Source organism: Nocardia arizonensis (genome assembly GCF_001310275.1).
Lineage (GTDB): Bacteria > Actinomycetota > Actinomycetes > Mycobacteriales > Mycobacteriaceae > Nocardia > Nocardia arizonensis.
In genome coordinates, this window is record NZ_LGYZ01000129.1 from 228,663 (window position 1) to 286,333 (window position 57,671).

The following is a 57,671-nucleotide window of genomic DNA, read 5'->3' on the forward strand; positions in this document are numbered from 1 at the left end:
CGGTCGCAGATGACCACCGGGGAGACGCCCGCGCGGGACATGCGGGCGATGAGGGCCAAGCGGCGTTCGCAGCTGTCCCATTCGACGGTGAGAGGACCGCGCTCGGGGCCCGCGTCCACGGTGGCGAGCACTTCCAGGCCGTGCGGGGTCGACTCCTCGACCAGACGGAGGACCATGCCGCGCTGCCAGGCGTCGTAGGTGGCCATATCGGAACCGATCACCAGTTTGTCGGTGGCCGCCCCCAGACCGGTGGCGATCTCGTCGGCGAAGGCGTCGTGGTCGAACCGATAGCGGCGGCTGCGGCGCACCACCTCGAGCAACTCGGCGCGCACCTCGCGCAGCAGAGCCGTCTGCCTGCGCCTGCGCCGCTCGCGTTCGGACGGCGCGGTCGCGGCACAGTCGAGTCCGAGGCGGTGGGCACGCTCGCGGTCGCGCTGGATGTCGGCGCGCAACGCCGCCCGCGGATCACGGGCCACCTCGGCCTCGTCGACCGCGAACAGTTCGAGTATCTCCCCCGCCCTCGACGCTGTGATCAGCTCCGACTCGTGCCCGAGAAGTTCGGCCCCGAGCGTCAACGCCGCGAGGGTAAGGCTGTCGAGTCTGCGTCTGGCCAGCACGACCTCACGCACCACATCGAGTTCCAGTTGTTCGCGGGAGCGTGGGTGATCATGGCCCATAGCCATCGCCCCTTCAAGCAGGTCGGTAGTCGAAGTCTGTCCAGCATGGCATATCCCGTTAACCCACGCGCCCCCTTTTTCCCTGATCAGCACCACCTCGGCACCGTCATATCGCATATTTCGGACCTCGGCCGTCTCCCCCGGATCACTCGGTCACCCGGTGGTTGCCGCCCGGTGGCCCGCCCGCGCGCCCGTCGCCGACACCCGAGTCGCCTTCACGTCCGCGGCGGGCGGGCTCGCGTAGTCTCTGCGGATGCCGCGCGGGCCGATGTCCGCGCGCGGCCGATGACGACATACCCCCCGCGATGGCGCGCCCGCGCCGATTCGACGGTGAGCTCGAACAGAAGCACCCATCACTACCGGGAAGGAAGTTCGATGAAAAAAGCCTACGCGGTCATACCCGGCGCCGTGGCGGCCGTCACCGCCGCCACGATCGTGAGCGCCGGACCGGCTCAGGCGGCCGCGTTCAACGAACAGGTGCTGACCGAACACAACGCGGCGCGAGCGCGTTACGGCGCGCACGCGCTCAATTGGGGACCGTCGCTGTATCCGAGCACCCTGCAACACGCGCGCAGTTGCCGTTTCGCGAATTCCATCGGGCCCTACGGCGAAAACCTCTACAGCAGCCCCGATCCGAACGCCACGATCGCCGACGCGATGGCGGCGTGGATGTCGGAGGAGTCGAAGTACGACTACGACTCGCCCGGATCCACCCCGGACACAGCGCGATTCACGCAGGTCGTGTGGAAGGCGACCACGCAGGTCGCGGCGGCCATCGTGCGCTGCCCCGCGGGCACGCTCGCCGAGGAGCCCGCCACCTTCATCGTCGCCCGCTACAGCCCGCCCGGCAATGTGGCCGACCAGTTCGCCCAGAATGTGGGTCGGCAGGTCACGTAATACCCGGGCAGCGAGAATCGCCGCCGGGTCAGGCCCGTTGGCTGCTGATGGAGACGATCTCGCCGGTGAGGTAGGTGGTGTAGTCGCTGGCGAGCATGGCTATGGTGGCGGCCACTTCCCAGGGTTCGGCGGCTCGGCCGAAGGCTTCCCGTTCGGACAGGGCGTCGAGGAGTTCGGAAGAACTGACCTTGTCCAGGAAGGGGTGGCGGGCGATGCTGGGGGCGACCGCGTTGACGCGCACACCCAGTTCCGCGGCTTCGACCGCGCTGCACCGGGTCAGGGCCATCACGCCCGCCTTGGCCGCGGCGTAGTGCGCCTGGCCGCGCTGGGCGCGCCAGCCGAGCACGCTGGCGTTGTTGACGATGACGCCGCCGTGGCCGGCGTCGCGGAAGTAGCCGAGGGCGGCGCGGGTGCAGCGGAAGGTGCCGTTGAGGGTGATGTCGAGGACGCGGTCCCACTGCTCGTCGGTCATGTCGACCACGGGCGTCTCGCCGCCGAGTCCGGCGTTGTTGACCATGATGTCGATGCGGCCCAGTGCCCGCGCGGCCCCCTGGACCAGAGCGTTCACCTGGTCGGTGCGCTGCACGTCGCAGGCGATGGCGGCGACCCGGCGCTCGGGGAATTCACCCTTCAACTCCACCTCGGTCTCGCCGAGACGGCGTTCGTGCCAGTCCGACACCACCACGTCCGCGCCCTCTGCGAGCAGACGCCGGGCGGTGGCCGAACCGATGCCGGTGCCCGCGGCGGCGGTGACGACCGCGACGCGGCCGGTGAGCAGTCCGTGGCCGGGGACCGGCTGCGGGGGGATCGACAGCGGCCCGGTCACGGTCGGGCCTCGCGCGGCAGGCCGAGCACACGCTCGGAGATGATGTTGCGCTGCACTTCGTTCGAACCTCCGTAGATGGTGTCGGCGCGGGTGAACAGATACAGCCGCTGCCATTCGTTGAGATCGTCGTTGTCGTCGGCGACGAGTCCGGCGGGGCCGAGTACGGCCATCGCGAGTTCGCCGAGTCCGCGATGCCAGTTGGCCCACAGCAGTTTGGCGACCGACGCCTGTCCACCGTCGTCGACGGCGGCGCCCTCCATGGTGCGCAGCGCGTGCGCGCGCAGCACCCGCAGCCCCACCCACGCCCGGTCGATGCGGTCGGCGATGACCGGATCGTCGGCCGCGCCGTTGCGCCGCGCCACCGCCTCGATATCGGCGAGTTCGCGGGCGAAACGGATCTGCTGGCCGAGGGTGGAGACGCCGCGTTCGAAGGTGAGGGTGCCCATGGCGATGCGCCAGCCGTCGCCGGGTTCGCCGACGACCAGGTCGGCGGCGGTGCGCGCATTGTCGAAGAAGACCTCGTTGAATTCCGAGGTGCCGGTGAGCTGGTTGATCGGGCGCACATCGATACCGGGCTGATCCATGGGAACCAGCAGGTAGGACAGGCCCTTGTGCCTGCTCGACCCCTTCTCGGTGCGGGCGAGGACGAAGCACCAGTCCGCGACGTGGGCCAGCGAGGTCCAGATCTTCTGCCCGTTGACGGACCATTCGTCGCCGTCGAGGTGGGCGGCGGTACTGACCGCGGCCAGATCCGAACCCGCGCCGGGTTCGGAATAGCCCTGGCACCACAGTTCGGTGACATTGCGGATGCCGGGCAGGAACCGGTCCTTCTGCGCTTGGGTTCCGAACGCCAGCACGGTCGGGCCGAGCAGTTCCTCGCCCAGGTGCGACACCCGCGCGGGCGCGTTGGCCTTGGCGTATTCCTCGTGGAAGATCACCTGCTGGCGCAGGGTGGCCTCGCGGCCGCCGTATTCCTTGGGCCAGCCAAGGCAGGTCCAGCCCGCGGCGGCCAGATGCCGGTCCCACGCGAGCCGTTCCTCGAATGCCTCGTGCTCGCGGCCGGGGCCGCCGAGTCCGCGCAGCTCACGGAACTCGCCGTCGAGGTTGTCGGCCAACCACTCGCGCACTTCTGCGGAAAACCGCCCGTCCGCGGCGGCGGTGTCGGAATCTGAGGTCTGGATCGCAACCACGACGGTAGGATAACCTACCAAGCACTTGCTTTGTTAGATTGTCGACCCGATCGGTTCGCCACCGCGAATCATCGGCCGACGGGCCAGGCACGAACGGTGAGGACATCCGTGACAACCCCAGCGCAGACGACACCGAGAGCACTGCACAACGCAGCCCGGGACTTCGGCGACCGTCCCGCGGTCGTCGACGGCGAGGTCCGCTACGACTGGAACCAGCTGCTCGACTCCGTTCGGGAGACGGCGCGGGCGCTCATCGCGCGCGGGGTCGCACACGGCGACCGGGTCGCCATGTGGGCGCCCAACACCCACCACTGGGTCGTGGCCGCGCTGGCCGCCCAGTACGTCGGCGCCGCGCTGGTGCCGCTGAACACCCGCTACATCGCCGAGGAGGCCGCCGATGTGCTGGCCCGGGTGGACGCCAAGGCGCTGTTCATCGCCGGCACCTTCCTCGGCCGCGACCGGATCGACGAATTACGCACGGCCGCACCGGAACTGAAGATCCCCACCATCGTGGTGATCCCCGTCGAGGCGGGCACCTCGGTGACCTCCGACGATACGGTGCTCAACTGGTCGCAGCTGCCAGAGATCGCCGCCACCGTCACCGCCGAGGAGGCCGAGCGCCGGGCCGAAACCGTTCGCCCCGATGACATCTCCGACATCCTGTTCACCTCCGGCACCACCGGCCGCAGCAAGGGCACCCTGGTGGCGCACCGACAGGCGCTGTCGGTGGTGCGGGCCTGGGCCGACTGCGCGACCCTGAACAGCTCGGACAACTACCTCGTGGTGAGCCCGTTCTTCCACAACTTCGGCTACAAGGCGGGCATCCTGGCCTGCGTGGTCACCGGCGCGACCATCGTCCCGCAGGCCACCTTCGACGTGCCGCGGACCATGCGCCTGGTGAGTGAGGAACGCATCACGGTGCTGCCCGGCCCGCCCACCATCTACCAGACCATCCTCGACTTCCCCGACCGCGCGAAATACGACCTGAGTTCACTGCGGGTCTCGACCACCGGCGCGGCCACGGTACCGGTGGTGCTGGTCGAGCGTATGCGGTCCGAACTCGAATTCGAGGTGGTCGTCACCGCCTACGGGCTGTCCGAGGCGGCGGGCTTCGGCACCATGTGCCGCGCCGACGACGACGCCGACACCGTCGCCAATACCTGCGGCAGGCCGATCGCCGACTTCGAACTGCGCATCGCCGACAACGGCGAGGTGCTGCTGCGCGGCCCCAACGTGATGCTCGGCTACCTCGACGATCCCGACAGCACCGCCGAGACCATCGACGCCGAGGGCTGGCTGCACACCGGCGATATCGGCACCGTGGACGAGCGCGGCTACCTGAAGATCACCGACCGACTCAAGGACATGTACATCTCGGGTGGCTTCAATGTCTATCCGGCCGAGATCGAACAGGCGCTGGCCCGCCTCGACGGCGTCGCCGAATCCGCGGTGATCGGTGTGCCCGACGAGCGGATGGGCGAGGTCGGCAAGGCATATGTCGTGCCCAAGGCGGGCGCGGATCTGACCGAGGAGCGCGTGATCGCCCACGCCAAGGGGGTGCTCGCCAATTTCAAGGTGCCGCGATTCGTCGAATTCCGCGATCGGCTGCCCTACAGCGCCGCCGGGAAAGTGCTCAAGCGCGAACTACGTATGGAGAACTGATGACGGATGAGAACGTGGGTGATGTCGTCACCTACGAGACGCGCGGGCCGATCGCGATCGTGCGCTTGAACCGCCCGGACTACCGCAACGCGCAGAACTCGGTGATGACCTACGCCATCGACGCCGCCTTCGAACGCGCCGTGGAGGACCCCGAGGTCAAGGTGATCGTGTTGGCGGGCAACGGCAAACATTTCAGCGCCGGACACGATATCGGGACACCGGGCCGCGACCACCACGTGCGCTATCAGAACAAGGCCGCGCTGTGGTGGGACCACGTGGACCGGGTCGGCGGCGATCAGCGTTTCGCCCGCGAGACCGAGGTCTACCTCGGCATGTGCCGCCGCTGGCGCGAGATCCCCAAGCCCACCATCGCGATGGTGCACGGCGCGTGCATCGCGGGCGGGCTCATGCTGGCCTGGATCTGCGATCTGATCATCGCCTCCGACGACGCGTTCTTCTCCGATCCCGTCGTCCGCATGGGCATTCCGGGCGTGGAGTATTTCGCGCATCCGTGGGTGATGGGTCCGCGCGCGGCCAAGGAGTTCCTGTTCACCGGCGACCGGTTCGACGCGGCGCAGGCCAAGGAATGGGGCATGGTCAATCGGGTGGTGCCGCGCGCCGAACTCGAGCAGCACACCCTGGCCCTGGCCGAGAAAATCTCCGCCATGCCGCAATTCGGTCTGGCGCTGACCAAGAAGGCGGTCAATCAGGCCGAGGACCTGATGGGCATGCGCAGCGGCATGGATTCGGTGTTCGGGCTGCACCACTTCGCGCACGCGCACAATGCCGAGGTCGGCGCGGATTCGCTGGGCGGCATGGATGCCAAATCGATGAAGGCTGACGCGACGACCTCGGGTCGACGGGACGGGACTGCGTAGTGGATCTGGATCTGGATCAGGCGACACGGGAATTCCAGGAGGAGGTCAGGGATTTCCTGGCCGCCGCCAAGCCGAAGAGCCCGTTGCCGTCGATGGACACCAAGGCCGGTTTCGAGGCCCACCGTGACTGGGAGCGCACCCTCGCGCAGGCGCGCCTCTCGGTGGTCTCGTGGCCGCGGGAGTATGGCGGCCGGGACGCCTCGCTGCTGGAATGGGTGCTGTTCGAACAGGAGTACTACGCGGCGGGCGCACCCGGCCGGGTGAGCCAGAACGGCATCTTCCTGCTCGCGCCGACCCTGTTCGAACACGGCAGCCCCGAACAGCTCGAGCGCATCATGCCGAGAATGGCGCGCGGCGACGACATCTGGGCGCAGGCGTGGTCGGAGCCGGAGGCGGGCAGCGACCTGGCCGGTATCCGGTCCACGGCCAAACGCACCAATGGCGGCTGGCTGTTGAGCGGACAGAAGACCTGGAGTTCGCGCGCGGCCTTCGCCGACTGGGCCTTCGGGCTTTTCCGCAGCGACCCGGCGGCCGAGCGGCACCGCGGACTCACCTATCTGATGTTCCCGCTGACCGCCGACGGCGTCTCGGTGCGGCCGATTCCGCAGCTCGACGGCGAACCGGGCTTCGCCGAGATCTTCCTCGACGACGTGTTCGTCCCCGACCGCGATGTCATCGGCGAACCCAACGAGGGCTGGCGGGTCGCGATGAGCACCTCGAGCAATGAACGCGGTCTGTCGCTGCGCAGTCCGGGCCGCTTCAGCGCGACCGCGCGGCGGCTGGTCGACCTGTGGATCGAGACCTGCGACGAGGCCGACACCGCCCAGCGCGACGCCGTGGTGGACGCCTGGATCGGCAGCGAGGCGTATCGGCTGCACACCTTCGGCACCGTGACCAGGCTCAACGAGGGCGGCAAACTTGGCGCGGAGTCCTCGATCACCAAGGTGTTCTGGTCCGAACTCGATATCGCCATGCACGAGACCGCGCTGGGTGTCCTCGCCGACGCCGCCGAGCAGAGCGGCCCGTGGACCGACGGTTACCTGTTCTCGCTGTCCGGGCCGATCTACGCGGGCACCAACGAGATCCAGCGCAATATCATCGCCGAGCGGCTGCTCGGACTACCGAGAGGGAGCAGCCGATGAGGTTCGCGCTCAGCCCCGAACAACTCGATTTCGGCGTCAGCCTGCGCAAACTCCTCGACGCGGGTCGCACGCCCGCGGCCGTGCGTGCGTGGGCCGACGGCGATCCGCGGCCCGGTCGCGGGCTCATCCGCCAGCTCGCGGGCGCGGGCGCGCTCGGACTCGCGGTGCGGGAGACCCACGGCGGGATGGAAGCCGAACCGATCGATCTTGTGGTGGCATTCCAGGAACTCGGCCGCGCCGCGGCGCCGGGTCCGGTGGTGGAGACCGGCGCGGCGATCCCCGCGCTACTGCAAGCACTTCCGCATTCCGACCTGGCGGCGCGCTGGCTGCCCGGCTTCGCCGACGGCGTCGCGCTGGGCACCTTGGCCTTCGCCCGCCCGGGTCGCGATCCGGTGGCACTGGACGCCGACACCGCCGAGGTGGTGCTCATCGCGGACGGCGACCGGCTGAGCACCGGCAAGCGCACCGGTCCGGTGCGGTCGATCGATCCGGCCCGTCGCCTGTTCCAGGTCGCCGCCGACGAGGTGCTGGCCGAAGGCGAGGGCGTGGCGGAAGCCGCCGCGGCGGCCTTCGACGCTGGCGCGCTGGCGGTCTCGGCCCAATTGCTCGGCGCGGGCCGCGCCTTGCTGCACGCCGCCACCGAATATGCCAAGCAGCGCAAGCAGTTCGGTAAGCCGATCGGCGAATTCCAGGCCGTTAAACAGAAATTGGCCGATGTGCTGATCAAACTCGACCTGGCCGAGCCGCTGCTTTTCCGCGCCGCGCTCACGACCGAGACCGCGACCCGCTCGCGCGATGTCTCGGCCGCCGCGATCGCCTGCGGTGACGCCGCCTACGCCGCGGCCCGCGCCGCGCTCCAGGTGCACGGCGCTATCGGCTACACCGCCGAATACGATCTGTCGCTGTGGTTGACCAAGGTGACCGCGCTGCGTTCGGCCTGGGGCACACCGGATTCGCATCGCGCCCGCGTAGCCCGAGCACTGCGAGGTACGGCATGACGGCATCACGCGAGGACCACCGCGACCTTGTCGCGTCGGTCCGCGGCCTGCTCACCAAACACGCCGACAGCGCGGCCGTTCGCGCCGCCATGACCTCCGAACTCGGCTACGACCCGACACTGTGGCGGCTGCTCTGCGAGCAGATCGGGGTCGCCGCACTGGCGATTCCGGCGGAGTACGACGGCGTCGGCGCGGGTCTGGTCGAATCCCTGCTGGTGGTGGGCGAACTGGGTCGCACGCTGGCGGGCGTGCCCATGCTCGGCTCGGCCGTGCTCGGTGTGCAGGCCGTGCTGCTCAGCGCCGACACCGAGGCCGCCGGGCGGTTGCTACCCGGCGTCGCCGAAGGCGCGACGACACTGGCGGTGTGCTGGGCCGGACCGGGCGGCTGGGATACGCCCGGCGTCCAGGCCGAAGGCAAAACCCTCAGCGGTACAGCGCATTACGTTCTCGACGGACTCGCCGCGGACACCCTGCTCGTGCTCACCGAAACGGGGCTGTTCGAGGTGGAGTCCCGGGCCGACGGAGTCACCCGACGCGCGGTCACACCCATGGACCCGACCCGCCCGCTCAGCGAGATCACCTTCGAGGCGGTGACCGCGCGCCGTCTCGGCGACGGCGATCCACTCGCCCTCGCGGCCCGCCTGCGCGAGATCGCGTGGGCGGCGGTGGCCGCAGAACAGGTCGGCGCGGCGCGGCGGTGTCTGGAGCTGACCGTCGAGTACACCAAGTCGCGTGTGCAGTTCGGCCGGGTCATCGGCAGTTTCCAGGCGCTCAAACACCGGATGGCCGATATGTACGTGCTGGTTGAATCGGCCGAGTCGGCCTCGGCCGCGGCGACCGCGGCGGTGGCAGAGGGCGCGGCCTCGGCGGCCGAGGACGTGTGGGTCGCGCGGACGCACTGCTCAGCGGCGTTCACCGCGGTGGCGGCGGAGATGGTGCAGATGCACGGCGGCATCGCCATCACCTGGGAGCACGACGCGCACCTGTTCTTCAAGCGCGCGCACGGCGACGCCGAATTGTTCGGGCAGGCACGCAGACCTTTGGCGACGTCGGCCTGATGCCGTACGGTATCGAGGCCCGCCGTCCCGCGGGTCTCGATACGCCGCTCCCATAACGGACAGCGCTAGCGGGTCAGCGCATCACGGATGCCGCGCGCGACCTCGGCGGCCATCGGTACCGGGACCGCATTGCCGATCTGGTGGCGCACCTCGTGGCGGGTTCCCTCGAATACGTAGTCGTCGGGGAATCCCTGGATGCGCGCCGCTTCCCGGGGTGTGAGCGGCCGATTTCGAAGCGGGTGCCCGTAGCGACCGCGCGTGAAACTGTCGAATCCGCCGGTGATCGTGGGGCACTGCCCGTCCAAGCGCAGCCTGCCGTACACATCCGGCCAGCCACCGGATTTCACGTCCACAACCTGGTGGCATTTCAGCCGCTTCTCGTAGGGAATGTCCTGCCAGCCACCGCCCTGCGGGACATAGGAGAAGCGCTCGACATTCTTCGCGGTGACCCTGGCGGCCTGATGGTTCGGGTAGTCGGGATGCACCGAATAGTCCGCGGGCGGTTCGGGCAACCCCTCGAGTACCGACCCCACCGTCGGCCATTGCGGGGTGCTCGGCTCGGGCACGGTGAAACTGCCCGCCGCGTCGTCGCGTATGCCGACGAGGACAAACCGTTGCCTCGTCTGCGGCACACCGTAGTTCGCCGCCAAGTAGAAATGCCCGGTCAGCTCGTAGCGTTCGAGGGAATGAAACCGGTCGACCAGATGGGCGCCCCGGACGCCGGCGAGAGTAGCGACATTCTCCATGAGGAAGGCCCGGGGCCGCAATTCCTCGACCAGTCGCAGAAATTCGAGGACGAGGGCATTGCGCGGATCACCGAGGTGCGCGCCCCGTTTCTGTTTGGAGAATCCCTGACACGGCGGGCCGCCCGCCAATAGATCCAGGTCCGCACCCGAAGCCAGTCCGGCGCGATCCCGCAAGGAATTTCCGGTCATGGCCCTGGCGTCGCCGACGAAGGCGCTGCCGGGCATATTCTTGTTGTGGGTGCGCACCGACGCCTCGTCGTTGTCGAATGCCGCGACGATGTCGTAGCCCGCGAATTCGATGCCCAGACTCAATCCTCCCGAACCGCAGAACGCATCGATCGCGGTGAGTCGATCGGCCATCGGCCACCCCTCCTCTCGTGACCCGCCGGCGCGGTGTGACTGTCGGACCGTTACGCTACGCCACCGACGGTCGAACGCCCGTTCGACGCGCGTGATATGTGGCCGAGTCGGCCGCCACGCAGGTGACCAGCCTTATCGACCGGATTGTCAACTCTATCCACGCCGGATCGGTCGAGTCGAATGGCGCGCGTCCGGGTACCGACACGCGCCCGGGGCGGCACTCCGCGCGGAGTACCGTCGGAATGTATGGACGAGGCACAGCGCGGGCGAGTCAGGATCGAGACCGGTTCCAAGCGGGTCAGGACCTATCTGGGCGGACAGGTGGTGGCCGATACCGTCCATCCGGTGCTGGTGTGGGAAAATCCGCACTATCCCGCCTATTACCTGCCCATCGCCGACGTGCGCGCCGAACTCCGACCCAACGGCAGCACCCGGCACTCCCCCAGTCGCGGCGAAGCCACCGGATACGACGTGGTCGTTCCGGGCGCGACCGCCCGCGGCGCGGCGCTGCGCTACCTGGATTCCCCCATGCCGGAGCTGAACGAGCTGGTCAGATTCGAATGGGACAGCATGGACGAATGGTTCGAGGAGGACGAGCCCGTATACGTCCATCCCCGCAATCCTTATGCGCGCGTGGACATCCTGGCCAGCTCCCGGCATATCCGGGTGGAGATCGACGGCGTCACCGTCGCCGACTCGCACTCCCCGCGCATCCTGTTCGAAACCGGTCTGCCGCCGCGGTACTACCTCCCGCTGCCGGATGTGCGCACAGATCTGCTGCACCGCACCGATACCCACACCAGCTGCCCCTACAAGGGCACCGCCGACTACTGGACCGTCCGCGTCGGCGACACCGACTATCCGGACCACGTCTGGATCTACCGCACACCGCTGCCCGAGAGCCAGAAGATCGCTGGTCTGGCCTGTTTCTACAACGAGAAGGTCGACATCTACGTCGACGGCGAACTACAGCCCCGTCCGCGTTCCCCGTTCAGCTGACCCGCCGCGAGGCATTCCGCCCGCGCGGTCCCCGGCAGTGCGCACCGGCCGACGTCGACTCACCCGCCTCGGAATCGACCGCGCCGACGCACCCAACGCAGAGGCCCTTCGACACCGTCGACTTCATCGGCATCACCGGGCGCATCGCGGACCGGCCGCGTCACTAAGGTGGGCCGGATGAGCGACAATCGACCGCCGCCGGCCGCCGCCCTCGATCTCGCGCCACATCCCGAAGGCGGCTGGTATCGCGAAACCTGGCGCACCACAATAACATTCGCACCCGAGGGTTATCCGGGCGAACGAGCCAGCGCCACCGGAATCTACTTCCTGCTCATGCCGGGTGAGCGATCGGCGCCGCACACCGTCGCCTCCGACGAGGTGTGGCTGTGGCACCGCGGCGGGCCGCTGATCCTCGATATCGGGGGCGAGGAGATCGTGCTCGGCCCCGAGGTGGAGCACGGGCAGGTCCCGCAGGCGATCGTGCCCGCGGGGACCAGCCAGGCGGCTCGCCCCGCGGGCGACGAATACGTGCTGGTCAGCTGTATTGTTTCGCCGGGATTCGACTTCGCCGACTTCCACATGGACTGACCCAGTCGCATCACCGTGTCGGTGCCTCTGACTACTGTTGGCGTGCAGAGTCGTGCGGGAGGGAGCATGGTGTCCACAGTCGAACAGGTCTTCATCGCTTGCGAACGAGCACGGAAGGACGGTGACCACATATGGCGCGTAAGCGAATCCGACAAAGAGTTCCATTTTCAGAACTGGGTGGAGGAGCGCTTGGTCGAATGTGGACTCACCTATGAACTGCCGGGTCGGAACACCTACCCTGACTTCAGACTCGCACACCATCCAGAAGGTTACGAAGTCAAAGGACTCGCTCATCCCGGCCGTTGGGCCGACTACGATTCGAATTCACAGGTCCCCGCTGGTACACATAACGGCCGTACAGTCTTCTACATATTTGGCCGCTACCCCAAGGCGAACGGCGACGTAACGTATCCTGTCATCGACCTTGTGATCTGTCACGGAAGTTTCCTCAGCACGAACGACACGTACGTACACAGCAACAAATCCTTCCTCGGTTTCGGCTCCTACGGTGATATCCGTGTTCGTGATCGGAAGATGTACGTCGTCCCGACACCGTTCGCACTGGTCGAGGGAACAATCGGTCTCGGTACGCTCATACTTCCCGCGCGACATCGAGTCAGCTCGCCTGAATTGGTCGCCGTCGGCGGCCTTACCCGAGCCGAGGTCGACAATGTTGTTATCTCTTATGAATTCAACCTGATCACCAATAAATTGGTGAAGAAGTACGGACCGAACCCGACCGCAGGTATCCGACACGAGTTCGTCGCGTACCGTGTGCGGGGACGGGAGAAAGACACGGGCGTCCGTATGTCCACCGAGGATCTCGACTACGCAGAAGAAGCACGGAGTCGCCTGTGACAATCCCTTTGTTCGATTCGGTCGGATCCTCCCGGGCACCCGCGCTCCCCGCAAGATCCGCGCTGGAAGACGACTTTCCCGCAGCGACACTCTCGAGCGCGGCCGAGAAGGAATCGTGGCGCAAAGAAGTGCACCGACCCGCAACCAGTACCCACAAGTGGTGGGCGAAGCGGTTGGGGACGGTTTTCCGTGGGGTAATTACCGCGGCAGTATCGTCCGACGCAACGGAAGCCATGCGGCGCTACAGCGAGCAAACTGTGCTTGCTGATATGACTGTCCTGGATCCGTTCGCGGGATCAGGGACTATCGCAGTCGAGGCGGTCAAACTAGGTGCCCGGGCCATCGCCTTCGATATAAATCCCGTGGCCACTCTCGTGCAGCGTCAGGCACTCCAGACCTGGGATACAGAAGCCCTCTCGACCGGGTACAAGTTGGTCGAGGCAAGCTGCCGAGACGAGATCGACCGCGTTCACCGGGCCGAGGACGGGCGAACAGTACTATATTATTTCTGGGTAGCGGTGGCAGAATGCCCGGACTGCGGATGCGCGGTACGACTTTTCGATTCGCCAATATTCTCGAAGCACGCCTACCCGAAGCGGATACCGTCCGCCCAGATAGTTTGTCCCGACTGTCTCGACATCCAAGAGAGCACCCACGACTTCACCGAGGCCATTTGCCGAAACGGGCACACCATCAGCCCGAACGGCGCGGTGCGCCGAGCGGAAATGACCTGCCGCCGCGGTCACGTATCGAAGATCGTCGCGGCATTGCGAGGACGTCGACCGGACTATGAGATGTACGCGAAGTTGGTTGTCTCCGAGACAGGCCGGAAAACCTACGAACCGATCACCACCTGGGACCGCGAACTCTACAGAGATTGCGAGACTCGACTTTCCACGAGTTCCGACCTCGTCTTGCCCGCAGGCATACTCGCACCCGGTAACAATACCGACCAAGCGCGACGGTGGGGATTCGTCGAGTGGCGGGATTTCTTCAATGCCCGGCAACTCTATTCCTTGGCACTGCTGGCGCGGGCTGTACGTGACCTCGACACCGAACCGGAAACTCGCGAAGCCTTGTGCGCATTATTTTCCGGTACACTCGAGTTCAACAATATGTTCTGCTCCTTCAAGGGCGAAGGTACCGGTGCCGTACGGCATATGTTCTCCCACCACGTCCTCAAACCGGAACGCACACCATTGGAAGCGCACCCATGGGGGACACCACATTCTTCCGGCTCCTTCTCCACGCTGATGAAGAGCAGACTTATCCGCGCACACGACTACAAGCGGATGCCCACCGACCTTGTTCCGATGCGCGGCGGTGTCGAAAGAGTAAGCGGCATATCGCGACCGCTGGAAACCGCTCTCGCAACGTCATTCGAAGAGTTCCATCGCAACGCCGATATCAAGGCGTATGTCACGACGAAAAACTCTGCATTCACCGATATTCCGGACGGGTATGTCGACCTTGTCATCACCGATCCCCCGTATATGGACAACGTTCACTACGCGGAGTTGGCCGACTTCTTCCATGCTTGGCTGAAGATGATCAGCCCCTACGACGGATATCCGAAATCTGACTCCACACGTTCGGAGGGCGAAGTCCAGCACGCGGACGCCGCCGAATTCGGACATGCGATCCGACAAGTCTGGACTGAGTGCGGCCGGGTCCTACGGGCAGATGGGCTCCTAGCGTTCACCTTTCATCATGCTCGCGTACACGGTTGGGTCGAACTGGTCAGCGCACTGCACGCGGCAGGATTGCGAATTACCTCCGTGCAACCAATCAAAGGGGAGATGACAACCAGCGTAACGAAGGCGGCTGCCATGGAGCCTTCCAACTTGGACTCTGTCGTGGTGTGCCGCCGACGAGCCGGCGAGCCGGAAATCTTTGATCCCGAGACACTCGTCCGAGCCGCTTCGTCACGATTATCCGCCCTCGTCGACCAGGGAGTCGCAGTCGGCGCGGGGGATATTCGATCGGTGATTCGAGGCACGGCACTGTCGGCATTCGCCGAGCACACCGACGACCTGTCGACGGTCATTCCGCAGGTCGAAGGCTACGCCGACGAGGTGATCCGAATCGTGTTGGGCGAGCGCGGCCGGACGACGAGCTCGGTCCGATCCTCGACCGCGTAGATGACTAATCGGCGATCTCGATGACTCCCTCGTCGACCGCCCATTTGATGGTCTTCTCCAACTGCGCGCAGGTGTCGGGGCGGCCGGGAGCGTTGCCCTTGGCGGCCAGTTCGGCGAAGACGGGGCAGTGGTCGGCCGGATTGCCGGTCCACTGCACCGAGGTCTGATGCGAACTGGCCTTGCGGACCAGCACCTGTGTGTGGCAGGTCTGGCACCGCAGCGGTGCCAGACCTTCCTCGAGATAGCGCTGTTTGTCGATGACAGTCTGGGCCTGCACCGCGGCGCGCCTGGCGGGCTGATCGGCGAAGTCGGGTGCCTTGGCCCAGGTCGCGGCCATCAGACACTCGCCTCCGCTTGATCGGAGTCGGCTTCGTCGGCCTTGCGCCGCAGATTCTCGGCGACCTCGGCCTCCCACGCCTCGTTGGCCTTGGTGGTGTCCACCTCGAACTCGAAACGCTGGGTCATCTTCTCGGTGACATCGGCGACGTCGACGTAGAACTGGTCGTACCAGCGGCGCAGCTGGTAGACAGGGCCGTCCTCCTCGCACAGCAGCGGATTCTCGACCTTGGACTTGTGCTTCCATATCTCGACGTCCTGGAGGAAGCCGACGCTGATGCCCTCGGTCATCTTCGTGGCCAGTTTGTCGGCCATCTCGCCTTCGACGCCCTGCGGCTTCTCCAGCGTGATGCCCCACTGGAGCACGAAGGAGTCCTGCGTCACCGGGTAGTGGCAGTTGATCAGGACGCTTCTGACCTCGTATCCGCTGTAGATGTTGATCAGCGGGTTGATCATGTAGGAGGGTCCGAAATAGGACGCCTCCGACTTCAGCAGGGTGTCGCCGCCGTACTTGGACGCCATGCCGATATCGGGCCTGCCCTTGGTCTCCAGGAACTGGGTGGCGATATGACCTTCGAAGACGTTCTTGAAGTAGGTCGGGAAGGCGAAGTGGATGTAGAAGAAGTGCGCCATGTCGACCACGTTGTCGATGATCTCGCGGCAGTTGGCGCCTTCGATGAGCATCGAATTCCACGTCCAGTCGGTCCACCCGCTGTCGAGCTGTTCGACCGGGTTTCCCGCCGCGTCGGTGTATGGGCCGACGATATGCGGGATGGTGACCTCCGGCGGGGGCTCGTTGCCCTCGTGGTCGTGCCAGACGAACAGCTGGCCGTTGCGTTCGAGGGTGGTCCACTTGCGGGTGCGGGCCAGCGGCGGCACGCGCCGGGCGTACGGGATCGCCGTGCACTTGCCGTTCGTGCCGGACCAGCGCCAGTCGTGGAACGGGCAGGCGATGTCGCCGCCCTTGACCTCGCCCATGCTCAGGTCGCCGCCCATGTGGCGGCAGTAGGCGTCGAGCACGCGCAACTCGCCGTCGCTGTCGGCCCAGACGACGAGTTTGGTACCGAAGACGTTCACCGCGTGCGGCTTGCCGTCCCGGAACGTCTTGGCCAGGCCGATGCAATGCCATCCCCGGGCATAGCGGCTCGGTGTGGAACCGACATCGAGTTCCCTGATCCTCGCACCGCTCCCCGGTGGGGTAACTGCCATCGCGAATCCTCCTCCTTCTGTACTAGAACACGTTACAAAAATGTCGCGTTGGGCGCCAGCGATTCGGGCTACTTCCAGCACCAGCCCTTGATTCCCACTGAATGAACAGCCGTTCTCGACACTGATAGGAACGTGTTCTAGTCTCAAGGCACGCGAGTGCTCGAGAGCAAACGAGTACCGGTTACCAATCCGACCAGGCAGGAGCAGGTCCCGAGATGACGCAAGAAGTGACCGAACGGGTCGAAGCGCTGTTGCCGATGCTGCGCGAACGGGCGCAGGAGGCCGAGGACCTTCGACGCATCCCCGACGAGACGATCAAGGCCCTCCAGGAGACCGGCTTCTTCCGCCTGCTCCAGCCAAGGCAGTGGGGCGGACTCGCCGCCGATCCCGTGGTGTTCTACGACACCGTCCGCAAGATCGCGAGCGCCTGCGGGTCCACCGGCTGGTGCGCGGGCATCCTCGGCGTGCACAACTGGCATCTGGCCCTGTTCTCCCAACAGGCCCAGGAAGAGGTCTGGGGTAACGACACCGAGGTGCGCATCTCCTCCTCCTACGCCCCGATGGGCGCGGGCACCGTGGTCGAGGGCGGCTACACCGTCAACGGCTCGTGGGCCTGGTCCTCCGGCTCCGACCACGCCGACTGGGTCTTCGTCGGCGGACCGGTCATCAAGGACGGCAAGCCGGTCGACTTCGGCAGCTTCCTCATTCCGCGCAGCGAATACCGCATCGATGACGTGTGGAACGTGGTCGGCCTGCGCGGTACCGGCTCCAACACCGTCGTGGTCGAGAACGTCTTCGTGCCGCGGCACCGCTTCCTCAGCTTCCGCGCCATGAACGAACTGAAATCGCCCGGCCTGGAACAGAACACCGATCCGGTCTACAAGATGCCGTGGGGCACGGTGCATCCCACCACGATCTCCGCGCCCATCGTCGGCATGGCGTACGGCGCCTACGCCGCCCATGTCGAACACCAGGGCAAGCGCGTGCGCGCGGCATACGCGGGCGAGAAGGCCAAGGAGGACCCCTTCACCAAGGTCCGCGTCGCCGAGGCCGCCAGCGATATCGACGCCGCCTGGCGTCAGCTGTCGGGCAATGTGGCCGACGAATACGCCCTGCTGCTCGCGGGCAAGGAGATTCCCTTCGACCTGCGCGTGCGGGCCCGTCGCGACCAGGTCCGCGCGACCGGGCGCGCCATCGCCTCCATCGACAAGCTGTTCGAAGCCTCCGGCGCGACTGCCCTGGCCAACGGCACGCCGCTGCAACGCTTCTGGCGTGACGCGCATGCGGGCCGGGTGCACGCCTCCAACGATCCCGAGCGCGCCTACGTCATGTTCGGCACGCACGAATTCGGCCTGCCTGTCACCGACGGCATGGTGTAGGAGGACATTCCGTGACCTCGACGGTGGAACTCACCTACGAATCCACATCCCGGTACGCCCAGGTGCGTACGGATCTGAAACTGCACTACCACGAGGCGGGGGTCGGCAACGGGCCGACGATCGTGCTGCTGCACGGCGGCGGGCCCGGTGCGTCGTCCTGGTCCAACTTCGCCCGCAATATCCCGGTGCTGGCGCGGAACTTCCACGTACTCGCGGTGGACCAGCCCGGCTTCGGCCGTTCGGACAAGCCCGTCGACCACCCGCAGTACTTCGTGCACAGCTCGACGGCACTGAAGGATCTGCTCGACCACCTCGGGATCACCGAACGCGTGCATCTGCTGGGCAATTCGCTCGGCGGCGGCACCGCGGTGCGCTTCGCGCTCGACAACCCCGACCGCGCGGGCAAGCTCGTGCTCATGGGTCCGGGCGGTTTGAGCGTCAACGTCTTCGCGCCCGACCCGACCGAGGGCGTGAAGAACCTCAGCAAGTTCAATGTCGAACCGACGCGGGCCAATCTCGAGGCGTTCCTGCGGATCATGGTCTTCGACCAGTCGCTGATCACCGAGGAACTCATCGAGGAACGCTTCGCCTCGGCCAGCGAACCGGAATCGCTGGCGGCGACGAGGGCGATGGGCAAATCGTTCGCGAGCGCCGACTTCGAGAAGGGCATGCTCTGGCGCGAGGCGTACAAACTGCGCCAGCCGGTGCTGCTGATCTGGGGTCGCGAGGACCGGGTCAATCCGATCGACGGCGCCATCGTCGCCACCAAGATGATCCCGCGCGTGCAACTGCACGTCTTCGGTGGCTGCGGACACTGGGCGCAACTCGAGAAGTTCGACGAGTTCAACAGGCTGGCGGCCGACTTCCTGGCCGGTCGTAAGGAGGGATGATGGGCATTCGGTCACTGGGGTATTTGCGCATCCAGGCCACCGATATGGCGGCTTGGCGTGAATACGGCCTCAAGGTACTCGGCATGGTCGAGGGCAAGGGCACCGATCCCGACGCGCTCTACCTGCGTATGGACGAATTCCCCGCCCGCCTGGTCATCGTGCCGGGCGATGCGGACCGACTGCTGGTTTCCGGCTGGGAGACCGCCGACGCCGGTGAACTCCAGGATGTGCGTGACCGGCTGGACGCCGCGGGCGTGCCCTTCAAGGAGGGCACCAAGGCCGAGTTGCTCGACCGGCGGGTGGACGGGCTGATCCGCTTCGAGGACCCGTCGGGCAATATCCTCGAGGCGTTCCACGGCGTCGCGCTGGAATCGCGGCGGCTGGTCACTCCCTACGGGCACCGTTTCGTCACCGAGGAGCAGGGCCTGGGTCACGTGGTGCTGAGCACCACCGACGACGCCGCGGCACTCACCTTCTACCGCGACGTGCTCGGCTTCCGGCTGCGTGACTCCATGCGGATGCCGCCGCAGATGGTCGGGCGGCCCGCCGACGGTGAACCGGCGTGGCTGCGGTTCTTCGGCTGCAACCCGCGCCATCACTCGCTGGCCTTCCTGCCGCTGCCGACGCCGAGCGGCATCGTGCACCTCATGCTCGAGGTCGAGAAGTCCGACGACGTCGGACTCGCGCTCGATCGCGCGCTGCGCAAGAAGGTGCCGATGTCGGCGACGCTCGGCAGGCACGTCAACGACAAGATGCTGTCGTTCTACATGAAGACGCCCGGCGGTTTCGACGTCGAATACGGTTGCGAGGGACTCGAAGTCGAGGACGAATCGTGGATCGCCCGGGAATCGACCGCCGTGAGCCTGTGGGGTCACGATTTCACGGTGGGTCAGCGACCGCAATGACGGACGGGGTCGGCGAATCCGCGACGGAACCGGAGATCGATCCGCGCCGGTTCCGTAATGTGCTGGGGCAGTTCTGCACCGGTATCACGGTGATCACCAGCTTCGACAGCGACGCGGCCCCCGTCGGCTTCGCCTGTCAGTCCTTCGCGGCGCTGTCGCTTGAGCCGCCGCTGGTGCTGTTCTGCCCCACCAAGACCTCACGATCCTGGGCGGCCATCGAGGCGCGCGGACGTTTCGCCGTGAACGTGCTCGCCGAACAGCAGCAGCCCACCTGTGCCCGCTTCGGCTCCCGCGAACCCGACAAGTTCGCCGGAATCGACTGGCACACCTCAGAGCTGGAGCTCCCGCTCCTGGACGACGCGCTCGCCACGATCCAGTGCACGGTGGATCGCGTCGTCGACGGCGGCGATCACCACATCGTGATCGGCCGCGTGCAGGCCCTGTCGGAGTCCACAGACTCCGGCAGGCCCCTGTTGTTCTACCGAGGTCAGTACACCGCCATCGAACCGGAGAAGACCACCCCGGCACCCTGGCGAGCCGACCTCGACCATTTCCTCACCACCACAACCCTCGACACCTGGTTGTGATCCGAAATCCCGAAAGAGCCGCCCTGTCAACGGGGCGGCTCTTTCGTCATAGGCCAGCGGCCGCGAAGTCAGGCGGCGGCGGTGGGGAGGGCGAACCAGCCGGTGGTGGGGTCGGCGTAGCCGTGGTACAAGAGGGGGATTCGCTGGTCCACGGCGAAGTGGTTGTAGATGGCGAGCATGGCCTCGCGGACGGCCTCGTCCTGGAAATCATCGACGCGGCGCTGCCCCATGGTGTGCTCGGGGAGCAGGGACAGCCGGGCCATGTCGTCGGGGTCGGCGGTGTCGAGGCCGACCCCAACGACCGCGATGGCGTGCTCACGCAAGATGACGCGGGCGGGGGCCGGGTCGACGACGCGGGGCGGGAAGGTGCGGAATTCCGCGCGGACGGCGCTGGTGGGGTCGGCGTGCGCCTGGATGAGGGTGATCAGGTCGGGGTGGGGCATGGTGAGGCCCGCACGCAGCGGCGCCTGTTCGAGCAGGTGGAGTATGCAGCCGCCGCTGACCACCGGATCGGGCACCAGAAAGGCCGCCAGCACCGGATCGGCGTAATCGCGGCAGGTCAGACAGGCTTTGACATGAGTCGGATCGGTCATGCTGCACTCCCTCCGAGAGGAGAGGGGGCGGCCGCACGCTGCGACTGATCGGCGACCGCCGATGGACTATCCGTCTGGCGCCGGGCACCCCCACCGCCCGACCGTGCACACGTCTTCTCAGTATAGGAGCCTCGACAACACCCTCAACCGGAAATATCGGCGCAGGTGGCGGCTTCGGGTAGGTCTTCGCTGAGGAAGACGGTTTGGGCCGTCATGCGGAATCCGGACATGCGTTCGCGGAAGACCTCGATGGATTCCTCGGGATGAACCGAATCGATGACCGCGTGCTCGCCTATGGCGTTGAACTGGTGGCTCACGCCACGGGGGATCTGCATGTCGACGAAGGAGCAGGGCGGGACTATCAGGTTGTGACGGGTGCGGTGGATGCCGGGCGGGGTGTCGGGCAGGTCGTCGGTGAACTGTTCGGGGCGGAACGGGGTCACGCCCTCGATGAAGGTCACGTCGAACGGGGACAGGCTGCCGACCCGGATACGGGTGTCGGGACCGGTCATCATGCGGACGAAACGCAGTCCGGTGTGCAGGTGCATGCGCGAACAGACGCCGCGTTCGGTGACGTCGTAGAAATCCATCAGATACCGGTCGGCGAAGAATCCGTCGAAGGGTTTCTCGATCATGTAGACCTCGCCCTCCTCGAAGGTCTGTGACCGCACGATGCCGTCGGCATCGGGGGCAGTCGCCGCGGCCGCCGATTTCGCCTTGCGCACGATATCGGCCAAGGCGCCGACCACCGCCAGCGCGACCTCCGGCGGAAACGTCGCCACGGGGGTCACCGCATTGCGCCCCGCGTCCCGGAAGCCGGCCACCTCGTGGACCTCGTTCTCCTCGTCCGCGTCGTATTTGATCCGGGTGTCGGACATCCGGTGGTGACTCCTCTCTCGATCCGCGCCGCCGCCGGTTCACACCTCGAAGGCGCGCAACCACAGTTCCAGCGACAGCACCAGCCACAGCTTGCCGCCTTGGCGCGGCAGCAGCGCGCCGTCCCCGCGCAACCAGGCGCGAATGGTGTCCTCGCGGAACAGTCCGCGGGCCCGCGCGGAACGCCCGAGCAGCAGTTCGTGGCCGAGATCGCGCAGCGGACCCGACAGCCACTGCTGCACCGGCACCCGCATACCGCTCTTCGGCCGGTCGATGATGGTGCCGGGCAGCAGGTCGCGCACGGCCTGTTTGAGAATCCACTTCTCGACGGCCCCCGCCAGTTTCTGCCGTGGCGGCACGCGGAAGGCGTAGTCGATGACATCGCGGTCGAACAGCGGCGAACGGCCCTGCACGCCCGCGGCGGCGGTGAGCCGTTCCACCTTGGTGAGGATATGGTGCGCGCCCTTGGTGCGCAGATTCGTGTGCAGCAGCCGGTTGAGCAGGCTGGTCATGTGGCCGGGGCCGAGATAGGGGGCGACCAGGTCGGTGAGCGGCGGGGCGTCGCGCAGTTCGGCGAGCGCGTCGGGCGCGAGCAGCGCGGGCAGGTCCGCATAGCACTTGCGGTAGCTGTCGAGGTAGGCGAGTTCGCGGGCGCGCGGGTCGGGATCGTCGCGGGTCAGTTCGAAGATCAGCATCGGCAGGTTCTTGGGTCCGCCGAAGACCGGGTCGCCGCCCTCGCCGTTGAGCACCACCCGCGCGCCGTCCGCGGCCGCGGCCTCGGCGAGCAGCAGATTGGGCACGGTCAGCGGGTCACCCACGGGGCAGTCGAGCAGGCCGACGGTTTCGGCGAGCCGGGCGGCCACCGTCTCACCGGGCACGGTGAGCACCCGGTGTTCGGTGTGGCAGTGCACGGCGACCAGCCCCGAATAGGCGAGCTCGTTCGGGGTGGTGCCGGTGAAGGCGATGGAGTACGAGCGCACCGACTGGTCATGGTTCTTCGCGGCCAGCGCGGTGACCAGGCTGCTGTCGATTCCGCCCGAGAGCAGCACCGCGACCGGTTCGCCCGCGGGTAGTCTGCGCACGGTCGCCGCCTCGAGCAGGGCGCGCAGGGTCAACGCGTGTTCGGCGGCCGGTCGGTCGTCGGCCGTCTCGCGCGGCTCCCAGAACGTCTCCTCGGTGTGCGTGCCGTCCGCACGCAGGCGCAGACAGCGTCCCGGCAGCGCCTCGAACACGTCGCGGAACAGGGTGTCACGGCCGGGAAGATAGGCGAAGGTCAGGAACGAGCGCACCGCGGGCAGATGCAGTCCGGTGCGCAGCGCGGGCCATGCGGTGAGCATCCGCAACGTATTCGACGCCGCCCAGTCGCGGCCCGCACGCGCGTAGAACAGCGTCCGGGCGCCGACGTGATCGCGGATCAGCACCAGCTCCTCGCCGTCGAGCACGGCCATCGCGAACATGCCTTCGGCGCGGGCGACTCCGTCGACGCCGAACCGGGCGTAGGTGCGCAACAGCAGTTCACCGTCGGAGCAGTCGACCGGTGTATCCGCGCCGAGCCGGGCGCGTAATACCGCCGCGTTGAACAGCGTCACCGTGCCGACGGCGGAATACCCTGTGACACCGAATGTTTCGCTCTCGTCCAGCGCGCCGATGGCATGGGAGCGCACCGACGGTTCCGCGCCGACCGCGCGGACCGCCGTGGCCGGGTCATCGGTGCGGAACGCACACCACCGCGCCATCGCGCCTCCTAACCGAAATCGCCGCCGTCGTCGCCGCCGGAATCATCGCCCCAGTCCCCGTAATCGGAGGAACCGCCGTCCGAACTCGACTGCTGGGCAGCCTGCCTGCGCAGTTCCTCCTCTTGGTCCGGTGACAGGAAATCCGGTGGGTCGATCAGACTTCCGAGCAGGACACCGCCCGCGACACCGGCCAGGATCGCGCCGAGTCGTCCGCCGAAGGAGGATCTATTGACGGTGAGGACGCCACCACCCCACAGGGTGCGGCCGTAGCCGCATTCGCGGCCGTATCGGACGGCGCCGTCGCGGTGCACGCGTTTGATCAGTTTGGGGCCCAACGATTCGTCGGTGCCGGAGTCGGCGCGGTCGTCGCGCCAGGACACCACGCCGTTTCCGCGCGTGCGCCATTCCTGGCGACCGTCGGAATAGCGACGGTGCACGGTTCCGTCGGCGAGCAATTCATCGGTGTAGGTGATCTGCTGTCGCACCGACATGGGCAGTCCCTTTCATGCGGTGGGCCAGGTGAGGAATCCGGTCGCGCGGACGCGGCGCAGGTGGGTGGCGGTGACGCGCGGTCGCACCTCACGCACCAGGCGGTGCACAGTGCGCAGCAGCGAGGCCGGACGCACCGATTCCACCTCGGCGCCGCGGCCCCGGTTCAGCCAGGCGCGTTCGGGCGGTTCGAGTTCGGCCGCCGGATCGGCGATCGGACCGGGCAGGTGGGTCAGGTGCAGGGCGCTCGCGTGCCGGGGGCGCAGGCCGATGGGCACCACGCGCACCCCGGCGGGTATCCCGGTGAGTTCGGGCAGGCGGGCCGGGAAGGTCATGCCGCGGGCGCTCGCGTCGTGCAGGACGAAGATCGCGGAGTCCGGGACCGACGACAGCATGTCGCCAAGCCGTCGGTCCAGCGGGAGTTCACCCGCGCCGTAGACCGGGCAGGCCGATTCCATCGGTACGCCGTTGGCGCGCAACATCTGTGCGACGGAATCGGATTCGCAGATCAGCAGGCGCGGCAGCCCGTAGTCGAACAGGTCGGGTTCGGGGGTGTGCTCGCCCGCCGCCCGCGGCCGGACCGGGTGCGGTGACAGCAATCCGGGAACGGGGCCGAGACCGTCTAGCGCGGCGCGGAAATCGGCGTAGCGCACCGGTGCGGCGACCGTGAAACCGGGGCGCATGCGGCGCGGCACCGGAAGCAGTACGCGGCACAGTTCGTAGTAGAGCTGACGCTCGGTGAACCGGATACCGCTCGGCGCCGCGGCCCGCGTGACCGCGACGCGCAGCGCACGGCCGAATACCTGCGTTCTCACCGGGTCGGCCACGTCAGAGAACCTACCGTGCGGATCGCCTCGCTCAACCGGTCGGCCATGTCAGGAAACCGACGGCGCGGGCGCGGCGGCGGTCGGGATCGCCCGCGTCCTCGACCCGCTGGACGGCACTGCCGACCGCGGCCAGCAGTTTCGCGGGCGGCACCGCGGCGAGCGGGGACCACCAGCCGTCGGCCAGCCAGGCGATCTCGGCCTCCGACACCGACCCCGCGCGCAGGCGCTGGAGTTCGTCCGGTTCGGGACGGCCGTGGCGCAGCCGCAGCGCCTTCTCCTTGTCGAGCAGCGCGCGAGGGGCGATGCCGACCGGAACGGCGCGCGGGCCGAGTGCGGCCTGGGTCTCGGCGGCGAAACGCAGACCCGCCACGCTCGCGTCGTGCAGGATCAGCACCGGCACCCCGGGCGGCAGATGTTCAAGGCGATCGGCCAACGCCATGCCCCAGGCGCCCGCGGCATCATTGGCGGCGAGGCAGGCCAGGACACCGCGGTCGGGGCACACCGCCGCGAGCCGGGGCCGCGGCGGACCGGGCGGCGGCGCGGCGCCTTCGGGAATCGACCCCGGCGGCGGACCGCCGTAGACCTTGCCCCACCGGTCGAGCACCTCGGCGCGGAACTTCTCGTACGGCACGGGCATCTTCACCGGCATCCCGCGCACGATCCGCGCCTTGAACGCCGTCATCGCGATGTTGACCAGGATCACCGCGCCGAGGATCACGGCGAGCGCGGGTCCGGCCGGGAACGCACCGCCGATGATGCCGAGCACGCCCAAGCCGACAATGGGCACCGATACCAGAAAGCGCCGCCCGAGGAACCGCTTGTCCAGATCGGGCATGTGTTTGCGCGAGGCCGCGTACCACAACTGCGGCAGGGCGTAGCGCAGTCCGCGCCCGTCACCGAGCTTGTCGGCCAGTGCGCGCACCCGGATGTCGTGCAGGCCGAGCACGCTCTCCTTCGGTTCAAGCGCGAAGGGCCGCTTGCACCCACCGCACACGCGCCCGTTGCGCTCGCGGCGCAACAGATTCACCGAACAGTGCGGACAGATCATCCGTTACCACCCCCGCATCCGCGACCCCCGCCCCGAAACCGCATTCTCACAGATACGGAATACCGGATTCCCGCACCCGCCGCGACCCGATCGACCTGAACCGGAGACGACGGTTTCGACAACAGTTCATCGAAGAGCGGCGCCCGGTCCATGCCGGGATCCGCCACGGCAAACGTCGCGGTCGCGGCATCGGATATGGAACGGGCCGCGCCCGGGACGGCGCGGCCCGCGGTGGGACTAGGCGGATTGTTCGCGCTGGAGTTCGAGGGCGATGTCGATGAGCTGGTCCTCCTGGCCGCCGACGAGGTTGCGCTTGCCCGCGCGGACGAGCATTTCGGCCGCGGAGACGTGGTAGCGCTCGGCTTGGCGCTCGGCGTGCTTGAGGAAGCTGGAGTAGACGCCGGCGTAGCCCATCATGAGGGCCTGGCGGTCGAGTAGGCATTCCTGCGGCATGACCGGACGGACAACGTCCTCGGCGGCGTCGGCGATGGCGAAGAAATCGATGCCGGTCTTGATGCCGATCTTGTCGCAGACGCCGACGAACGCCTCGACCGGCGTATTGCCCGCGCCCGCGCCGAAACGACGGGCGCTGCCGTCGATCTGCCTGGCGCCGGCGCGCACCGCGTACACCGAATTCGCCACGGCGAGATCGAGGTTCTCGTGGCCGTGGAAACCGACCTGCGCGTCGTCACCGAGTTCGGCGACCAGCGCCGCGACGCGATCGGAGACCTGCTCGAGCACCAGCGCGCCCGCCGAGTCGACCACGTAGACGCACTGGCAGCCCGCGTCGGCCATGATGCGGGCCTGCTTGGCCAGCACCTCCGGCGGCTGGGTGTGCGACATCATCAGGAAGCCGACGGTTTCCAGTCCGAGGTCGCGGGCGAGTCCGAAGTGCTGGATGGAGACGTCGGCCTCGGTGCAGTGGGTCGCGATGCGGCAGATGGAAGCGCCGTTGTCCTGGGAGACCTTGATGTCCTCCTTGACGCCGACGCCGGGCAGCATGAGCACCGCGATCTTGGCCTGTTTCGCGGTCTCGGCCGCGATCTTGACCAATTCCTGTTCGGGGGTCTTGGAGAAACCGTAGTTGAACGAGGAACCGCCGAGTCCGTCACCGTGGGTGACCTCGATGACCGGCACGCCCGCGGCGTCGAGCGCGCCGACGATATTGCGCACGTCCTCGCCGGTGAACTGGTGGCGCTTGTGATGGGACCCGTCGCGCAACGAGGTGTCGGTGACGCGGATGTCGAATTCTGTGGAAATGCTCATGTCGGCGCTCCTCACACGCGAGCCGAGACGATTTGTTCGGCGATGACTTCGCCGACTTGGGTGGCGGCGGCGGTCATGATGTCGAGGTTGCCCGCGTAGGGCGGCAGGAAGTCGCCCGCGCCTTCGACCTCGACGAAGACCGAAACCTTGGCCATACCACCGGATACCACCGACGGCGGATCGAACTGCGGTTCGTTGAGCAGCCGGTAGCCGGGCACGTACTGCTGGATGTCGGTGACCATGCGGTGGATGGAATCGGCGATGGCGTCGGTGTCGGCGTCCTCGGGGATCGCGCAGAAGATGGTGTCGCGCATGATCATCGGCGGTTCGGCGGGGTTCAGGATGATGATGGCCTTGCCGCGCTGCGCGCCGCCGATGGTCTCCACCCCGCGCGAGGTGGTCTTGGTGAACTCGTCGATATTGGCGCGGGTGCCCGGTCCGGCCGACACCGACGACACCGAGGCGACGATCTCGGCGTAGGGCACGGGCACGACCCGCGACACCGCGGCGACGATCGGGATGGTGGCCTGGCCGCCGCAGGTGATCATGTTGACATTCGGCGCGTCGATATTGGCGTCGAGGTTCACCGGCGGCACCACCGCGGGGCCGACGGCGGCGGGGGTGAGATCCACCGCGCGAATACCGGCCTCCGCGTAGCGGGGCGCGGCGGCCCGGTGCACGTACGCCGAGGTGGCCTCGAAGATCAGCTCGGGCAGTTCGGGCTGCGACAGCAGCCAGTCGACACCCTCGTGCGAGGTCTCCAGACCCAGCCCCCGAGCCCGCTTCAGACCTTCGCTGTCAGGATCGATACCGATCATCCAGCGCGGTTCGATCCGCTCCGAGCGCAGCAGTTTGTAGAGCAGGTCGGTACTGATGTTGCCGGAGCCGATGATCGCGGCGGTGACGGTCCCGTTGGTTGTCACGATGGGGCCTCCTCGAGGATGGCGGTATCTGATATCGGTGTGATCAGGTGAATTGCAGTCGGACGGAACCGAGTCCGGCGAACTCGGCGTGGAAGGCGTCGCCGGGGCGCGCGTCGATGGCGCGGGTGCAGGAACCGGGCAGCACGATGTCGCCCGCTTTCAACCGGACCCCGAAGGAGGCGACCTTGCGGGCCAGCCACGCGACGGCGATGACCGGGTCGCCCAGCACCGCGTCGCTGCGGCCCTCGGCGACGACCTCGCCGTTGCGGGTGAGCACGGCGTCGATGGCCTTGATATCGATATCCTTCGGCGCCACCCGCTCCCGGCCGAGCACCCAGCCCGCCGAGGAGGCATTGTCGGAGATGGTGTCGCACAGACCGATGTTCCAGTCCTTGATCCTGGAGTCGATCAGTTCGATGGCGGGCGCGTAGGCGACGGTCGCGGCCAGTACGTCGGCCTCGGTGCATTCCTCGCCGGGCAGGTCGGCGCCGAGGACGAATCCGACCTCGACCTCGACGCGCGGGATGAGATAGCGGCCGGTGTCGACCGGAACCTCTTCCGAGACCTGCATATCGGCGAGCAGGTGGCCGTAGTCGGGTTCGTCCACGCCCATCATCTGCTGCATCGCCTTCGACGACAGACCGACCTTGTGGCCGACCACGGTCGCGCCGTCGGCGATACGCCGCCGGATATTGATGAGCTGGATCTCGTAGGCGTCGACCACGTCGATATCGGGATACCGGTCGACGAGTTTGTCGACGGCGACCCGGTCGCGTTCGGCGAGGGCGAGTTCGTCGGCGAGTTCGGTTCGTACCGCGTCGGACAGCACGCTGTTTCCTTCCGGTGGTGTTATCGGGCGTCGGACGCGGGTGCGAGAGCCTGCGTCCAGGTCGCGGCCGCGGCCTGCGCCCCGGCGCGACGTCCTGAGAAGACGCAGTCCGACAGCGACAGTCCGCTCACATAGGAGTCCGAGCAGATGCCGACCGCCGTGCGGCCCGCCGCGTAGAGTCCCGGAATGTCCTGTCCCGCGACATTCTTGACCGCGCCGGTGTCCTCGTCCACGACCACGCCGCCGAGGGTGAGCATCGGGCACGGATTGATGAGGCTGGGAGCGATACCGACATCCAACAACCAGAACGGCGCGGCGCGCACCGGTTCGGTGAATTCGGCGGGCTTGCCGACCGGGTCCGGCAGGCCCTCGGCGATGGCGGTGTTGTGCGCGGCGACGGTGGCGCGCAGGCCGTCGGGGTCTACGCCGGCTCGGACGGCGACCTCCTCGAGTGTGTTCCCGCGCACGGCGGTGCGACGCATGGCCTCGAACTGTGCGCGCTGGAACCAGGCGCCCTGTTTGTGGATCTGCGACAGCGCGGTGCGCATGAGGTCCGCGTCGGCGAGTATCCAGCCCTTGCCGTCGTGCTTGTTGACCAGTGCGTGCCCGACCGCGGCGCCGTAGCGCGTCTCGTCGATGACCCGGCTGCCCGCGGCGTCGACCAGGACGCATCCGGTGAACGAACTCGGCGGCAGCAGGAACCGCCACGCCGAGATATTGCCCATTCGGTCGGTGGCCGCGCCGACCTGTTCGGCCATGCGGATGCCGCTGCCGTCGTCGCCGGTGGTGCCGAGGGCGAGGCCGTCGCGGTACTGCGGCCCGTATTCGGCGACCATGGCGCGGTTGCCGATGAATCCGCCCGCGGTGAGGATCACCCCGCGCCGGGCCAGCACCCGGATGGTGCGGCCGTAGCGGCGGTCCAGCGCGTCGAGTCGCTTCTCCAGCGCCTTGCGCAGCGGCGGGTAGTAGATGCCGGGTTTGGCCGCGATCTTCGCCATCCGGGCGTAGCGCTCGCGGACCCGGCCGGGCGCATCGCGCAGGGTCTGGCATTCGACGCCGACGACCGCGCCGTTGTCGTCGGTGATCAGCGCGGTCACGCGGGTGAGGGTTTCCACCCCGACCCCGTGGCGCGCGGCCGCGGCGATGAGCGGCCCGGTGAGCTTCTTGCCCGAGGTGCCCTTGCCCTTGACCCGGTGACCGCGTTGGAACGGTTCGGCGACCTCACGCCCGTGGCCGGAGACCTCGCTGCCCGAGTGGTAGAGGTAGTAGCGGTCGTTGGGGTAGGAGGTCTTGTACGGGCAAAGCGAGGGTTCGAAGGGGACGCCGTGTCCGGCGAGCCAGTCGATCATGGCCGGGCTCTGGTCGACGAATCGGCGCAGCGTTTCCGGGCGAACGGCCGCGGCGACCTCGCGCGTCAGGTAGGCCAGCATCTGTTCCGGGGTGTCCTCGACGCCCGCGGCGCGCTGCACCCAGGTACCCCCGCCCGCGTAGATGATGCCGCCGGACAGCGCGGAGGTGCCGCCGCCGGTGAAGCGCTCCAGGACGAGCACCTGCGCGCCCGCGGCGGCGGCTTCCAGCGCGGCACAGGCTCCGGCCGTGCCGTATCCGACGACGACCACATCCGCGGTCAGGTCCCATTCGAGGGCCATACACTCAACTCCGGGATCGAAACTGAAACGAGTTGCGTCGACAGTCGCGCCGCCGAGCAAGTCTTCTGCCTCTCAACATAGACCAATAGCGCCATCATTCTATAACGTGTTCTACATGACTGATCGGGAATATGACGTGGTGGTGGTCGGCAGCGGCGCCGCGGGCATGACCGCCGCGCTCACCGCCGCGCACCACGGGCTGAGCGCGGTGATCATCGAAAAGGCCGCACACTACGGCGGATCAACCGCGCGTTCGGGCGGCGGCGTGTGGATACCCGGCAACAAGGCGCTCAAAGCCTCCGGCAGGCCCGACGACCGCGAGGTCGCCCGCACCTACCTGCACAGCATCGTCGGTGACGCGGTGCCCAAGGAGCGGATCGACACCTACATCGATCGCGGAGCCGAAGCGTTCGACTTCGTTCTCGATCACACTCCGCTGAAGATGCGCTGGGTGCCCGGCTACTCCGACTACTATCCCGAAGCACCCGGCGGCCTGGGCGAAGGCCGATCCTGCGAACCGAAACCCTTCGACGCCAAGATCCTCGGCGAGGAACGGTTCAACCTGGAACCCCCCTATGCGAAGGCGCCGCTCAATGTCGCGGTGACCCAGGCCGACTTCGTGCGGCTCAACCTCATCCGCCGCCACCCCAAGGGCATGTTGCGGGCCATGCGCGTCGGCGCGCGCACCTACTGGGCCAAGTTCACCAACAAACACCTGATGGTGATGGGTCAGGCGATCATCGCCGCCATGCGCAAGGGGCTCATGGACGCGAAGGTGCCGCTGCTGCTGAACACGCCGCTGACCACGCTGATCGTCGAGGACGGCAAGGTCACCGGTGTCGAGGCCGAACACGACGGCGAGACCGTGCGATTTCGGGCGCGCTACGGCGTCGTGCTCGGCGCCGGCGGTTTCGAGCACAACGCCGAGATGCGCACCAAGTACCAGCGCCAGCCCATCACCACCGAATGGACCACGGGCGCGGCGGCCAATACCGGCGACGGCATCATCGCGGGCATGGAGGCGGGCGCGGCGGTCGGCTTCATGGAGGACGCCTGGTGGGGTCCGACGATCTTCAAGGGCGGCAAGCCCTGGTTCGCGCTGGCCGAACGCAATCTGCCCGGCTGCATCATGGTCAATGGCGAGGGCAAGCGCTTCGGCAACGAATCCGCGCCCTACGTCGAGGCCGTGCACACCATGTACGGCGGCGAATACGGACAAGGCGCCGGGCCGGGCGAGAACATCCCGTCCTGGCTGGTCTTCGACCAGCGCTACCGCAACCGCTACATCTACGCCGGATTGCAGCCGGGCCTGCGCTTCCCGTCGCGCTGGACCGAGAACGACAACATCGTCAAGGCCGATACCGTCGAGGAACTCGCCGCCGCCATCGGCGTACCCGCGCAAACCCTTGCCGCCACCGTGACCCGGTTCAACACCTTCGCCGCCTCCGGCAAGGACGAGGATTTCGGTCGCGGCGACAGCCACTACGACCGCTACTACGGCGACCCGACGGTCAAGCCCAATCCCTGCCTGGCCGCACTGGTCCAGGCTCCGTACTACGCGGCCAAGATCGTGCCCGGCGACCTCGGCACCAAGGGCGGTCTGGTCGCTGACACCGCGGGACGCGTACTGCGGGAAGACAATTCGGTGATCGAGGGGCTCTACGCCTCGGGCAATTCCAGCACCCCCGTCATGGGTCACACCTACGCGGGCCCCGGCGCGACCATCGGCCCCGCCATCACCTTCGGCTATCTGGCCGTGCTCGATATCGTCGACCGCAAGAAGGCCGCGGCGGCGACCGCGAACGCCGAGGCGTAACAGGAGGTTCCGAATGCCCATCGACCCGAACATCGCACTCGGGGCCGCACTGCCGGACCTCGAATTCTCCTGGACACCATCCGATATCCAGCTCTACCACCTCGGCCTCGGCGCGGGAGCGCGCTGGACCGATCCCGCCGAACTGCGCTACCTCGACGACCGCGCGCCGCAGGTACTGCCGACCTTCGCCGCCGTCGCACCGACCTTCCACGAGACCGAACCGCCCAAGGTGAGCTTCCCCGGTATCGACATCGATCTGGCGAAGGTGGTGCACGGCTTCCAGGAGGTGCGCCTGCACGGACCGATCCCCACCTCGGGCAAGGCGACCCGCAAGGCGCGCATCGCCGAACTGTGGGACAAGGGTTCGGCCGCGGTGGTCGTCCAGGAGCACACGGTCGTCGGCTCCGACGGCACCGAACTGTGGACGACGCGCTCGTCCATCTTCGCCAAGGGCGAGGGCGGTTTCGGCGGTGAACGCGGACCGAGCACCAAGACCGAACTGCCCGACCGGACACCGGACTTCGACGTGACCACGCCGACACTGCCGCAGCAGGCGCTGCTCTACCGCATGTCCGGCGACCGCAACCCGCTGCATTCGGACCCCGAATTCGCCCGCGCGGCCGGATTCCCGAATCCGATCCTGCACGGATTGTGCACCTACGGCATCGTGTGCAAGACCGCTACCGACACCGTGCTCGACTCGGATGTCTCCCGCGTCACCGGATTCCGCGCGCGCTTCGCGGGCGTGCTGTACCCCGGCGAGACCATCCGCACCCGGATCTGGCGCGAGGAGAACGAACTCGTCATCACCGCAACGGTCGTGGACCGCGAGGAAGCCCCCGTCCTCGCGGATGTCGTCCTGACCTACCGCTGAATCGAGGAGCGCACAGTGGGGTCGCCGTGCCGGTCGGCACCCCACTGCCGCTCCGAGACACCCCGTGGCGCGATCCGAGCGACGGTTCCAATCCTGGTGTCTCGATAATCATCTGGGACTTCACGTGTTGTCGACAGGTGTACATCCCACCGGGTTCACAGGACGCGGCAAATCCATTTCTGGTATTCACCTATGGGGACAGACATCGGCTCGAATCCGAGTCGTTCGAAAAGTGACTGGCTCGGCAGATTCCGCGTATGTATGTTCGCGGTCGCCACTCCGCTGCCGAGACCTTCGAGTCGCATCTTCTCCACGATGACGTCGAATGCGTCGCGAAGAGTACTGTCCGCAAGCTTGCCCCCTTGTCCGCGCACCGCCGTACACACGCCTACCGCGGCGATGTGCGACAAGAAGACGGATGTCGAGTGCTCGCCGAATATCAGATGCGCTGCCGAAACGATCTCTTCGCTCACCACATCCTGCCCGATGAGGACCAAGTCACCGTTCTTGAACCTTTTCGAACATTGCCGGAAATGGCTTTGGACCTCACGTTCCCACGGTTTCGGATGCTGAAGTCTACGCCCCTGCGGACTGCGTGGAATCTCGGTGGTACACGAGAAGTTCTCGAGTACCACCGTCTCTCGTTTGTTCGAGATTCGATGCCAGCGGATCTCCGATGGAGTCACCGGGTGGACCGACCGGTTGTTGCCAGCCATTCCCGCACATCGGTACTGCTCGGGCGATCTTCGAGCATCCGCCCGTATGCATCGGCGAGAGCGACATCGTCGTCATACGGTTCGGGGAAGTCGATCTCATCGACCGGGACATCCAACGCCCAGGCGAGGTACTGTGGAGATATCTCACCGATTTCGACTCGACGCTGTAGCGCATCGACCAGTATCGACGGAACAGTTCGGGCCGACGATTCCTGCTGTCGCCGTGTCACCTGCCGCGTGCTGCCGATGATGTCCGGGAGGTCATCCGCGTAGTCACGCATCAATCCGGGGGTGGTCCGCTCCAGGGCAACAGCCACCTTCGCCGATGGTTGGATCTCCAGCGCCGTGAGCCGAATCTTCAACGACAACGTGGACACGCCTGCTTGCCAGAGGAATTCCGCCAAGCCGCGCTCATCCATCCGTTGCCAGTCTTGCCGAAGAACGAGGTGTTCCGGGAGCAGAAGTTGCGCCGCATATCGATTCGCCGGTAGTTCATCCCGCTCCCCCGGCGGCTCGTGTCCATTGTGGTGTCCGAGTGCGAGATGTGCCAGTTCATGCGCCAACGACCAGTGGCTTCGATACCAATGCGATGTCGTGGCGAGTATGACTATCGCCCTGGATCCGATGGTGAGTGAGTAGTCCGTGGTGAGCCCGGGTAGGCGAAATACGTCGACTCCAAGGCGATCCTGGACGACTGCACCGTATTGACGGACGTACCCTTCGCCCAGCAAGGCTCGCAGACGTGCGGGGGAATCGGGTAGCGACTCACTCGGGGGAGGCCCGTCGGGAAAAGCGGCGCCGTAGGCATCGACGACCTTCTCGAGAATCCCCTCGTCGGAAGGCCGTCCCGTGTTTGTCCGCGCACTCTCGGTCTCGTCCCAATCGTGTCGGGCGGCGATCTCGACGCGGTGCGGGTCGGGCCGTCCGGTCACGAGCCAGTGCAGATCCGCTCCCAGACGATCGGCGATCCGTGCGAGCTCGATCGATGAGAACCCACGCAGCCCGTTCAACGCTCGCGACAACGCATCAGGCTTCATATCGGTCAGTTCCGCGAGTCGCCGCTGGCTCATATCCGACGACATGCGTGATCGGATACGTGCGCCCACCGCCACAAGCTGCTCGTCCATGCTTCGATCGTAGCGACCGCGTTGGGAAATTCCCAACGCTCTGTCGGGCGTCTCGGAACACTCTTGAATGCGGGTTGAGCGCGAGTCGGGGTGCCTACCTCATTTCTCCGCCGGGGCTCTCGGATGGGCGGCGGCGGACGGCGAGTCCTTCGACCAGTAGGGCGTAGAGCAGGATTACCAGGACGGGGGCGGCCAGGGGGGTCCAGGCCAGGCGGAGGGGTAGCAGGGCGGCGGCGGCCGCGCAGGCCGTGCACACGGCCGCGCCCGCGACCGAGGCGACGGTGGTCGGCACGACGCCGACCGGGGCGGATACCGAGGCGATGTTCAGCAGGTAGGTGGTCGCCACCAGTCCAACGGCGGCGGCCGCCAGCACGCCGGTGTCGGCGAGTACCAGGACACCCAGCGCGAGCAGCGCCGCGGCCACCGCGCACGGACGCCACCACCAGCCGGCCACCACCAGGGCGACCGCGGCGATCCCGGCGAGCGGGAGCATGAGCGAGATCGCGAGCACCAGCATGACGCCCGCGAGTACGGCCAGGAATTTCGTCATCGGCGCACCCGCACGACCCGGCGGTGTTCGGGCAGCAGCCGCATGATCTCGTCGAGCCGGGCGCCATCGGGCCAGGCCACGATATCCACCCCGACGGTACCCATGTCGCGGTACATCGACGCCCGCTCCAACTGCCACATGCGCGCCAGCGTCGGATCGAGTCCCTCGCGAAACGGCGTGCCGCGCAGCACATCCACCACGACCACCACGTGTCCCCGTTTGCGCAGATCGATCAGCGCCAGCGCGAACTGGGTGTCGAGCAGGGTGGAGAAGGCGATCACGATCGCGCCGAGCGGCACCGCCGCGTGCGGGGCGAGGGTGCCGGTGGTCTCGATGTGCTCGTCGCCGACGGCGAGCACGGTGTCCACGATCCGGTAGAACTGGCGGCGGCCGATGTCGGGGCGCAGCCAGCGCGGTGCACCGCCGAGGCACACCACCGCGGTCCGGTCCCCCGCCTGCAAGGTCGACTGCACCACCTGGGCGGCCCCGCGCACCGACAGTTCCAGCGAATCGCTGGCAGGCCCCGGCGCCTGCTGCGAGGTGTCGACCAGCACGACCACGTCCGCGGATCTGTTGGTGTGGCGTTCGGTGACGAACAGCCGCCCGCGCCGCGCGCTCACCGCCCAGTTCACCAGTCGCAGTTGATCGCCCGGCGCGTACACGCGGATATCGGCGTATTCGACGCCCGGACCGACCCTGCGGGTCAGGTGGACGCCGATGCGGTCGGGAAGTTCGGTGCGCGGCAACCGAAGCCGCTGCGGATCGGTGATCGGGTACACGAACAGCTGCCCGGCGGGCAGTATCGCGGTGGCGACCGCGAGTCCGGCGGGGCTCAATGCCGAAACCCGCACGTGGGACGGATAGCGACCCCAGCGGTCGGCGGTCAGCGCCAGGCGCAGACCCGCGGGCGCCTCCCCGGAATCGGTCGACTCCTCCACCGTGATCCCGAGTCCGGGCAGCGGTTCCGGTTTCATCCGCAGCAGGGCGTGCCCGGAATCGACCCAGGCGGCGACGGTGAACACCACCTCCTCGGTCTCGAAGCACCGATGTATGCCGCCGCCGTCGACCTGGATCCTGGTGCGCGACATCTGCCATGGCGCGGTCGCGAGTACCCCGATCATGGGGGCGGCGAACACCACCGGCTGCCAGCGGCCGAGCGCGACGGCCACCACGAGCGCCGCGGCCGCGCAGGTCGCCAACATGTAGACCAGTACGGCAGGCCGCCAGTGCAGGCGCGCCTCGACGGCGGTGCTGCGGTCGCGATGGCGCGCCGTGCGCGGACCGTCGTCCACTGCCACCGCCGACCCGCTCATGCCCCGGTGGCGCGCGGAACCGGTAGACGACGCAACAGTTCGCTGATCACGTCCTCACCTCGGATCCGGCGCACCCACATCTCGGGACGCAGCGTGATGCGGTGCGCCATCGCGGGAATCGCCAACGCCTTCACATCCTCCGGGATCACGTAATCGCGTCCGAGCAGCAGCGCCCGCGCACGCGCCATCTGCACCAGATCGAGTTCCGCGCGGGGGCTTGCCCCCACCTCGACCTGCGGATGACCGCGGGTCGCCGTCGCCAGCGCGACCACGTAGCCGACCACGTCGGGATGCACCGAGACGTATTCGACCGACTGGCGCATCTCCAGCAGGCCGTCCGCGTCCACGACCTGGCCCACCTGCGGCGGAGTCGCGCCGCGTTCGAGCCTGCGGCGGATCATCTGGGTCTCGTCGTGTTCGGACAGATACCCCAACCGCAATTGGATGGCGAACCGGTCGAGCTGCGCCTCCGGCAGCGGATAGGTGCCCTCGTATTCGATCGGATTGTCGGTGGCAAGCACGATGAACGGCTGCGGCAGCGGGAAGGTCTCGCCGTCGATGCTGACCTGTCCCTCGGCCATCGCCTCCAGCAGCGCCGCCTGCGTCTTGGGCGGGGTGCGGTTGATCTCGTCGGCCAGCAGCATATTGGTGAACACCGGCCCGCGCCGGAAGTTGAACCGGCCCGAGGACATGTCGTAGATGGTGGAGCCGAGCAGGTCGGCGGGCAGCAGGTCGGGGGTGAACTGCACGCGGGTGAAATCCAGCCCGAGCGCGGCCGAGAACGACCGCGCTATCAGCGTTTTGCCGAGTCCGGGCAGATCCTCGATGAGCACGTGCCCGCCCGACAGCACGGCGATCATGATCAGCTGCAACTCGTCCCGCTTACCGACGATCACGCGGGACAGCTCCCGCAGGACGGCCTCGGTCTGCTGGACGGTCGCGTCCATCGGCATCGTCATATGTCCACTCGCACTTACCTCAACCCATTCGTCTCGTGAATGCGCTCTACATTCGTTGCAGGCGGCGCAGGATCTCGTCCAGCGCCGCCCGTCCGGGTGCGCTGCTGGTTTGATCGCGCAATGCCGAATTCGCGGGGTCGACCCATCGCCACAGTTCGGGTCCGAATTGCAGGAGGCCCGCGGACTCGGTCGCCTTGCGGTTCTTGGCGACCCGCAGCCCGGTCGACAGTTCGAACTCCTTGGCCAGCAGCGGACGCAGATGCCGGTCCCAGTCGGCGCGAGTGCCCTCGGCCCGGTCGGCCAGCAGCTGGGCGCGGGCCTGCCAGCGGTACAGCATCTCGGCCGGACCGTTCTCCATGTCCTCGACGGGTTCCTCCTCGGCGACGCCGGGGCGTTCACCGAGCGACCTGGTCAGCCGGTACATGGCGAAGGCCACCGGCAGCGCGGTCACCATGACCAGTGCGAGCGGGCCGCGCAGCACGGCGACCGCGTCGAGGAGCAGGACGGCGGCGATCATGGCGGCCGCGATCATGGCCCTGGTCACGAGACCACCCCCTCGGCCGCCACATTCCGTTTGCCCTGTAGGTCGGCCAGCACGATGCGCAGCAGCTGTTCGGCGCGCATACGCTGCCATTCCAGCATGGAATGCGGGCTGAACCGGGCCTCCTCGAACAGCGCGACGAGTTCGCGGGCCGAGGCGTCGTGCAGCGCGCCGCGTTCGAAGGCACGCGCCAGCACCTCCATCGGCGTGTCGGAGATGAGCGGCGCGGCGGCGCGGTCGAAGGCGAGGCCGCGTTCCATCGCGACATAGCAGGCGATGATGGCGGTGCGCGGATCCTGACCGGGCGCGATCATCGCGGCCAAGCCCATTTCCGCGGCGCGGGTCAGCGAATCGACCGCCTCGTCCGCGGCGGCGGCCGCGGACTCCGGCCGCGGCACCGTTTGCCTGCCCGCCTTGAACAGGATGTAGGACAGCGCCGCGAGCGCTATCACGACCAGCGCGACAGCGGCGACGGTCGTCAGCAACAGCGGTGTACCGCTCAATCCGTCCGAGGTCGCGGGCGACGGCGGTTGCGGGGCGAGCGACGGGTCGGTGGTCGGCGCGGCGGGCGGGGGCGGCGGTCGGTCCGCGCCGCCGCCGATGAGCCGGATCGCCGAGAACGCGGCGGCGAGCAGCGCGATGGCGGCGAGTACGCCGAGAACCACCAGACCGCCACGGCCGAGCCGCGGACCGCCGGGTCGTTCATCGACCTCGATATCGGGCATGGCCAACGGCAGCCGGTGCTGGCTGGCCAGCACACCCGCGAGCAGGATGACCACGGAGACGGTGAACAGCACCGGCATCAACGCGACCGCGACCGCGGAGGGCATCGACCGCGGCGGGCCGTGGTCGGCGCCGCCCGGCACATAGCCGCGCAGGGCGATCACGGCGCACGCGAGCAACGTGATCAGCGCGATCACGCGCGTTATGGCCGCTCGCGCTCGAACCAACCGAATTACCCACCGAATCTGAGTGCTGCCACAAAACAGCCACATCGTTACATGCCGGGCGGTCCGCCGGGAGGGAATCGGAGACTTCGGACTACCTCGGCTTTGTACGCCGTTGCCGGTACGTCCGTACAACTCCGTCCGGTCTGCGCGGATGACCAGAACCTGGTCGTCCGCGTTTGTGCGATCTCACATCGGCCAGCCGAATTCGGAGTAGGGATCTCCGGTGCGGAGCGCGGCGATACCCGCCAACGGGTAGGCGATCGTATCGGCGGGGAGCGCGTCGAGTGGGAACCAGCACAGCTCGTAACATTTGTCGGGTTCGCGGTTGACCGGGTCGCCGATCCAGCTCCGAGTTTCGAAGAACAGCCCGAGCCGCGCGGGGCGACCGGGCGAGACCACGTGGGCGACGTGGACCAGGCGCAAATCGGCCGGATCCAGCCTGACACCGATCTCCTCCACGGCCTCGCGCACCACAGCGGCCGTCACCGACTCGCCCTCCTCGAGTTTGCCCGCGGGCAGATGCCAGCGGCCGTCGAATTCGTCGCCGCTGCGCCGCCTGCTGAGCAACAGCTCCGCGTCGCGCCGCAACAGCATGTGCACATCGACCAGATGCCGGGCGCTCATCGGACTCCTTCGGGTGAAACAACCGTGGAATCAACCTATGCCCACCGAACGCGGACCGGTACGCTCCGGCCGTTCCCGCACCCCGCGGAGAACTAAGAAAAAAGTTTTCCGCGGCTGTCGATCTCGTTCCCTCTCGTTCGACGTGATGGGTGAGAGGGTCGAGACACGGCCCCCGGACAGAGGAGCTGACAATGAAATACATGCTGATCATGCGCTCGACGGACGAGGCGATCGAGGCGGCCGAGCAGGTGCCCTTCGAACAGATCATCGAGGCGATGGGCAAGTACAACGAGGAGTTGGTGAAGGCCGGGGTGATCCTGGCGGGCGAGGGTCTGGCCGGACCCGAGGAGGGCTTCGTCGTCGACTTCGCCGCCGATCCCCCGCTGGTCACCGACGGCCCCTACGGCGAGACCACCGAACTGTTCGGCGGATTCTGGATCATCGAGGTCGCCACCAAGGAGGAGGCCGCCGAATGGGCCAAGCGCTGCCCGCTCGGGCCGGGCTCCAAATTGGAGGTGCGGCGAGTGCACGGCAACGAGGACTTCCCCCAGGACAACGAGTGGGTCCAGAAGGAAGCGGGCTGGCGCGAGGAGATCGAGTCGCGTAACTCCTGACACGGCAAGGCATCCGGGGTATCAGCCATGAACGACACCGTCACGCGGCGGCCCGGCGGCGACGCCGAATCGGTTCGGCGCTCCGTCGCGGCGCTGTGGCGCATCGAATCGGCGCGGATCGTCGCGACCCTCACCCGCGCGGTCGGCGATTTCGGCTTCGCCGAGGATCTCGCCCAGGAAGCCGTCGTCGACGCGCTCGCGCAGTGGCCCGAGACCGGGGTGCCGAACAATCCCGGCGCGTGGCTGACCACGGTCGCCAAACGCAAGGCCGTCGACCGGTGGCGGCGCGACGAACGCTACGCGCGGCGGCTCGCGGGCATAGCCCGCGAACTCGAACTCGACGGCGACCGCGACCCGGCCGATCCGCCGTGGGATCCCGATCGCATCGACGACGACGTGCTGCGGCTGGTGTTCGTCTCCTGCCATCCGGTGCTGGCCCGCGAGGCGCAGGTCGCGTTGACGTTGCGGGTGGTGGGCGGACTGTCCAGTGAGGACATCGCGCGGGCCTGTCTGGTGTCCACCGCGACCGTGCAGCAGCGCATCGTGCGGGCCAAGAAGACCCTCGCCGCGGCGAACGTGCCGTTCGAGGTGCCGTCGCGCGCCGATTTCGGCCCCCGCCTGTCCGGGGTGCTCGGCGTGCTGTACCTGATGTTCAACGAGGGGTACGCGGCAGGCCGCGGTGACAGTTGGATGCGGCCCGAACTGGGCCGGGAGTCGTTGCGGCTCGGGCGGATTCTGGCCGAACTCGTCCCGGACGAGCCCGAGGCGCACGGCTTGGTGGCGCTCATGGAACTGACCTCGGCGCGCTTCCCGGCCCGCACCGATGTCAACGGCGACCCGGTCCTGCTCGCCGACCAGGACCGCCGCCGCTGGGACCGCGGCTGCGTCACCCGCGGCCGGGCCGCGCTGCGGCGGGTCGACGCGCTCGGCCGCGGGCGCGGGCCCTACGCGTTGCAGGCCACCATCGCCGAATGTCACGCGGTGGCGAATTCGGTCGAGGAGACCGATTGGGAGCGCATCGTCCTGGTCTACGACGCGCTCGGCCGGATCGCGCCCTCACCGGTGGTGGAGTTGAACCGGGCCGCGGCCGTCGCCATGACCGCGGGTCCGGGCGCCGCCCTGCGGCTGGTCGACGCACTGGTCGCCGACGGTCGGCTGGCCCGTTACCACCTGCTGCCCGCGACCCGCGGCGAACTGCTCGCCCGCCTCGGACGCCGCGCCGAGGCGCACGCGGAATTCGAGGCGGCGGCCGCCCTGGCGGGCAACGAGCGCGAACGAGACCTGTTGCTGCGCAAGGCGGCCGCGGTCACGCTGTGAGCACGAGTCCCGAGGTGGGGACGCCGGTCCCCGCGGTGACCACGACATTGCGGACCGAGTCCACCTGGTTCACCGAGGTGCCGCGGATCTGGCGCACGGCCTCGGCGATGCCGTTCATCCCGTGGATGTACGCCTCGCCGAGCTGTCCGCCGTGGGTGTTCAGCGGCAGCCGCCCGCCCAGTTCGATGGCGCCGTCGGCGATGAAGTCCTTGGCCTCGCCGCGCCCGCAGAAACCCAGTTCTTCCAGCTGCATGAGCACGAACGGGGTGAAGTGGTCGTAGAGGATGGCGGCCTGCATGTCCTGCGGCCGCAATCCACTCTGGCCCCACAGCTGATCGCCCACCAGACCCATTTCCGGCAGACCCGTGAGCGCGTCGCGGTAGTAGCTGGTCATGACGTACTGGTCCGCGCCGCTGCCCTGCGCGGCCGCGGCGATGACCGCCGGACGCTGCGGCAGGTCGCGTGCCCGCTCGGCGCTGGTGACCACGATCGCGACACCGCCGTCGGATTCCTGACAGCAGTCCAGCAGATGCAGCGGTTCGGCGATCCAGCGCGAGTTCTGGTGATCGTCGAGGGTGATCGGCTTGCCGTAGAAGAAGGCGTCCGGGTTGACCGCGGCGTGTTTGCGGTCGGCCACCGCGACGCGGCCGAAATCCGCGCTGGTCGCACCGTATACGTGCATGTAGCGGCGCGCGACCATGGCGACCTGCGCCGCGGGCGTGCCGAGCCCGTGCGGATACGACCAGCCCGCGTCGATCCCCGATGAGGTGGGCGCGGTGGCAAGCGCCGTGGAGAACTGCCCGAACCGCGACACCGACCGCTCGTTGAACGCGCGATAGGCCACCACCACGTCGGCGACCCCGGTCGCCACCGCCATCGCGGCCTGCTGCACGGTCGCGCAGGCCGCGCCGCCGCCGTAGCCGATATGGGAGAAGAACCGCAGCTGCGGAATGCCCACCGCGCGGGCGACCGCGGCCTGGGTGTTGGTGTCCATCGTGAACGTGGTCAGCCCGTCCACGTCGGCCGCGGTCAGTCCGGCGTCGGCCAGCGCCGCGTTGACCGCCTCGGCGGCCAGCCGCAATTCGCTGCGCCCGGACTCCTTGGAGAAGTCGGTGGCTCCGATGCCGACGATCGCCGCGCGCCCCGAAAGCGGCGCGTCCTGCGTGCCGTTACTGCTCACCGTCGACCTCCGTGATCGCTATGACGGCCTTGGCCGTGATGTGCTCGCCGAGGCTGTCGCGACCGATCACCTCGAGGTGGACCTCCTCGCCCTCGACCGCGGTCACGGTGCCGCTGATCGTGAGCGTGTCGCCCGCGTAGAGCGGCACGCCGAGACGCAGCGCGATGGATTTCACCCGTGCCCGCGGACCCGCCCAGTCGGTGACGAAACGCTGCACCAGACCGGTGTCGGTGAGGATATTGACGAAGATGTCCTTCGACCCGCGCGCCACCGCCTTGTCGCGATCGTGGTGTACGTCCTGGAAATCCCTTGTCGCGAGGGCGGTGCTGATCACGAAGGTGGGATCGGCGTGGATCACCAGCTCCGGCAGGACCGTGCCGACCTCGACATTCGGCGTGGATACGGCGGTCATTCGCTCACCTTCCAGTACGGCAGCGTGGCATCGTCGTCCAATTTCTCGAAGCCCGCCCGCACCGGCAGGCCGACCTCGACCTCGGCGGGGTCGACACCGCGCAGTTCGCCGAGCATCCGCACCCCCTCCTCCAGCTCGACCAACGCCACCACGAACGGCAGCCGCCGCCCCGGCACCTTGGGCGCGTGGTGCACCACGTAGCTGAAGACCGTGCCGCGCCCGGAGGCAACGACATAGTCGGTCCATTCGGCCTTGTCCTTCCACACCGCGGGAATCGGCGGATGCCGCAGCGAGCCGTCGGGCAGCTGCTGAATCCGCAACTCGCCCGCTTTGGTTCCCTCCCAGAAGAATTCGGTGTCGTGGGAGACCAGCGGCTTGACCCGCTCGCCCGCGGGCTTCGGCGGGCCGGGCGCGAATTTCAGTATGCGGAACAGCATTTCGGTGACCAGTTCGTCGCCAACGCGCCATTCGGTGCGGAAGGTGGCGAACCAGCCGTCGCCGAGTCCGGTCCGCTTGGGGCCGACCAGCGTGTCGAGGCGACTGGTGACAGTCACCTGCTCACCCGGCAGCAGATAGCGGTGGTAGATCTGCTCGCAGTTGGTGCCGACCACCGAGGTGTAGCCCGCCTCGTCGAGCAGTTCGGTGACCGTGCCGAGCGGGTCGTCGGCCGGGCGCACTCCGTTGAGTCCGAACATGGTCCAGACCTGCGCCATCGCGGGCGGGGCGACGATGCCGGGATAGCCGGCGGCGATGGCGGCCTGCTCGTCGACGTAGATCGGATTGGTGTCGCCGATGGCCTCGACCCAGTTGTTGATCATCGGCTGGTTCACCGGATCGCGCGCCTGCCGCGGCGCGCTCGCCCCCGCCGCCCGAATGCGTTCGGCGGCGGCGGCGATCTCTTCGGGTGCGGTCGTATCCGGCATGCCGATCTCCTTCGATCTGTTGCGGTGCGCGGTCAGCGGGGGACGCGAGGCAGTTTCAGACCCGCGGTGGCGACGAGTTCGCGCATCACCTCGTTGACGCCGCCGCCGAAGGTCACCACCAGGTTCTGTTTGGTGCGCCGGTCCAACCAGGTCAGCAGTTCCGCGGTGTCGGGATCGGCCGGATCGCCGTAGCAGCCCACGATCTCCTCGGCGAGCCTGCCCGCCTCCTGGAGCGATTCGGTGGAATAGACCTTGGTGGCCGAGGCATCGGCGATCACGCCCATTGGGTCATCGGTCTTGCTGTCCGCGGTGGCCGCGACCTGCCAGTTGAGCAGTTCGTTGAGCCGGACCATCGCGTGCACGCGTCCCAGCGACCGCCGCACGTCGGGGTCGCCGAGCACGCCGTGCGCACCAGCCCATTCGCGCACGCGGTCGTAGAGCTGTTCGATCTTGCCGGACGGACCGAGCCCGACCCGCTCGTGGTTGAGCTGGGTCGTGATCAGCTGCCAGCCTCGGTTCTCCTGTCCGACCAGCATGTTCGCGGGGACACGGACGTCGTCGAAATAGGTGGCGTTGGTGTGGTGGGCGCCGTCGCAGGTGATGATCGGCGTCCACGAGTACCCGGGATCGCGGGTGTCGACGATGAGGATCGTGATCCCGCGATGGCGCGATTCCACCGTTCCGGTGCGGCAGGCCAGCCAGATGTAGTCCGCCTCGTGCGCGCCGGTGGTGAAGATCTTCTGCCCGTTGACGATCCAGTCGCCCGAGGCGTCGCGCACCGCGCTGGTGCGCAGCGAGGCCAGGTCGGTGCCCGCTTCGGGTTCGGAGTAGCCGATCGCGAAATGGATGTCGCCGGTGAGGATTCCGGGCAGGAACTTGCGTTTCTGCTCCTCGGTGCCGTAGGTCTGCAAGGTCGGACCGACGGTCAACAGCGTCACCAGGGGCAGCGGCACATCCGCGCGCACCGCCTCGTTGTAGAAGATCTGCTGTTCGACGGCGCCGAAACCCTGTCCGCCGTATTCCTTGGGCCAGCCGACGCCGAGCCTGCCGTCGCGCCCCATGCGGCGCACCACGGCGCGGTAGGCGTCGCCGTGCCGGTTGCCCTGCATCTCGGCCTCTTCTTCGGGAGTCACGAGATCGGCGAAGTACGTGCGCAGTTCCGCGCGGAGTTCCTGCTGCTCGGCGGTCAGGTCGATGAACATTTGGCCCCCAATCGGTCGAGACGGAACGACGCGCCGCCGAGCCAGCGGGCGATGTCCTTGGCCTGTGAGTAGTAGCGGTGCATCGAATGGGTCATGTCGACCCCGATACCGCCGTGCAGGTGATGGCACTTCTGCATGGCGGCGGGCAGTTCGGAGGCCACGGTATAGGCCAGCACGTCCAGATCGTCGTCGACGCGCTCCCGGTGCGCGGGCTCTGTGTCGTCCTGGGCCAGCGCCCAGGTCGCCGAGACCGCCGCCGCGTGCAGGGTGCGGGAGACGACGTACAGATCGGCGATCTGCTGGGCCACCGCCTGGAATTCGGCCAGCGGACGGTTGAACTGATGGCGAGTGCGCAGATGTTCGGCGGTGAGCACCACCGCGCCCTTCAACAGCCCGTCGGCCACCGACCCGATCGCGGCCACCGCGACCCGGTGCAGGTACGGCAGGCCGTCCGCCATGAGCTGGTCGGCCGGTACGCGCACGTCGTCGAGCCGCACCGTGGCCTCGGGCATACCGCCCGACACCGGCGACGGCGTGACGGTGAGCCCGTCGAGGCCCGCCTCCACCAGCGCGAGACCCGCGTCGGTCGGAATCAGCAGCCAGCGCGCCTGCTCGGCGTAGGGCACCGCGACCTTGTGCCCGGTGATCCGCACCGTATCGCCCTCGGCGACCGCGGTGGTCTCGGGTCGCACCACGAACGGCGCACCCGGTTCACTCAATGCCGCGGTCAGGATCGCGCCTTCGGCGACCGCGGGCAGCACCCGCTCGGCGACACCGTCGGGCAGACCCGCGATCAGCGGCGGCAGCGCGAAACCCAATGTCGGCAAGGCGGGTACGGCCACCGCATCGGTAGCCAGTTCGGTCAGCATGACCGCGATCTCGCCGAATCCCATGTCGTCGCCGCCGAAGCGGGACGGCAGGGCCACCGACAGCAGACCGCTCTCTACGAGTTGGGGCCACAGGTCGATATCGCGCGCCGACTCCCGCTCCAGCACGCTGACAACGACTTCGGCCACGGCGTCTTGGCCCTCGTCCCTGGTGAAATCCACGCTCTTACTCCAGTTCCCCTCGTCGACTAACCGTTCGCGTCGCGCGGCAGGCCGAGTACGCGCTCACCCGCAACGGTGAGAAGTATCTGCTCGGTGCCACCCGCGATCGACAGACAGCGGGTCAACAGGAATTCCTTGACCACGTCCGATTCCTGCGCGCCCGCCGTACCTGCGCTGGTCGCGGCGAATTCCGCGACGTTCTGACGGTGGCGCACGCCGACGAGCTTGCGCACGCTGCTCAGCGCCGTCGGGTCGCCGCCCGCGAGCATCTCGATGACGGCGCGCTGTTCGAGCAACAGTCCCGAGATGGCCTCGGCGACGAACGCGCCGAGGCGGTCGGCGATCAGTTCCGCACCCCGCCCGGTGGCGGGCAGCTTGGCGAGCAGTTCCTCGAGCACCGGCCCGATCCCGTTGCCGCCCATGGCGACCCGTTCCGCGGACAGCGTCGAGCGGGCGATCTTCCAGCCGTTGTTCACCGCGCCGACCAGCGCGTCGTCGGGTACGAACACCTCGTCGAGGAAGACCTCGCTGAATCGCGCCTCCCCGGTGATCTGCACCAACGGGCGCACATCGAGGCCCTTACTTCGCATGTCGACCAGGAAGTAGCTGATGCCACGGTGTTTGGGCGCCTCGGCGTCGGTGCGGGCCAGGCAGATGCCCCAATTGGCGCGATCGCCGAGCGAGGTCCACACCTTCTGGCCGTTGAGCACCCAGCCGCCGTCGACCTTCTTGGCCGTCGTGCGCAGCGCGGCGAGATCCGATCCGGCGCCGGGTTCGCTGAACAGCTGGCACCAGATCACCTCCTCGCGCAGCGTCGCCCACACGAACCGTTCGATCTGCTCGTCGGTGCCGTGCTGCAACAGCGTCGGCACCGCCCACCCGCCCACGGCCAGGTCGGGGGTCTGCAATCCGTTGCGGCGCAATTCCTCCGAGATGACCAACCCGGTCATGGGGTCGGCCCCCCTGCCGTACGGGGCGGGCCAGTGCGGCATCACCAGTCCTGCGTCGACCAGGGCGGCGGCGCGTTGGTCGGCGGGCAGGGCGGCGATGGCCGCGACCTCGGCCGCCAGATCACCCACGGCCGCGTCCGCCCGGTCGGATCCGCGGTCATGCTCCGCCTCCGCGTCCGTCGCTCGGGTGAACACCTGATCCGCCCCCGTGGTCCGGCGCTGTCCCGCCCTGCTCAGTTCGGTCACCCGGGCCCGCCAGCGGTCCGAGCCGCCGAGCAGCTGGCGCAGCGCGGTGGCGCGGCGCAGGTAGAAGTGCGCGTCGTGTTCCCAGGTGAAACCGATGCCGCCGAGCACCTGGATGCAGTCCTTGGCGGTCTCCACCGCGGCGTCGAGCGCGACGGCGGCGGCGATGGCGGCCGCGATCGGCAGTTCCGCGCCGCCCTCGTCCACCGCGGCGGCGGCGTCGGCGGCGACCGCGCGGATGAGTTCGGTGCGGCACAGCATCCACGCGCAGATGTGCTTGACCGCCTGGAACGATCCGATCTTGCGGCCGAATTGCTCACGCACCTTGGCGTATTCGACGGCCGTGCGCAGGCACCAGCCCGCGATGCCCGCCAGTTCGGCGGCGGCGAGCACCACGATGAGGTCCTCGGCCGCGTGCGGCGCGGTGAACACGGCCGCCGACGGCACCTCGACCTCGGTACAGCTCACGCGCGCCAGCGGCGTGCTCGGGTCGGCCGAGGCGATGTCCTCCACGCGCAGCCCGGCCGCGTCCGGTGGCACCAGACACCAGCGCCGTCCCTGCGGGGTGTGCACCGGCAGCAGCACCGATGTGCCCTCGGCGGCGCCGAGCACCGTTTCCCAGACACCGGTCAGCAACACGCTCTCGCCGACGCCGGATACGCTCACCCCGGACTCGACGAGGAAGTCGAGCGCGATGCCGCAGGGCATGTCCTCCGCGACGGCGCCCTCGGTGACCAGGTTCGCCGCCGCGGTGGACAGCACCGGGCCGCCGACCATGTCGTGTGCGGCCTGTTCGATGAGGACGGCGAGGTCGACCACGGTGGCGCCCGCACCGCCCGCCTCCTCGGCGACCGCGACCCGGAATATGCCGAGGTCGACCAGCGAGGGCCAGTAGGCGCGCCAGAACGCCTCTCCGTCGCGCCCCGTCCCCGGTACGGCCGCGTCCCGCATCGTTACAATCGGCCGGGCCGCCCTTGCCCACCCGCGCATCGACTCCTGAACGGCTTTATGCTCTTCAGTGGTGGCGATGGTCACAGTCCGTACCGCCTTTCCGGCGTGACTCCCACACCTAGAACATGTTCTAATATCCAGGCCGGGCGTAAGTCAAGAGACGGACCCGCGCACCGGCCGCGCCCCCGGCACGGCGTGCACGTCGAGGCCCGAGGGCGGACAGCGACTACGAGGTGAAGGGCGCGGAGGCGAAGTGCAGCTCGAGAACGAAGACTCGAAGGAACGAGGCGCGTCGATCTCCGCGCGGGCGACCACGACGGTCACCACGCTGAGCGAGGACGAACTGAGTTCGGCGGCACAGCGCGAACGGCGCAAGCGAATCCTGGACGCGACGCTGGCGCTGGCCTCCAAGGGCGGCTACGACGCGGTGCAGATGCGGGCGGTGGCCGAACGCGCCGACGTGGCCGTTGGCACCCTCTACCGCTACTTCCCATCCAAGGTGCATCTGCTGGTCTCGGCGCTCGCGCGCGAGTTCGAGCAGTTCGAGGGCAAACGCAAGCCGCTGACCGGCCAGACCCCGCGCGAGCGCATGCACATACTGCTCACCCAGATCACCCGCATGATGCAGCGCGATCCGCTGCTCACCGAGGCCATGACCCGCGCCTTCATGTTCGCCGACGCCTCGGCCGCCGCCGAGGTGGACCGGGTCGGCAAGGTGATGGACCGCGTCTTCGCCCGCGCGATGAACGACGGCGAACCCACCGAGCGTCAGCTGGCCATCGCCCGTGTGATCAGCGATGTGTGGCTGTCCAACCTGGTGGCATGGCTGACCAGGCGCGCTTCGGCCACCGACGTCGCCGATCGCCTGGAATTGACGGTGGATCTGCTGCTCGGCGACGGCACGGTGAAATAGCCGCGGTCCCGCACGGAGCCGGCGCGGGAGACCGGCGACGCGGCCGGCGCGCACAAGGCCGACAACCGGTCTACCGTTATCGATATGCCGCGCTTGCCCGCGGTCGCCGCGCCCGCACCGAACCACGATGTCCGGCAAAGCGACTCATCCCCGGCACGTCCGCCCGGGCGCCCGCGCGCCTCGGCGGTGACACTCGTGACCGATTCTCGACACGAGTCGATCAGGTCCGTCCGACGGTTACCGGCTGGTTACCTGCGTGTTAACTGGGCGAATCCGGTTCCCTTGTTCGTATTCGTGCGCACGGGTGCTGGCGCGCTGCGGTGCGGCGAATTCAACACAGTATTGTTTTGCCCGCCCATGGAAAAACTCCTCCGATCACTAGGTTGGATGTGTGAGCGCACAGGATCTGCCAAAGGAACTTCGCCGTGCATTGTCGACGATCGCACGCGAGCCACGGCTGTTGGTCGCATCGGACTACGACGGGACGTTGGCGCCCATCGTCTCCGACCCGACCAAGGCGTATCCCCACCGGGAATCGGTGAGCGCGTTACGCGCGCTCGCCGGACTTCCCGGGACCACCGCCGCGGTCATCTCCGGCCGCGCGTTGCGGGATCTCGCCGCCCTTTCTCGACTCCCGGTCGAAGTACAACTCATCGGTAGCCACGGATCGGAATTCGACGTCGGCTTCGTGCACGCGATCGATAACGATGCCAAACAGTTGCTGGCAGAGGTGCAGAACTCGCTGTCGAAGATCGCGGCGGATAATCCTGGCGTCACCGTCGAGGTCAAACCCGCCAGCGTCGCGCTGCACGTCCGCAATGCGAGTCCCGAAATCGGTCTGCGCGCATTGAAATCGACCCGCCAGGGTCCGGCCTGCTGGGTCGGCGTCCAGGTGACCGAGGGCAAGGCCGTCATCGAATTGGCGGTCATTCCCACCGACAAGGGCAGCGCGCTCGACACCATCCGCCATCAGGAGGGCGCGACCGCCGCGGTGTTCTTCGGCGACGACGTCACCGACGAGAAGGCGTTCCGCATGCTGTCGGGACCCGACCTCGGCATCAAGGTCGGCACCGGCGAGAGTCTGGCGAAGTTCCGGGTCGAGAGCACCGAGGACGTCTCCCGCGCGCTGGCCTTCCTGCTCGAGGAGCGCCGGACCTGGCTGGCGGGCGCGAGCGCACCGCGCATCGAACGGCTCACCATGCTGTCGAGTCCGCGTTCCGTGGCGCTGCTCACCCCCGACGCCACCGTCACCTGGTTCTGCCATCCCGAGCCGGATTCGGCGGCGGTCTTCGCCCATCTGCTCGGCGGCCCGCAGGCCGGACACTTCACGATCACGCCGGAACGACCGGGCCTGCCGCTGTCGCAGCGCTATATCGACGGCACCATGTCCGTCGAAACCCGCTGGGCCAGTCTGCAAGTGCTGGACTACCTGCCCCACGACGTCGCGCCGAGCCGGACCGATCTGACCCGGGTCATCACCGGCGACGCCAGGGCCGTTGTCACCTTCGCGCCGCGACCGGAATTCGGTCAGGTGCCGGTGAGCATCGAACTCGACACCGACGGTCTGCGGGTGCTCGGCACCAACGATCCGAACGTGCTGCGCTCCCCCGGCGTGCGGTGGGAGATCGAATCCGACGGCAACCACGATGTGGCGCGCGCGGTCGTCGACCCGTCGCAGGGTCCGATCGTGCTCGAACTGCGCTGCGGCACACAGGACCTCGGCCCCGCCGAGAACTCCGAGAGCGAACGCCGCCGTCTGGCCGAGCGCTACTGGTCGGACTGGGTGAGCGAACTCGAATTGCCGCCGCTCAAGCCGGATCTCATGAAGCGTTCGGCGCTCACGCTGCGCGGTCTGGTGCACGCGCCGTCCGGATCCATCCTGGCCGCGGCCACCACCTCGCTGCCCGAGGACATCGGCGGCGTGCGCAACTGGGACTACCGGTACTGCTGGCTGCGCGACGCCGCGCTCACCGCTTCGGCACTGGTGTCGCTCGGCTCGCTGGACGAGGCCGAGGCATTCCTGGTCTGGGTGCACCGGGTGCTCGAAACCCTGCCGGGCCCGGAACGGCTGCACCCGCTCTACACCCTCTACGGCGAGACCCTGCCGCCGGAGGCCGTCATCGACCAGTTGCCCGGTTACGCGGGCTCGCGGCCGGTGCGCGTCGGCAACGCCGCGAATATGCAGGTCCAGCTGGACGTCTTCGGACCGATCGTCGACCTCATCGCCACGCTGGCGCACGCCCGCGAGCGCAAGGGCGTCACCGCCCCGGAACTGGTGCTGCCCGACGCAGACTGGGAACTGGTGTGCGCGATGGTTTCGGCGGTGCAGCGCCGCTGGACCGAACCCGACCACGGCATCTGGGAGATCCGCGGCAATCCGCGCCACCACGTGTACTCCAAGGTCATGGGCTGGCTCACGGTGGATCGCGCGCTCACCTTGGCCCAGAAGTTCGGCCGCGAGATCGATCCGGCCTGGACGGCACTGCGCGAGACCATCGCCGAGGAGGTCAAGGCCAAGGGCTGGAACGAGGAGGTGCAGTCCTACACCGCGGCATACGACGGCACCGATCTGGACGCGGCCACCTTGCACATCGGCCTGAGCGGACTCATCGACCCGTCGGATCCGCGGTTCACCGCGACCGTGGTGGCGACCGAGGCCGAACTGCGCAGCGGTTCGACCGTCTACCGCTACCACCACGACGACGGTCTGCCCGGCGGCGAGGGCGGCTTCCACCTGTGCGCGGCCTGGCTGGTCGAGGCGTACCTGCTCATCGGCAAGCGCTCCGACGCCGAGGCGCTGTTCGCCCAGCTGGTCGATGTGGCGGGTCCGACCGGACTGCTCAGCGAGGAGTACGACCCGGTGGCCGAACGGTCGCTTGGCAACCATCCCCAGGCCTACAGTCACCTCGGCCTGCTTCGCTGCGCGCAGCTGCTCGGCCAGCCGGCGGAAGCGCTGGTCTGAGCGGGCCCGCGACCCGGTGACGGGTTCCTCGAATTACGCGACGCCGCGTCCGTCACAGGACGCGGCGTCGCCGTTCGTTCACTGCCCTCGACATCCGGCGTCGCGCGGGCGGGGGTTGGGCGGCGGGCGGGCGGTTCCCGAGTTGCGCGGTCCTGATAAAGTAAAACGGTAACGATTTCCATTGCGGTCTAGAGCACTCAGGGCCAAGAGGGCACTCCGCACAGTCGAGCGCCGCGCGATCCCGAGCACTCCAGGATCCGCCGCACCGCCAGGAGTACCCGCGTGAGTAGCCGTCTCGTACTGAAGTTCGCAGGAGCCGCCCTGGGGCTGGCGACCCTCGCGGCACTGACGGCCTGCGGCAGCCCCGACGGTTCCGGCAAGCCCAGCGTGGTCGCCTCCACGAATGTATGGGGCGATATCGCCGCCGCCATCGCGGGCGAGGACGCCGCCGTCACCTCGATCATCAACGACCCCGCCGCCGACCCGCATTCGCACGAGACCTCCGCGGTGGAATCGGCCCGGATCGGCGACGCCGACCTCGTGGTCTACAACGGCGGCGGCTACGACGAGTTCATCGAGAAGGCCGTGCGGGGCAAGGACATGCGCACCGTGGACGCCTTCGAATCGCGCGCCGACAAGACCGACGACAACGAACACATCTGGTACGACGTGCGCACCGTCGCCACCGTCGCCGACCGCATCGCCGCCGCACTGGGCGAGGTCGACCCCGGGCACGCCGACGGCTACGCCGAACGGGCCGCCGCGTTCAAGTCCCGGCTGGCCGCCATCTCGGCGATCAGCGCGAGGACCGCCGCCGAACACCCGAGGACCCCCGTACTGCAAACCGAGCCGCTGGCCCATTACCTGCTCGTGGCCGCGGGCGCCGAGGACCGGACGCCGCGCGAATTCCAGGAGGCGATCGAGCAGGAGACCGATCCCGCGCCGGCCGCCGTCGCCGCGACCCGCGACCTGCTGACCGGAAAGCAGGTCCGCGCGTTGGTCTACAACGTGCAGACCGAGGACAAGATCACCCGTGACCTGCGCGATATCGCCCGCGCCAACGGCATCGAGGTGATCGAGGTGACCGAAACCCTGCCCGGGGGCGTCGATTACATTCGTTGGCAGACCGACAACGCCGAGGCCATCGCCTCCGCGATGAAGTAGCCGATCATGACCGAGGGAGCCGCGCTGACCGAGAACACCGATCAGGTGCGCGGGCGGCGCGGGAACACCGACGACACGGCCGCCGTCCGCCTCCGCGCCGCCCGGCTCGCCTTCGGCGAGCGCACCCTGTGGGCCGACCTGGATCTCGAGGTGGCGCCGGGGGAATTCGTCGCCGTGCTCGGCCCCAACGGTTCCGGTAAGACCTCGCTGCTTCGCGTCCTGCTCGGCCAGCTCGCCCTCACCGCAGGCGAGGCCGCCATCGCGGGCGCGCCCGTGCGGCTCGGCAATCCCGGTATCGGCTACATACCGCAGCAGAAGACCATCGACGCGGGTGTGCAGTTGCGCGGTGTCGATCTCGTCGGCCTCGGCGTCGACGGTCACCGCTGGGGCCTCGGACTGCGCGGGCGCGCCGAACGCAGACGCAAGGTCGCCGCAGCCGTCGCCGACGTGGGCGCGAGCGAGTTCGCGCACGAACCGCTGGAATCGCTGTCCGGCGGCGAACAGCAGCGGCTGCGGGTGGCCCAGGCTTTGGTCGGCGATCCGCGGGTGCTGCTGTGCGACGAACCGCTGTTGAGTCTGGACCTGGCCAATCAGCGGTTGGTCGCGGAGCTGATCGACCGGCGTCGACGCACGCACGGCACCGCCGTATTGTTCGTCACCCACGAGCTCAATCCGATTCTGCCGCTGGTGGACCGGGTGATCTACCTGGTCGACGGCGCGTTCCGTATCGGGCGACCCGATGAGGTGATGACCTCCGAGGTGCTCTCGGAGCTGTATCGCACCGAGGTCGACGTGCTGCGGGTGCGCGGGCGGCTCGTGGTCGTCGGCACCGGCGACTCGTTGGACGCGCTCGGTTCCGCGGGCGCGCAACACTGCCACGACGACGCGCACGCTGGACAGACGCCGATGGGGGTGCGGGCATGATCGACCGCCTGCGCGACGTGCTGGTCGCCATGTTCGACTTCGGCACCACCGCCGACCTGCTCTCCTACGATTTCGTCCAGCAGGCGGTGCTGGCCGCGGCATTGCTCGGGCTGCTGGCGGGTGCGATCGGACCGCTCATCATCAGCAGACAGATGTCGTTCGCCGTACACGGCACCAGCGAGTTGTCCCTCACGGGCGCCGCCGCCGCGCTGCTTGCCGGCGTCGGCGTCGGACTCGGGGCCATCGTCGGATCGGTCGTGGCGGCGATCCTGTTCGGTGTGCTGGGAACCAAGGCGCGCGAACGCGATTCGGTGATCGCGGTGGTGCTCTCCTTCGGTCTCGGCCTGTCGGTGCTGTTCCTGTGGCTCGGCCCCGAACGGGCGGGCTCGAAGTTCTCGCTGCTCACCGGTCAGGTCGTCAGCGTCGGCTACAGCGGGTTGGCCGTGCTGCTCACCTGCACCGTCCTGGTGCTGGCGACGCTGGCGACCGTCTACCGGCCACTGCTGTTCGCCAGCTCCGATCCGGAAGTCGCGGTGGCGCGCGGCGTCCCGGTGCGGGCGCTGTCCATCGTGTTCGCGGTCATGCTCGGCGTCACCGCCGCCTTCGGCGTGCAGATCGTCGGCGCGCTGCTCGTACTCGCGCTACTGATCACCCCCGCCGCCGCGGCGGCGCAGCTCACCGCGAATCCGGTCCGCGCGACCGTGCTGGCGATCGTATTCGCCGAGATCGCCGCGGTCGGCGGAATCCTGCTCTCCCTGGCGCCCGGCGTGCCGGTGTCGACCTTCGTCACGACCGTGTCGTTCCTGATCTATCTGATCTGCCGCCTCATCGGTCGCGGGCGCGCCCGCCCTCGACCGGTCGCCGCCTGACCTCTCGGGTTGTCCGGCGCTTGTCGCGGATCGAACAGACGCCGGGTGCCCTCAGAGATGGCAGTCGCCTTCAGTCCCGCACCCCCGGTTTCGTATGCTCGACCCAAACACCGCCGAACGAATGGTGACCCATGATCGACTTCACGATTCCCGCCGACCTCGCCGCCGAACGCGACCGCGTGCGGCAGTTCGTCACCGACACGATCATCCCGTTCGAGCGCGACCCCCGGGTCACCGCGCACGGACCCAACGACGAACTGCGCCAGGAACTCGTCGAACTCGCCCGCGCGGAGAAACTGCTGACCATCCAGGCACCCGAGGAATTCGGCGGCCGCGGACTCAGCCACGTCGAACAGGCCGTCCTCTACGAGGCCGCGGGATGGTCGACGCTCGGGCCTGTCGCGATGAACTGCGCCGCACCCGACGAGGGCAACATGTTCCTGCTGTCCAAGATCGCCAACCGCGAACAGATCGAACGCCACCTCATCCCCGCCGTCAACGGCCATCAGCGCACCGTATTCGCCATGACCGAACCCTGGGGCGCGGGCTCGGACCCCAACCAGTTGGCCACCGAAGCCGTCTTCGACGGTGAGAACTTCACCATCAACGGCCACAAGTGGCTCATCACCGGCGCCGACGGCGCCAAGAGCTGGATCATCATGGCCCGGGTCGCGCCCAACCAGCACGTCCCCGACGGCCCCACACTGTTCCTCACCGACGGCGACCAGCCCGGCATCGTCATCGAACGCACCATGAACACCATGGACCGCAACTACGTCGGCGGCCACGGAGTCGTGCGCTTCGAGAACCTGGTGCTGCCGAAGGAAGCGCTGCTCGGCGAATCCGGGCAGGCGCTGCGCTACGCCCAACTGCGGCTCGCACCAGCCCGCCTCACCCACTGCATGCGCTGGCTCGGCGCCGCCGAACGCGCGCACAGCATCGCCGTCGAATACGCCCGCTCGCGCACCGCCTTCGGCAAACCCATCGGCGAACACCAAGGCGTGTCGTTCATGCTGGCCGACAACGAGATCGCGCTGCACCAGTGCCGCCTCACCATCTGGCACGCCTGCTGGCTCATGGACAACGGCGCCAAGGCGCGGCACGAGAGCTCGATGGCCAAGTCCTACGTCTCCGAGGAACTGTTCAAGGTCGCCGACCGCTGCGTCCAGATACTCGGAGGCATGGGCATCAGCGACGAAACCGTCGTCGAGATGATCTTCCGCGACATGCGGGCCTTCCGGCTCTACGACGGTCCCACCGAGGTGCACAAGTACGCGATCGGCCGCCAAGTGCTGCGCGGACAACTGGCCTGAGCACCCGAGACCAACCGCGCGCCGGTTGTCACGGTCGAGAAACACAGACGGGTCGTTCGACTACCATGCTGGCATGAGTTCGGAACTGCTCGTCGATGTCTCCGCGGGCATCGCCGTGCTCACGCTCAACCGGCCCGCACAGCAGAACGCGTTCACCCCGGCCATGACCGCCGAGCTCAGCGCCGCCCTGCTCCGCTGCGACAGCGAGGACGCCGTCCGCGCCGTCGTCATCACCGGAACCCCGCCCGCGTTCTGCGCGGGCGCGGACCTGTCCAGCCGAGTCGGCGACGTCAGCGCCACCATCGACCCCGCGCCATGGCGCGTGCGCAAACCGGTGATCGCGGCCGTCAACGGTCACGCGGTCGGCATCGGCTTGGCCCTCGCCCTGCAATGCGACCTGCGATACATGGCCCGCGACGCGGTCTACGGCCTCAGCCAGGTCCGCCGCGGCGTCCTCGCCGACGGCTACGCGCACTGGACACTGCCGCGCCTGGTCGGCCTGGCCAACGCCGCCGACATCATGCTCACCGGACGTACCTTCGACGGCGACGAGGCCAAATCCATGGGCTTGGCCAACAGCTGCCTCGAAGCCTCCGAAGTCCTGCCCACCGCCCTCGCCGTGGCGCACGACCTCGCCAACGGTTCGGCCCCGC

General features: G+C 68.0%; 55 protein-coding genes (2 of these 55 cut by a window edge). 25 read left to right on the top strand and 30 right to left on the bottom strand.

What is annotated here, in order from left to right; genetic code table 11:
- A protein-coding gene (locus tag APZ21_RS29920; RefSeq protein ID WP_082393557.1) for a hypothetical protein crosses the window boundary here: on the bottom strand, positions 1–677 show its 5' portion. The gene continues 52 nt to the left of window position 1, outside the view; only the first 677 of its 729 coding nucleotides appear in the window; it begins with the start codon at positions 675–677; its stop codon lies beyond the left edge, outside the window.
- A gap of 375 nt (positions 678–1,052) precedes the next feature.
- On the opposite strand from APZ21_RS29920, the gene APZ21_RS34900 reads away from it, so the two are divergent.
- Positions 1,053–1,574 carry a CAP domain-containing protein gene (locus tag APZ21_RS34900; protein ID WP_054816606.1) on the top strand — a complete coding sequence of 174 codons (522 nt, stop codon included), beginning with the start codon at positions 1,053–1,055 and terminating at the stop codon, positions 1,572–1,574.
- 28 nt (positions 1,575–1,602) lie between these two features.
- On the opposite strand, the gene APZ21_RS29930 is transcribed toward APZ21_RS34900, so the two are convergent.
- Positions 1,603–2,400 (bottom strand): SDR family oxidoreductase, encoded by a 798-nt coding sequence (locus tag APZ21_RS29930; RefSeq protein WP_054816607.1) that lies wholly within the window; start codon positions 2,398–2,400, stop codon positions 1,603–1,605.
- Positions 2,397–3,590, bottom strand: a complete 1,194-nt coding sequence (locus tag APZ21_RS29935; protein ID WP_054816608.1) for an acyl-CoA dehydrogenase family protein — start codon at positions 3,588–3,590, stop codon at positions 2,397–2,399. Before APZ21_RS29935 ends, APZ21_RS29930 begins: the two co-directional genes overlap by 4 nt.
- Positions 3,591–3,698: 108 nt before the next feature.
- Between APZ21_RS29935 and APZ21_RS29940 the strand changes: the two genes are divergently transcribed.
- Genes APZ21_RS29940 through APZ21_RS29960 form a run of 5 tightly spaced genes read left to right on the top strand, consistent with a single transcriptional unit; the run spans position 3,699 to position 9,328 of the window.
- Positions 3,699–5,252, top strand: coding sequence for a FadD3 family acyl-CoA ligase (locus APZ21_RS29940; RefSeq protein WP_054816609.1), 1,554 nt, complete (start codon positions 3,699–3,701; stop codon positions 5,250–5,252).
- Entirely contained in the window at positions 5,252–6,130 is an 879-nt protein-coding gene (locus tag APZ21_RS29945) for an enoyl-CoA hydratase (protein ID WP_054816610.1), read from the top strand. The genes APZ21_RS29940 and APZ21_RS29945 overlap by 1 nt, the downstream gene beginning before the upstream one ends.
- Positions 6,130–7,272, top strand: coding sequence for an acyl-CoA dehydrogenase family protein (locus APZ21_RS29950; RefSeq protein WP_054816611.1), 1,143 nt, complete (start codon positions 6,130–6,132; stop codon positions 7,270–7,272). The genes APZ21_RS29945 and APZ21_RS29950 overlap by 1 nt, the downstream gene beginning before the upstream one ends.
- The gene (locus APZ21_RS29955) at positions 7,269–8,270 is read left to right on the top strand and encodes an acyl-CoA dehydrogenase family protein (RefSeq protein WP_054816612.1); all 1,002 of its coding nucleotides are present in this window, start codon (positions 7,269–7,271) and stop codon (positions 8,268–8,270) included. The genes APZ21_RS29950 and APZ21_RS29955 overlap by 4 nt, the downstream gene beginning before the upstream one ends.
- Positions 8,267–9,328, top strand: a complete 1,062-nt coding sequence (locus APZ21_RS29960; RefSeq protein WP_054816613.1) for an acyl-CoA dehydrogenase family protein — start codon at positions 8,267–8,269, stop codon at positions 9,326–9,328. Before APZ21_RS29955 ends, APZ21_RS29960 begins: the two co-directional genes overlap by 4 nt.
- A gap of 65 nt (positions 9,329–9,393) precedes the next feature.
- Here APZ21_RS29960 and APZ21_RS29965 read toward each other — a convergent pair whose 3' ends face one another.
- Entirely contained in the window at positions 9,394–10,434 is a 1,041-nt protein-coding gene (locus tag APZ21_RS29965; RefSeq protein ID WP_054816614.1) for a DNA cytosine methyltransferase, read from the bottom strand.
- Between the two features lie 246 nt (positions 10,435–10,680).
- On the opposite strand from APZ21_RS29965, the gene APZ21_RS29970 reads away from it, so the two are divergent.
- From APZ21_RS29970 to APZ21_RS29985, 4 genes are all read left to right on the top strand, one after another.
- The gene (locus APZ21_RS29970; protein ID WP_054816615.1) at positions 10,681–11,433 is read left to right on the top strand and encodes a DUF427 domain-containing protein; all 753 of its coding nucleotides are present in this window, start codon (positions 10,681–10,683) and stop codon (positions 11,431–11,433) included.
- Positions 11,434–11,610: 177 nt separating this feature from the next.
- Positions 11,611–12,021 carry a cupin domain-containing protein gene (locus tag APZ21_RS29975; protein ID WP_054816616.1) on the top strand — a complete coding sequence of 137 codons (411 nt, stop codon included), beginning with the start codon at positions 11,611–11,613 and terminating at the stop codon, positions 12,019–12,021.
- 66 nt (positions 12,022–12,087) lie between these two features.
- Positions 12,088–12,879: a hypothetical protein gene (locus APZ21_RS35270; protein WP_054816617.1), complete on the top strand. Its 792-nt coding sequence runs from the start codon at positions 12,088–12,090 to the stop codon at positions 12,877–12,879.
- Positions 12,880–13,112: 233 nt separating this feature from the next.
- Positions 13,113–15,020: a DNA methyltransferase gene (locus APZ21_RS29985; RefSeq protein ID WP_204249180.1), complete on the top strand. Its 1,908-nt coding sequence runs from the start codon at positions 13,113–13,115 to the stop codon at positions 15,018–15,020.
- 4 nt (positions 15,021–15,024) lie between these two features.
- On the opposite strand, the gene APZ21_RS29990 is transcribed toward APZ21_RS29985, so the two are convergent.
- Positions 15,025–15,357, bottom strand: a complete 333-nt coding sequence (locus tag APZ21_RS29990) for a hypothetical protein (protein WP_054816618.1) — start codon at positions 15,355–15,357, stop codon at positions 15,025–15,027.
- Complete coding sequence (locus APZ21_RS29995; protein WP_054816619.1) at positions 15,357–16,565, bottom strand: 3-ketosteroid-9-alpha-monooxygenase, oxygenase component; 1,209 nt, start codon at positions 16,563–16,565, stop codon at positions 15,357–15,359. The genes APZ21_RS29990 and APZ21_RS29995 overlap by 1 nt, the downstream gene beginning before the upstream one ends.
- Before the next feature lie 215 nt (positions 16,566–16,780).
- On the opposite strand from APZ21_RS29995, the gene hsaA reads away from it, so the two are divergent.
- Genes hsaA through hsaB form a run of 4 tightly spaced genes read left to right on the top strand, consistent with a single transcriptional unit; the run spans position 16,781 to position 20,326 of the window.
- A complete protein-coding gene (gene hsaA / locus APZ21_RS30000; protein ID WP_054816620.1) occupies positions 16,781–17,944 on the top strand; it encodes a 3-hydroxy-9,10-secoandrosta-1,3,5(10)-triene-9,17-dione monooxygenase oxygenase subunit in 1,164 nt (387 codons plus the stop codon).
- An 11-nt stretch (positions 17,945–17,955) separates the two neighbouring features.
- Complete coding sequence (hsaD, locus tag APZ21_RS30005; RefSeq protein ID WP_054816621.1) at positions 17,956–18,834, top strand: 4,5:9,10-diseco-3-hydroxy-5,9,17-trioxoandrosta-1(10),2-diene-4-oate hydrolase; 879 nt, start codon at positions 17,956–17,958, stop codon at positions 18,832–18,834.
- Positions 18,834–19,739, top strand: coding sequence for an iron-dependent extradiol dioxygenase HsaC (gene hsaC / locus APZ21_RS30010; RefSeq protein ID WP_054816622.1), 906 nt, complete (start codon positions 18,834–18,836; stop codon positions 19,737–19,739). Before hsaD ends, hsaC begins: the two co-directional genes overlap by 1 nt.
- On the top strand, positions 19,736–20,326 hold the full coding sequence (gene hsaB / locus APZ21_RS30015) for a 3-hydroxy-9,10-secoandrosta-1,3,5(10)-triene-9,17-dione monooxygenase reductase subunit (protein ID WP_054816623.1): 591 nt from the start codon (positions 19,736–19,738) through the stop codon (positions 20,324–20,326). Before hsaC ends, hsaB begins: the two co-directional genes overlap by 4 nt.
- 68 nt (positions 20,327–20,394) lie before the next feature.
- Here hsaB and APZ21_RS30020 read toward each other — a convergent pair whose 3' ends face one another.
- The 10 genes from APZ21_RS30020 to APZ21_RS30065 all read right to left on the bottom strand — a co-directional run bounded on the left by APZ21_RS30020 (position 20,395) and on the right by APZ21_RS30065 (position 30,562).
- On the bottom strand, positions 20,395–20,919 hold the full coding sequence (locus tag APZ21_RS30020) for a hypothetical protein (RefSeq protein ID WP_054816624.1): 525 nt from the start codon (positions 20,917–20,919) through the stop codon (positions 20,395–20,397).
- 143 nt (positions 20,920–21,062) lie between these two features.
- Positions 21,063–21,797: a hypothetical protein gene (locus tag APZ21_RS30025; protein WP_054816625.1), complete on the bottom strand. Its 735-nt coding sequence runs from the start codon at positions 21,795–21,797 to the stop codon at positions 21,063–21,065.
- Between the two features lie 39 nt (positions 21,798–21,836).
- Positions 21,837–23,531 (bottom strand): asparagine synthetase B family protein, encoded by a 1,695-nt coding sequence (locus APZ21_RS30030; protein ID WP_054816626.1) that lies wholly within the window; start codon positions 23,529–23,531, stop codon positions 21,837–21,839.
- 8 nt (positions 23,532–23,539) lie between these two features.
- Complete coding sequence (locus tag APZ21_RS30035; protein WP_054816627.1) at positions 23,540–24,022, bottom strand: hypothetical protein; 483 nt, start codon at positions 24,020–24,022, stop codon at positions 23,540–23,542.
- A gap of 12 nt (positions 24,023–24,034) precedes the next feature.
- Positions 24,035–24,835 (bottom strand): hypothetical protein, encoded by an 801-nt coding sequence (locus APZ21_RS30040; RefSeq protein WP_054816694.1) that lies wholly within the window; start codon positions 24,833–24,835, stop codon positions 24,035–24,037.
- 43 nt (positions 24,836–24,878) lie between these two features.
- Entirely contained in the window at positions 24,879–25,895 is a 1,017-nt protein-coding gene (locus APZ21_RS34505) for a hypothetical protein (RefSeq protein ID WP_054816628.1), read from the bottom strand.
- 237 nt (positions 25,896–26,132) lie between these two features.
- A complete protein-coding gene (dmpG, locus tag APZ21_RS30050; RefSeq protein ID WP_054816629.1) occupies positions 26,133–27,161 on the bottom strand; it encodes a 4-hydroxy-2-oxovalerate aldolase in 1,029 nt (342 codons plus the stop codon).
- Positions 27,162–27,172: 11 nt separating this feature from the next.
- Positions 27,173–28,084 carry an acetaldehyde dehydrogenase (acetylating) gene (locus APZ21_RS30055; RefSeq protein ID WP_054816630.1) on the bottom strand — a complete coding sequence of 304 codons (912 nt, stop codon included), beginning with the start codon at positions 28,082–28,084 and terminating at the stop codon, positions 27,173–27,175.
- A 43-nt stretch (positions 28,085–28,127) separates the two neighbouring features.
- Positions 28,128–28,913, bottom strand: coding sequence for a 2-keto-4-pentenoate hydratase (locus APZ21_RS30060; protein WP_054816631.1), 786 nt, complete (start codon positions 28,911–28,913; stop codon positions 28,128–28,130).
- Between the two features lie 20 nt (positions 28,914–28,933).
- A complete protein-coding gene (locus APZ21_RS30065; protein ID WP_054816632.1) occupies positions 28,934–30,562 on the bottom strand; it encodes an FAD-binding protein in 1,629 nt (542 codons plus the stop codon).
- 115 nt (positions 30,563–30,677) lie between these two features.
- Here APZ21_RS30065 and kstD point away from each other — a divergent pair, with 115 nt between their 5' ends.
- Positions 30,678–32,378, top strand: coding sequence for a 3-oxosteroid 1-dehydrogenase (gene kstD / locus APZ21_RS30070; protein WP_082393567.1), 1,701 nt, complete (start codon positions 30,678–30,680; stop codon positions 32,376–32,378).
- A gap of 13 nt (positions 32,379–32,391) precedes the next feature.
- On the top strand, positions 32,392–33,252 hold the full coding sequence (locus tag APZ21_RS30075) for a MaoC/PaaZ C-terminal domain-containing protein (protein ID WP_054816634.1): 861 nt from the start codon (positions 32,392–32,394) through the stop codon (positions 33,250–33,252).
- Between the two features lie 155 nt (positions 33,253–33,407).
- Here the strand turns inward: APZ21_RS30075 and APZ21_RS34905 are convergent, their stop codons facing one another.
- From APZ21_RS34905 to APZ21_RS30115, 8 genes are all read right to left on the bottom strand, one after another.
- Entirely contained in the window at positions 33,408–33,725 is a 318-nt protein-coding gene (locus APZ21_RS34905; RefSeq protein ID WP_162240396.1) for a hypothetical protein, read from the bottom strand.
- A gap of 209 nt (positions 33,726–33,934) precedes the next feature.
- Entirely contained in the window at positions 33,935–35,095 is a 1,161-nt protein-coding gene (locus APZ21_RS30085; protein WP_054816636.1) for an XRE family transcriptional regulator, read from the bottom strand.
- A gap of 94 nt (positions 35,096–35,189) precedes the next feature.
- Positions 35,190–35,645, bottom strand: coding sequence for a hypothetical protein (locus tag APZ21_RS30090; RefSeq protein ID WP_054816637.1), 456 nt, complete (start codon positions 35,643–35,645; stop codon positions 35,190–35,192).
- On the bottom strand, positions 35,642–36,943 hold the full coding sequence (locus tag APZ21_RS30095; protein ID WP_239476898.1) for a DUF58 domain-containing protein: 1,302 nt from the start codon (positions 36,941–36,943) through the stop codon (positions 35,642–35,644). Before APZ21_RS30095 ends, APZ21_RS30090 begins: the two co-directional genes overlap by 4 nt.
- Before the next feature lie 11 nt (positions 36,944–36,954).
- Positions 36,955–37,917 (bottom strand): AAA family ATPase, encoded by a 963-nt coding sequence (locus tag APZ21_RS30100; RefSeq protein ID WP_054816639.1) that lies wholly within the window; start codon positions 37,915–37,917, stop codon positions 36,955–36,957.
- A 46-nt stretch (positions 37,918–37,963) separates the two neighbouring features.
- Entirely contained in the window at positions 37,964–38,461 is a 498-nt protein-coding gene (locus APZ21_RS30105; protein WP_239476899.1) for a hypothetical protein, read from the bottom strand.
- Positions 38,458–39,378 (bottom strand): DUF4129 domain-containing protein, encoded by a 921-nt coding sequence (locus APZ21_RS30110; protein WP_054816640.1) that lies wholly within the window; start codon positions 39,376–39,378, stop codon positions 38,458–38,460. Before APZ21_RS30110 ends, APZ21_RS30105 begins: the two co-directional genes overlap by 4 nt.
- Positions 39,379–39,594: 216 nt before the next feature.
- Positions 39,595–40,032: an NUDIX hydrolase gene (locus APZ21_RS30115; protein WP_054816641.1), complete on the bottom strand. Its 438-nt coding sequence runs from the start codon at positions 40,030–40,032 to the stop codon at positions 39,595–39,597.
- A gap of 191 nt (positions 40,033–40,223) precedes the next feature.
- Here APZ21_RS30115 and APZ21_RS30120 point away from each other — a divergent pair, with 191 nt between their 5' ends.
- Both APZ21_RS30120 and APZ21_RS30125 read left to right on the top strand, forming a co-directional pair.
- Complete coding sequence (locus tag APZ21_RS30120; protein ID WP_054816642.1) at positions 40,224–40,646, top strand: YciI family protein; 423 nt, start codon at positions 40,224–40,226, stop codon at positions 40,644–40,646.
- Between the two features lie 27 nt (positions 40,647–40,673).
- Positions 40,674–41,963 (top strand): RNA polymerase sigma factor, encoded by a 1,290-nt coding sequence (locus APZ21_RS30125; protein WP_054816643.1) that lies wholly within the window; start codon positions 40,674–40,676, stop codon positions 41,961–41,963.
- Here the strand turns inward: APZ21_RS30125 and APZ21_RS30130 are convergent.
- Genes APZ21_RS30130 through APZ21_RS30155 form a run of 6 tightly spaced genes read right to left on the bottom strand, consistent with a single transcriptional unit; the run spans position 41,953 to position 48,957 of the window.
- Entirely contained in the window at positions 41,953–43,143 is a 1,191-nt protein-coding gene (locus APZ21_RS30130) for a lipid-transfer protein (RefSeq protein WP_054816644.1), read from the bottom strand. The genes APZ21_RS30125 and APZ21_RS30130 overlap by 11 nt on opposite strands.
- Complete coding sequence (locus tag APZ21_RS30135; protein WP_054816645.1) at positions 43,133–43,555, bottom strand: MaoC family dehydratase; 423 nt, start codon at positions 43,553–43,555, stop codon at positions 43,133–43,135. Before APZ21_RS30135 ends, APZ21_RS30130 begins: the two co-directional genes overlap by 11 nt.
- A complete protein-coding gene (locus tag APZ21_RS30140) occupies positions 43,552–44,478 on the bottom strand; it encodes a bifunctional MaoC family dehydratase N-terminal/OB-fold nucleic acid binding domain-containing protein (protein ID WP_054816646.1) in 927 nt (308 codons plus the stop codon). The genes APZ21_RS30135 and APZ21_RS30140 overlap by 4 nt, the downstream gene beginning before the upstream one ends.
- A 32-nt stretch (positions 44,479–44,510) precedes the next feature.
- Positions 44,511–45,680, bottom strand: coding sequence for an acyl-CoA dehydrogenase family protein (locus tag APZ21_RS30145; protein ID WP_054816647.1), 1,170 nt, complete (start codon positions 45,678–45,680; stop codon positions 44,511–44,513).
- Positions 45,665–46,729, bottom strand: coding sequence for an acyl-CoA dehydrogenase family protein (locus tag APZ21_RS30150; RefSeq protein ID WP_054816648.1), 1,065 nt, complete (start codon positions 46,727–46,729; stop codon positions 45,665–45,667). The genes APZ21_RS30145 and APZ21_RS30150 overlap by 16 nt, the downstream gene beginning before the upstream one ends.
- Before the next feature lie 26 nt (positions 46,730–46,755).
- Complete coding sequence (locus tag APZ21_RS30155) at positions 46,756–48,957, bottom strand: acyl-CoA dehydrogenase family protein (protein ID WP_054816649.1); 2,202 nt, start codon at positions 48,955–48,957, stop codon at positions 46,756–46,758.
- A 211-nt stretch (positions 48,958–49,168) separates the two neighbouring features.
- Between APZ21_RS30155 and kstR the strand changes: the two genes are divergently transcribed.
- The 7 genes from kstR to APZ21_RS30190 all read left to right on the top strand — a co-directional run.
- Entirely contained in the window at positions 49,169–49,786 is a 618-nt protein-coding gene (kstR, locus tag APZ21_RS30160) for a cholesterol catabolism transcriptional regulator KstR (RefSeq protein ID WP_054816696.1), read from the top strand.
- Positions 49,787–50,177: 391 nt separating this feature from the next.
- Complete coding sequence (otsB, locus tag APZ21_RS30165; protein ID WP_054816650.1) at positions 50,178–52,748, top strand: trehalose-phosphatase; 2,571 nt, start codon at positions 50,178–50,180, stop codon at positions 52,746–52,748.
- Positions 52,749–53,030: 282 nt separating this feature from the next.
- On the top strand, positions 53,031–53,912 hold the full coding sequence (locus APZ21_RS30170) for a metal ABC transporter solute-binding protein, Zn/Mn family (RefSeq protein WP_054816651.1): 882 nt from the start codon (positions 53,031–53,033) through the stop codon (positions 53,910–53,912).
- 24 nt (positions 53,913–53,936) lie between these two features.
- A complete protein-coding gene (locus tag APZ21_RS30175) occupies positions 53,937–54,836 on the top strand; it encodes a metal ABC transporter ATP-binding protein (RefSeq protein ID WP_371852319.1) in 900 nt (299 codons plus the stop codon).
- Positions 54,833–55,705 carry a metal ABC transporter permease gene (locus tag APZ21_RS30180; RefSeq protein WP_054816652.1) on the top strand — a complete coding sequence of 291 codons (873 nt, stop codon included), beginning with the start codon at positions 54,833–54,835 and terminating at the stop codon, positions 55,703–55,705. Before APZ21_RS30175 ends, APZ21_RS30180 begins: the two co-directional genes overlap by 4 nt.
- Before the next feature lie 131 nt (positions 55,706–55,836).
- Positions 55,837–57,018: an acyl-CoA dehydrogenase family protein gene (locus tag APZ21_RS30185; RefSeq protein ID WP_054816653.1), complete on the top strand. Its 1,182-nt coding sequence runs from the start codon at positions 55,837–55,839 to the stop codon at positions 57,016–57,018.
- Between the two features lie 73 nt (positions 57,019–57,091).
- Positions 57,092–57,671, top strand: partial view of an enoyl-CoA hydratase/isomerase family protein gene (locus APZ21_RS30190; protein ID WP_054816654.1) — the 5' portion only. The gene runs 227 nt beyond the window's last position; 580 of the gene's 807 nt are visible here — the first part of the coding sequence; it begins with the start codon at positions 57,092–57,094; the stop codon falls past the right edge of the window.

Bases quoted from the DNA above. Each gene is read 5' to 3' on its own strand.
- APZ21_RS34900 (WP_054816606.1), top strand. From the start codon at position 1,053: ATGAAAAAAGCCTACGCGGTCATACCCGGCGCCGTGGCGGCCGTCACC.
- APZ21_RS29945 (WP_054816610.1), top strand. From the start codon at position 5,252: ATGACGGATGAGAACGTGGGTGATGTCGTCACCTACGAGACGCGCGGG.
- APZ21_RS29955 (WP_054816612.1), top strand. From the start codon at position 7,269: ATGAGGTTCGCGCTCAGCCCCGAACAACTCGATTTCGGCGTCAGCCTG.
- APZ21_RS29960 (WP_054816613.1), top strand. From the start codon at position 8,267: ATGACGGCATCACGCGAGGACCACCGCGACCTTGTCGCGTCGGTCCGC.
- APZ21_RS29965 (WP_054816614.1), bottom strand. From the start codon at position 10,434: ATGGCCGATCGACTCACCGCGATCGATGCGTTCTGCGGTTCGGGAGGA.
- APZ21_RS29970 (WP_054816615.1), top strand. From the start codon at position 10,681: ATGGACGAGGCACAGCGCGGGCGAGTCAGGATCGAGACCGGTTCCAAG.
- APZ21_RS29975 (WP_054816616.1), top strand. From the start codon at position 11,611: ATGAGCGACAATCGACCGCCGCCGGCCGCCGCCCTCGATCTCGCGCCA.
- APZ21_RS35270 (WP_054816617.1), top strand. From the start codon at position 12,088: ATGGTGTCCACAGTCGAACAGGTCTTCATCGCTTGCGAACGAGCACGG.
- APZ21_RS29985 (WP_204249180.1), top strand. From the start codon at position 13,113: ATGCGGCGCTACAGCGAGCAAACTGTGCTTGCTGATATGACTGTCCTG.
- APZ21_RS29990 (WP_054816618.1), bottom strand. From the start codon at position 15,357: ATGGCCGCGACCTGGGCCAAGGCACCCGACTTCGCCGATCAGCCCGCC.
- APZ21_RS29995 (WP_054816619.1), bottom strand. From the start codon at position 16,565: ATGGCAGTTACCCCACCGGGGAGCGGTGCGAGGATCAGGGAACTCGAT.
- hsaA (WP_054816620.1), top strand. From the start codon at position 16,781: ATGACGCAAGAAGTGACCGAACGGGTCGAAGCGCTGTTGCCGATGCTG.
- hsaC (WP_054816622.1), top strand. From the start codon at position 18,834: ATGGGCATTCGGTCACTGGGGTATTTGCGCATCCAGGCCACCGATATG.
- hsaB (WP_054816623.1), top strand. From the start codon at position 19,736: ATGACGGACGGGGTCGGCGAATCCGCGACGGAACCGGAGATCGATCCG.
- APZ21_RS30020 (WP_054816624.1), bottom strand. From the start codon at position 20,919: ATGACCGATCCGACTCATGTCAAAGCCTGTCTGACCTGCCGCGATTAC.
- APZ21_RS30025 (WP_054816625.1), bottom strand. From the start codon at position 21,797: ATGTCCGACACCCGGATCAAATACGACGCGGACGAGGAGAACGAGGTC.
- APZ21_RS30030 (WP_054816626.1), bottom strand. From the start codon at position 23,531: ATGGCGCGGTGGTGTGCGTTCCGCACCGATGACCCGGCCACGGCGGTC.
- APZ21_RS30035 (WP_054816627.1), bottom strand. From the start codon at position 24,022: ATGTCGGTGCGACAGCAGATCACCTACACCGATGAATTGCTCGCCGAC.
- APZ21_RS34505 (WP_054816628.1), bottom strand. From the start codon at position 25,895: ATGATCTGTCCGCACTGTTCGGTGAATCTGTTGCGCCGCGAGCGCAAC.
- dmpG (WP_054816629.1), bottom strand. From the start codon at position 27,161: ATGAGCATTTCCACAGAATTCGACATCCGCGTCACCGACACCTCGTTG.
- APZ21_RS30065 (WP_054816632.1), bottom strand. From the start codon at position 30,562: ATGGCCCTCGAATGGGACCTGACCGCGGATGTGGTCGTCGTCGGATAC.
- kstD (WP_082393567.1), top strand. From the start codon at position 30,678: ATGACTGATCGGGAATATGACGTGGTGGTGGTCGGCAGCGGCGCCGCG.
- APZ21_RS30075 (WP_054816634.1), top strand. From the start codon at position 32,392: ATGCCCATCGACCCGAACATCGCACTCGGGGCCGCACTGCCGGACCTC.
- APZ21_RS30085 (WP_054816636.1), bottom strand. From the start codon at position 35,095: ATGGACGAGCAGCTTGTGGCGGTGGGCGCACGTATCCGATCACGCATG.
- APZ21_RS30090 (WP_054816637.1), bottom strand. From the start codon at position 35,645: ATGACGAAATTCCTGGCCGTACTCGCGGGCGTCATGCTGGTGCTCGCG.
- APZ21_RS30100 (WP_054816639.1), bottom strand. From the start codon at position 37,917: ATGACGATGCCGATGGACGCGACCGTCCAGCAGACCGAGGCCGTCCTG.
- APZ21_RS30115 (WP_054816641.1), bottom strand. From the start codon at position 40,032: ATGAGCGCCCGGCATCTGGTCGATGTGCACATGCTGTTGCGGCGCGAC.
- APZ21_RS30120 (WP_054816642.1), top strand. From the start codon at position 40,224: ATGAAATACATGCTGATCATGCGCTCGACGGACGAGGCGATCGAGGCG.
- APZ21_RS30125 (WP_054816643.1), top strand. From the start codon at position 40,674: ATGAACGACACCGTCACGCGGCGGCCCGGCGGCGACGCCGAATCGGTT.
- APZ21_RS30135 (WP_054816645.1), bottom strand. From the start codon at position 43,555: ATGACCGCCGTATCCACGCCGAATGTCGAGGTCGGCACGGTCCTGCCG.
- APZ21_RS30140 (WP_054816646.1), bottom strand. From the start codon at position 44,478: ATGCCGGATACGACCGCACCCGAAGAGATCGCCGCCGCCGCCGAACGC.
- APZ21_RS30145 (WP_054816647.1), bottom strand. From the start codon at position 45,680: ATGTTCATCGACCTGACCGCCGAGCAGCAGGAACTCCGCGCGGAACTG.
- APZ21_RS30180 (WP_054816652.1), top strand. From the start codon at position 54,833: ATGATCGACCGCCTGCGCGACGTGCTGGTCGCCATGTTCGACTTCGGC.
- APZ21_RS30185 (WP_054816653.1), top strand. From the start codon at position 55,837: ATGATCGACTTCACGATTCCCGCCGACCTCGCCGCCGAACGCGACCGC.